We start from the raw sequence: 57,096 nt of genomic DNA, 5'->3' as shown, positions 1-57,096 counted from the left end.
CGTCCTAAAAGGAAGCTTTCCATCAACGGTATAGTCTGCCATTTGATCCACTAGACCGGGATAATGTGATCCTGGATTTCTCAACTTCCCGCGTATTTTGCTTGCAGGAAAATTGAATGGTTTTTGTTTAGTGACCGGCACCTGCAATGCCCAGCCAATTACTGTGAAGGTTCCGAACAGGAGGCAATTCAAAAAGCCGTGGAAAGCCAGCATGTTTGGAATCGTCACGATTGTATTGCCGGAGAAGTTGCCATACGCGTAAAGCAATGATCCTAAGATTGTAATGCATAATGTCACTAAAGGAATTCGAACGGCAATCGCTTGCACTAAAGTTGGAAACTCCAAGCGGAATATGTAATATGTAAGTGCATAAATTGCCCCTACATAAAAGGACACCGCAATGATTTCGATAGTGGTTGAAATCGTGATGCCAATCGCTACAGTCATCGGTCCTGTCGCAATAATAAGTGCACATACTTTATAGAGCCTTGTCATTTGTACCCGGCCAATCAGACCTACTGAAATACAAAGCATAAATGCAGAATAATGAAAGTGGATCGCTGTTAGCCAGGTTGTAATTTCACTAAAACCGATATCAAACTTTCCAATATAAGCAAAAAACCACATCCCGCCGATTGCTATGTAGACAAGTCCCAGATCAATCATTAACTCAGCCGTATTGGTAAACCCTCGCTTTAAAAACCGGTCTATGCCTATCCCAGCAATCCAAAAGGTGGTGAAAAGATATACAACCGCACCAAATACCTCAACTGGATAAGGCATATTAAAACCCAGCAGCGCAATGGCCGTCATCCCGGTAGCTAAAATCAGTTTATCTAATTTCCGAAGTTGAACAATCATTTGCAGCAGAGATGGGACAAAGAACAACTGAGCTATGGTTAAATAGGAAAGATAACCAACTTGATCACTAAATAAAAAACAGATAAGAAATAAAGTAGTTCCATATAAAATCAGCGGGTTAACGACCGCTTTCCGTAAATTCACCAGCATACATCATAATCCTTCCTATCAAGCTATTGTAGATGGATACATGGATGGTGTAGACTTCTTTCACTTCATCGTACCCTTCCAGCACAACAACCCGTCCCTGAAATATGTTTGGAATCTTCAATTCTTTTTTTCCAACCGCCACTTTTTGTGTGCCGGAAGTGATCATCAGAAATCCTTCCTTCGTCACCTTAAACAGTAAGTCTGAGTAGAACAAAGGCACATCGCCCAAGTAGTCTTTCACCAACTGTTTTTCCAAATCGATTGTCATTTTGGCATTAAACTTGCGCACAGACTCTGGAAAGAAAAACGATCGCTCCCAAGAGACTTCTGCCTCATCGTTTTGATTGATGCGGCAGCGGTTGGCAATTGTGAAAGGAATATTCTCGCCGCTTTCAGGAAATAAAAAGTTGAGCTTTGACGCTAACAGATAAAAAGGAGACAGCAGCTTGCTCCCGGTTTGTATTTGCTGCATATGTCCTTCTGCATAAAACGTTTGGTCTATAGGCAGTGTATAGCGATGCTGCAGTTTCGGGTGCAGCTTTCCAAACTTCTTTCCTAATAAAGTCGAGTAGATCGTCAAGCGGCTCTCCCCCTTTTTCTTTTACAGCTTTTCGCAGTCGGAAGCTGTTCAGTGAGCAGCAATCCGATGATTGATAAAATCCACAAAGTGATGTTTAGCGTGATGACATTAAATGGCGCAATGGCTACGGCGGGAGAAGCAATAATTGCACTTAGTGTAAGGAAAGGAAAAATAACGATGTGCAGCTTCAGTAAATACTTTTGCAGTTTTGGTATTAGCCACAAACAGGCAAAAAGCATCTCCGCTCCGCCAATCCATATAATTGCAGTAGAGCCTTGTGCCGCAGTCAACGGAGACAGCTGCGTTAACATGCTAATTTCCAAAGGATGTTGTGTTAAGACTTTCGGAACCAATCCTTGATAAAGCCACACAAACGCAAACAAAAAACAAATGGCATAAAAAGCAAAAAATCGGCGATATTGGGTCTTCGGGCTTTCTCCCATTTCAATCCATCGCTTTAACACATCAAAACTTAAAGCTGTTCCCCATCCCATAAACGGACGAAAGAACCGATCGACCAGTTTTCCAAAAACACCAAATCGAACCTTATAATCATATTGGGTTAAAAACGTGGTGCCTTGTTCATGGGGAATGTATTTCCAGTAACCTTTGCCTTCAGCAATTGGCGACAGCAACTGCTCTGTACCAAAATGCAGTGCAGAAGTTTTTTCTCCGCTAGCTTTTTCGTGTGTTCCTTTGCTTTCGCCCCATCCAACAATTTCTATGCCCGGCATCACTTTGGTGGAGTAGGTAAAAGTCTGCACATCCTCTTCTGGCAACTTTTCATTATATGTAATCGATGAAAAACGCAAATCCCATTGTTCGTGAAGCTTGGGCTGCTGTGTATATACCCAAATTTTTTCTACATCTGATTCTATTTCAATTTCCACATAAATCGGCTTCATACAATCTACCAGATCCCTTATTCAGATTTTCAATTTCAATCATTATTTTCTTACACCTATAGACTTATATTACCATTTTAAAAAGCAACAAATTAGAAAAGGATTGTTTTGTTTGAATTTTTGGTATTTTTTAAAAATTAATATAGTGATACAACAATAATCGAGATTGTACATGCTGTCATAGAAAAGAGATATACGGATAATCCGAATGCTTACATATACTGTTAGTCAGATAATCTTTTTGTTAATACTCTTAGTCTCATTATTTACAACAGATTTTTTGGGATTATATAGTCAAAAGAAATAACCTCTTAATTAGAGGCTTTTTCCATAAGGTGAGTAGCTTCACACGTTACACAGTCGCCTTTTTCCATTAATCCCGTGGTCACTCCTGCTATAGCCCGTTCCTTCGTCTTTGCAGTAGTTTCAGTATGCACTTCCACATCTCTGGCAAGGTCAAAACACTTGGAAATAGGTGCATGGATGTACACCTCATGGTTGATAATGGGCACAGTCGAACCTCCTCTAATACTTTCTTTTGATTTTTATATCTAGATGTAATTTTAAAATTAGTCATCATAACCTTACGCTATTCATTGTACTCTTTCTTAACTTATGTTATTTTTAGAGTGACCGTTATATCTATAATTTGGAGGAGAATCATATGAGTTCTAAAAAAGAAGATTTGCTCGTTACCGCCGAACGGCTTTTTTACAGCCATGGGTTTCACGCAATTGGCTTGAAAGCGATTGTCCAAGAAGCCGGCGTTGCTCTTATGACACTGTATAATCACTTTAATTCTAAAGAAGAGCTTATCTTAGAGATTCTAAACAGAAGAGAACAGGCTTACTTCGATTTATTAGAGCAGGCGAAACAAAATGAAACAGGATCAATCGAGAATCGTCTTGCTGCTGGCCACTTGATTTGGTTAAAAAATAGTTCATCTAACGGTTGTATGTTTTTGCGGGCAAAAGAGGAGTTTGGCAATGCACCAGATCAGTTGATTGTTCAGAAGGTTTATTCGCATAAAGAAAAGATGCTCCAGTTTTTCCAATCGAACGGGCTATCCCCTTCAGTTGCTCTGCAACTATCGTTGTTATTTGAAGGAGCCACTTCCCTATCGGAAACAATGGATATCGAAAAAATCGAGTATTCACTTATACCTCTAGTTCAACAATTATAAGTAGGCAACTGCTTATTTTTTTGAAACAAAAATAGAGTTATCGTTCTATCTATCATAGGAGATGAAAAAAATGTGGAAAATTATCATGTCTGGCATCGCCATGGTCGCCGTAACTTACGCTTTTGCCAGGTATAGTTTCGGTTTGTTCCTGCCCGATATCAGTGCGACTTTAAATTTATCTGCCAGCCAATCAGGGTATGTGAGTTCAGCTGCCTATATCGCTTATACACTGGCCTTGCTGACAGCTTCTATCTTTATCCATAAATTTAGCGCACGTCACGTGATTCTATTATCGGCCAGTACTGCCTGCCTCGGAATGATGGGGATGGCGGCCTCTCAAAGATTTTATATGCTGACCTTTAGCGCTTTTGTAGCAGGTTTGGGAAGCGGATGGGTTTCTCCTGCTTTTAGCCAAGTGGTGTCTCATACAATGAAATCGAATCTTCAAGATAAAGGGAATACGTGGATCAATACGGGTACGAGCTTTGGGATTTTTTTAACAGGTCCTGTAGCTTTACTATTTACAGAACAGTGGAGATGGAGTTATGTACTTTTCGCTGTTATGGCCACTATGGTTTTTTGGTGGAATGCTTCTGTGATCAAAGAAGAAAAACAGCCTTTCTCAATAAATCAATCAAGTGGATTTAACTTCAGACTATTAATAAAGGCACGTTTCTTGATCCTCGCATCTGTCGGAATCGGTTTTAGTTCTTCTATTTATTGGACCTTCTCGAGAAGTTACTTAACCGCCATACACGGTTTTTCAGCAAATGAAAGTGTTGTATTTTGGATCATCATGGGAGGCGCTGGGATTATTGGAGGTATCGCTGGCGCTATCATCCAAACGATCGGACTAAGTCGATCATACCGATTGGGAGTTGTGGTTGTATCCGCCTCAATTTTAGCGTTAACCATTCCTAATCATGCAGCCATCTATTTATCGGCACTGCTCTTCGGAATTTCCTTTATATTCATGACCGGACTGTTTATTGTCTGGGGTACGCGCGACTTTCCTGATGCTCCTTCTACTGGCGTCAGCATCTCATTTTTTTCATTGGGCATTGGCCAATCCCTAGGATCGATGGCTGCGGGCATGTTGATAGAAGAAATCTCCTATTCTCTTGCCTTTATTGTGTTTGCGGGCATCGGTTTTTTGTTTCTTTTTTGCAAAACAACGATCTTCTCGGAGAAATAAAAGTGTAATTGACCGACTGGATTTGTAAATTATTTCAATCCAACATGAAACCTTACTCGAAACCAATCGATATAATAAGAGCTGTAACTACAAAAAACTAGTTTTTGAGGGGGAGCAAGATGAAACTTAATCGACCTTATTTTTACGTAGTTTTATTTCCAGTTTTGCTTATTACTTTAGTGGGTTTCGATTATAAAAATCAAGGTTCGTTTGAGTGGTTTAGCAATATTGCACAATTTACGGTTATTACACTCTTTTATATCATCCTTACAGACAAGTTTTACAAAAAATCTCCCGCTAAAGAAAATTAACATGATTTGTTTTTGAAAGTGTTTTATACTAATCTAAATCACATTAAAAAATGATCGTACGTTTCAACGTATAATAGCAACACATTCTTCTAAAACTTTTCTAACTGCTAAACTCTTGTTTCAACAAGGAATACATATACAAATCATCATACTTTCCAGCCGTAAATTCATAACTTCTTAGAAGACCTTCTTTCTGGAACACCTGTTTTTCGACCAGTTTCTGCGAGGATATGTTGGCTGGTTCCACTAAGGCTTCGATCCGCTGCAAGTTCATGGTTTCAAACCCATATGCTATAACTGCTTGGAATGCTTCACTTGCAATCCCTATACCCCAGTATTCTTCACTCAATTCAAACCCAATTTCCGAACGGTGATGCTGAGCCTTTAAATTCAAAAATCCACAACTGCCAATAACTTTATCTTGGCCTTTTAGTGTAATTCCCCATCTGATTCCTGTATTTTTTTCAAAAATCGATCTGTACCATGAAATTTCATCGATCGCATCTTGCCGTGATTCGAAGGGTTCAATTCCCATATGCCTGGTAACTTTTTCATTGGATAAATAAGCTAATACATTTTCTGCATCTTCTTCAGTTGCTTGCCTTAATATTAATCTCTTGGATTCAATTGTGGGAAATGCATTTGGTTTGTCCATTTGTTCCTCCCTGAGTATTAATAGTTTAATCAACCACCAGTTGAATCCATTCTGTTTCACCAAGAAAATCTTCTCTCGTGAGTTTTTGATTTAAAATCTTTTGGCGGTATGATGTAATGGTCCCATCATGTGTAACGATATATACTTTGCGGCATTCAAAACTTCGGCAAAACCCGATAAACTTTTCAGCCAACTGGGAAAATCCATCTTCCGACAGCGTGTTAATGCCTTCTGGCCAAAAGCAGGAAGACATGTCTGGCGCAAAAGTGAAATTTTGAAACTCACTTTGAAGCCTGTCTAAATCAAGCAGCCTGTCACAGGGCAAAGTTGCAGCATTCGACCGGGCAGGAAATATTCGTGGACCTGCCAGTGGATGGATGATTTTTTGGCATGCAATACCCGCGCTCCATATCGATGCCGTTTGAAGGGTTCTTAAAGTTGGGCTAACGATTAACACATCTTTAGCGTTTAACGGGAGTGAAGTTCTTAATTTCTCAGTTTGGCTGATTCCTTTGAGAGTCAATGAAGGATTGGTCAAATGAAGACTGTCAGGCAAATTCACTGTATGCTCGCCTTGGCCATGGCGAATAAAAATCATTTCCAAATTCCCACCTCCTGTCTATGAGTTTAGTTCATCCAATACTTCTTGCAGGGTAGATTGGCCGGCAATCGTGAACTCTCTCCGCAATGCCGCTTTAAGAGCCTTTTTGATCACTTTTTCATTCTCTTGGTCAGCTATAGTGACGACCGTGTTTGCAACAGCGCATCTTACTAGATAAGACGGATCGCTCAATAAGTTCAAGAGTGATTGCAAATGAATTTGAGAACCCAACAGATACAAACCGGTATAGATCCCCACTTTGGCTAAACTGCTCTTTTCCTGTTGGAGCTGTTTTTGAAGTACAAGAATGGCAGTTGCGGCTCCAATTTTACCAAGTCCTGCTGCAGCATCTCTCCGGATAATTTCTTCCTCATCGCGTAAGGATCTAACAAGATATTTTTCCGCTCTAGCATCCTTCAGCTCACCTAAGCCTTCTACCGCTGACATTCGCACCAGTTCGTCTGAGTCTTTCAGCCGCCTGATATGAGCATTGAAAACACCTTCTCCTGTATATCCCCATAATGATTCAAGTGCCAAATAACGGACTTCTTCGTCCGGATCTTCAGTCAATAGCAGGAGTACGGATTTGATCATCGGATTGGCAGGAAGTTCTCCCAATGCTGCGATAGCTGTTATTCGGACCTCTCGGTTATCTTCTTTTAAATATTCCGCTATTCCATGAAAGGAGTCTGGTCCGCCGCGTTCCAACAATTGTTGGATTGCCAATAATTGTTGCTCGAGTATCATGATTGAAATGATCAACTCCTTTTTAAGTTGCTGTATAGAACACCATAAACAGGCTGAACAAAGCAATAAAACACAACATGATAAAAACTATTTTTCTTCCTGGTTCATTTTCAAAGTAAAGATTCAACATCAGAAAGTAAAGCACACTGCTTATGAGAATGAAAAGCAGAAATCCGCTGACATCTTTAATTTCATGAGCATGGATAGAAATCAGCAATCCCAAAAACAAAAGGACACCATACCAATTCATGACTTTTCTTAAGCTAATCTGTTTGCTTAGATCTGCTTTTGCATGTGAAGGAGATTCCATTTCCCACCTCTTTATCCATTTAAGTTAGCTATTTATACGAAAAGCACAATAGGATAGTTTCATTTTTTGGAAATTGTTCCAGGTGTTTTTCTTCAGAGTTTCACTTCTATCCTTGTCCAAATTAAAAAAGAAGAAACTTCATTAAGAAGTTCTTCCCTTTTGCCACTTAGAACATAGAGCTCTAGTATGCTTTTGCCCAATAAACCAATTCTTTCGCAGCTCTTCCGCAATACACACAAGTTACAGAAATGCCTTTTTCCTCAAATGGAATGCAGCGTGAAGTCGCCTGCGTTTGGTCTTTTATTTGGTCTTCGCATGCTTGATCGCCGCACCACATCGCTTTGATAAACCCCCCAACCTGGATTAAATTGTCTTTAAACTCATCCATATTCACAGCAACTGTTGTTTTAGTCAACCGGTGTTCCAATGCTTTTTCGTATAACGAGCTTTGAATCTTTTGGAGCAGCCGTTCAATTGCTGTTTCGATCTCATGATTCTTTACATCAATCTTCTCTCCGGTATCTCTTCGGACCAAAACCACTTTCTCGTTTTCAATATCTTTCGGACCGATTTCCAAGCGGATTGGAATTCCTTTCATTTCGGATTCATTGAATTTCCACCCTGGTTTTTTATCGCTCGCATCTATGCTAACCCGCAAAGAGGTTTGGAGCGAATGGTGAACTTCGTAGGCTGCATCAAGTACCCCTTCCTTATGCTGCGCGATTGGAACAATCAGCACTTGGATCGGTGCTATAGCAGGCGGCAGCACCAATCCTTTGTCGTCGCCATGGACCATAATCATCGCACCAATTATTCTTGTGGTGAATCCCCATGAAGTTTGTTGAACCGGCTCCAGCTTGCCTTCCCTGTTTAAAAACTCGATTCCAAATGTCTCCGCAAATCCGGTGCCGAAGTTGTGGGAAGTTCCGGATTGAAGCGCTTTTCCGTCGTGCATCAAACTTTCAATCGTGTAGGTAGACTTTGCTCCCGCAAACTTTTCTTTTTCCGTTTTCTTTCCTTTTACCACTGGAATTGCCAGTACCCGCTCACAAATATCGGCATATACGTCGAGCATCTTGAGCGTTTCTTTCTGAGCCTCGTCTTCTGTTTCATGGCAAGTATGTCCTTCCTGCCACAAAAATTCGAGCGTGCGCAAAAACGGCCGTGTCGTTTTTTCCCAGCGGACGACATTTGACCACTGGTTATACAGCTTCGGCAAATCACGATAGGAATGGATGATGTTTTTATAATGTTCGGCAAACAAAACTTCTGATGTTGGCCGAATGCACAAGCGTTCGGCCAGCTTCTCGTCTCCGCCATGTGTAACCCACGCCACTTCAGGCGCAAATCCTTTGATGTGATCCTTTTCCTTTTGAAGCAGGCTTTCTGGTATGAGCAGTGGCATGTAGACATTTTCATGTCCCGTGTCTTTGATTTCCTGGTCGAGCGATGCTTTGATGTTTTCCCAGATCGCATAGCCATAAGGGCGAATGATCATGGAGCCTCGAACGCTTGAGTAGTCAATCAGTTCTGCTTTGGTGACAACATCCGTGTACCACTGCGCAAAGTCTTCATCCATATTGGTGATCTGTTCAACTAATTGTTTGGCCATGTCCATTCTCCTTTTAAAAATATTTTGAAACACAAAAAAGCCCCACTTTAAACTAAGGGACCTCTGGAGGCGGTACCACCCTTATTTAAAGCAAAGCTTTACTCTCGAAATGGCTAACGGCATCAACCGCTGTATTTTTCAATACAGAATATGAAAGGCAGGTTCAACAAATGTACTTTGGATATCTCGCAGCTTTTGATATCCTCTCTGAAAAAATACAGCTTGTTTACTATTCCTTAAACGTGCGAATGGATTGCTATTTGTATTTTATACAGATTAATCTAAATAATAGAATAAGTCAATATTGATAAGTAAAGGTTATGTCTAGATTTATCTGGCCTTACTTCTCCCAAACTTTTGAGTAATGAAGCATCTCTTCTTGAGTCATGCCCATTTGTTCATAAAGCTTTTGGGCCTGGACATTGTCTTTTGCTGTTTCAAGTGCCACAAATCGAGCATCATTCTCTTCGCAGTATTCAAAACTTTTCTCCATTAACTGTTTGCCTGCACCTTGCTTGCGAAAGCGTGGATCAACATATAAATCATTCAGGATATAAGCTCTCTTCAAAGAGACCGACGAAAATATCGGATACAATTGGACAAAGCCAGCTGCCTCGCCTTCCACAAAAGCGATAAAAATAATCGACTCTCCTTTTGAAATGCGATCTTCTAAAAACTGTTGTGCAGCTTGCTTATTCTCTTGTTGGCCATAAAACTGTCTATATCCATCAAATAAAGGAACAACCTTGTCGACTGTGTCCAGTGTAACATTTTCTATGTACATGCTTTTGCCCTCTTTTCTCTTGTTAGTACTTCTACAATATTTAGTGAAATTTAATTTAATGGTTGTGTTTATTATTTCAAATATTATTTTATTGTGCAGTAAAAGACTTATATTACTGTCACTTCCCTACTTTATTTAGCCTCTATGAAAACCACCCTCTGAATTGATAATCTGTCCGGTAATCCATTGTGCTTCTTCGCTGGCCAGAAAGGCGATAATGTTCGCCGCATCCTCAGGTTGTCCAATCCTTCCAGCTGGAAACTGGGGAAGCAAATGCTGTCGAATGTCATCTGTCATCCAAGTGGTATCGGTCGGCCCAGGATTAACTGCATTGACTGTAATGCCCAGTCTGGCAAGATCTGAAGACAGCGAAACTGAAAAGGCTGAGATGGCTCCTTTAGTTGCCACATAGGCTAATTCTCCGGGCATTGGTCCCAAGCCTTGTCCAGATATTAAGTTGACGATTCTGCCGTTCTTGCTTTCGCTTTTTTGGAACTGCCGGGCAAATTCTGTACAAAGAAGGCAAGTCGTTCTGACGTTCACGTAATAATGGTCATCCAATATTTTTTCCGTAAGTTCCATGTAATCTGAATCTGTTGAATGGGCTGCGTTGTTAATCAAGATGTTAGGCTGTCCAATTTTTTCAATCACTGCTGACAACACGACTTTGTAAGCATCTCTTTCAGACAAATCTACTTCTATAAATTCACACTGCACACCCATATTGACTAGTTCTAATTGGAACTTCGAAGGGAAATCAAAACTTGATTCCCAGTGAGTGAAGAATATATCTACACCTTGTGAAGCCAGCTTTCGACAGACTGCAGCACCGATGCCTTGTGGATGGCCTACACCTGTTACAATTGCTATGCGCTTTTGTTGTTCAGACACTAGAGAGTTCCCCCTTTGAGTAGTGAATGCTTTAATCCAAGGTAATTTTCTTGTAGAGTTTTATTTTACCAATCATAACTTTTCAAACGCTCTGCTTCCTTGTCGCATCCCATCTTCTTGAGTTCTTTTACGAGAAAAGCTTTAAGTTCTAAGTCCTCGAAAATTACTCCGGTGAACTGAGCATCGCGTATGAATGCCAGTTTGCGATCGTCAGAAGCCTGTTCAAAATATGTGTATATTTCTTCAAGAGTTATTTTTTCTGTTAGTTCAAAAGAAATCGTATCTTGTGCTCCGCCTGTCTTACCAAAATTCGCTACTCCAACGCCATCTAAAGTGGGCAATACAATCTGCGCATTCCGTTTAGCAGTTACTGCAGTCTTTACATAGTCATAAACATCAACGATTTCTTTAGAGTCCATGAAACTTCTTAGTTTTAAATCCAATTCATTTCGCTTAGAGTTTGCTTCGAACTCCTCTTCTGCCTCCTGCAGAAAGCGCTGATACTGATCCTTCGACTCAATTATCGGTGCATTGTATAACATCAGCAGGTGCTTATCGCTGTTAAGGTAGTCGACAAATTCTTTCGGATTGCGTGCCAGCAGCTGCACAGCATTTTTTGGATCCTCCATTGGTAATATACAAACTACAAACGCTTGCTCCAAATCGGTGATTTTACCAAAGTCCGTTAACAAACCAATATGAATCCCATCTACACCCGGAGACATGAATGGCAGCACATCAAGCGGTGTCTGATGGTAGGCCATTCTGCTGTCAGTCCATTCCAAACCAAAGTGTTCATCAAATGACACTCCTTCTTTATCCAATAACTCGCTGAACTTTTTCAGTTGCTTCAATGTTGGCGGGAGAAAACTCAAATCAAGTTCTGCTTCCTCTTGTTCTTTTGACCAATCCATTGCCTGACCCCCAATTTTCTTTTCCCATATCTTATTAGTAATATACTCAGATCAAACCAATTCCTTAACAAAATGGCTGCATTTGCCATCATTTAAATATATGCTGTACCTTCTGTTCTTATAAAAATCAATCGAGCTTTGCCAGTCATTATTAGTTTCCAAAACTAGTTGTTGATATCCGTTTTCTTTCGCCCACGACTCCAAACTATGGATCATCCCTTTGGCGACACCGGTTCTTCTGTATTCTTTCAAGACTGACATCCGTTCGACTCTTCCAACGCTTAAGGCTTCCATAGATACAGCGCCCGTGCAAATCACCCGATCTTTGTAGATGCCAACCAAAAACACAGCCCTTTGTCCGCTATAGCTCAAGACAATGCTTTTTAAATCTGGATTATACTTGGGATCGATAAAGCCAAAGCGCTCTTCCAACCCTTTTAAAACTACCGCTCTAGCCTGCTCTTCAAAAGGCTCTGTAATCCTGTGTATTTGTATTCTCTCTGAAGCTTCGTTTGGATTCATTTTTCACCTATCCTATGCAAGATTTCATCCACTGACAGTTTGCTCAAGCTCACTAATTTGATCAGCAGCCAGGGATTTAAGTTCTTCAGAAAGCCAGACGAGCAGCTCTTTTATCGCTGCTGTGTTGCCATACCGGATCCTCTTCTCTTCAGATATCTCTTCTACCTACCCTTTATTCACAGATACGTTTACCTAAACTGATTTTAGACGAATCTATGAAATCATCTTCAAGTGTATGCCTACTTCACTAATGTTTTTATGGTCGTAAAAGAGAGAAATTGGACTTTTGCGACGCTTTTCTCTCTGCTTTTCAAATATTATTGGATTTATAGTTATGTAATTGCTACAGCTTTAGTTTTAATCCTTCATGTGATGCTGCAAAACCAAGTTGTTCGTAAAAGCGCAAGGCATCCAGACGTTTTTTATCTGTGGTAAGTTGAACCAAATGGCAGCCGCGATCTTTCGCCCGGCAAATTGCCCATTGAATGAGCTGAGTTCCTACGCCTTTTCCACGATGTAAAGAAGACGTTCTCACGCCTTCAATCGTGGCTCTCCATCCGCCTTGATAAGTTAAATAAGGAGTGAACGTAATCTGTTGAACACCAATGATCTCATCGCCCATACAAGCCACTATCAATTCATTATTAGGATCATTTGTTATAGCATGAAATGCTTGTAGGTAGCTATCTGGAAGTGGTTGCTCATAACGTTCTCTTTGGCTGCCGAGAAGATCGTCGTTCAGCATTTCTACAATGCTATCCAAATCTCCAAGAGTCGCCAGTCTAAAATCAATATTTTGAGTCATATGTATTACTCCTTTTATTTTTCCAGCATTTTTATAATAGAAGACTTTGGAACAGCGAAACTGTAAGTATTATTGTAAACAAAGTGCCTGCCGTCATTAAAGTGGCTATTTTCCGCCCGTTTTTGGTCTCTGAAGATTTAGCCAGCTCATTGGTCATAAGCACCCAAATTACACTGGTAACTATAGCAAGTAGGCCAATAGCTTCTGTAGACATATGGAGTCCCCTTTCTATTTTACATATTCTGTGAATCTTACTTTTCTTTTATACGAAACGGCAAAGTTGAAGTTTCATCTTTTAAGCGGGAAAGGCTATATTCGCTCCTTTTTTTACTTCTCTTGCACTTTAAGGTTCCTTTAAGCTTTGCGGCCAATTTTACTAACGTCATGGAATAATAAAAGAAAAATTTCAATTGTAAAAGAAAGGATTTTCACAAACCTTGAAGAATTTAGTGTAAGAAAAGAATAAAAAATCTGAGGAGGGATTAGCATGGCAATGGAGTACAAGCACATCTTAACGGCAGTTGACGGATCACGTGAAGCAGAATGGGCATTAAAAAAGTCGGTGCAAATAGCAAAACGTGATAATGCCGTATTGAATTTGATTTATGTAGTGGATACCCGTTCCTTTACGGCGATGACCAAACGTGTACCGGATATGAATGATGAAGTATTTGAATATGGCAACCAGCTGCTTAATAAATATAAAGAAGAAGCTGCTGCAGCTGGGGTTTCAGAAGTGAATGTCTTTGTAGTCCCAGGCTCCCCTAATAAGGTCATTTCGCGCGATTACGCAAAACAGGTAGATGCCGACCTTATTGTATGCGGAGCTCAGGGCTTAAATGCTGTTGAGCATTATTTACTGGGCAGTGTATCTCAGCACATTGTCAGCAGCAGTCCTTGTGATGTATTAGTTGTACGAAGAGAAAAAGCTGAAGAATAAATGTAAAATTTTTAACAATGTCTGGTTAGCTTGCCTACCGAGCTAACCGGACTTTTCTGATTTTGCATCAGACTTGGATTTATCAGCTAGTCCAGTTAAAGCGACAGAAGAATCGAGAATCCAAAATATACAACCAATCCAGATATAAAAATTAAAATGTACTTAGCCTTTCTTTTCATTGGCAGTTCCTCCTAACTAACACTGACTGATAACTACCTAGTTTTTGCTTTCTTCTATCGAATTTTATGCTCTGCGTATATGTCTCGATATAGAGTGATAAAATGCCTTAGACTCATCGATAACTTCAGTTTATTGCCAAGTTATTTAGTTTTGGAATCTGATATTCCCTTTTGTTATTATAAAAGCTTGTGAGTGCGACTAAGACAAAGTCCATTTTTTACTTTTTTATAAATACAATTAAAATACTTTTATCTGCAAAGGAGCTTATAAATGAATAGAGAAAAATGTCCGTGCTGCGGCTATCCTACTTTAAATAGAAGATCTTACGACGAAATCTGCTTTTTGTGCGATTGGCAGGATTCGGGTTACAGTGAGCAGACTCCTGAAACAATGGATGGAGGTCCAAATGGTGATTACTCATTAGAAGAAGCCAGGCGGAATTTTGCTGTCCACTTTACGATGTATCGAGAAAAACCCCGGAGCATACCTTCTGCATTCTTAGTGAAAAAAAGAATTTTGATGGATGCCTATCAACTATTGTATGAGGACAACGAAAAGGGCGAGTCGATGAAGTGGAACGAAATTTTCAAGTCTGAAAAAGAGCTGCTTTTATATGGATAGGATTTGCGTATAAAAGAGATGTATTATTCTAAAGTTAGCGGGAAAAAATAATGGCCAGTTCCTTGTTCCCAAGTTGCAGTTACTTCATAGATTGTTCTTCCGCTTTGCCCCTCTAGAGCAACTATGTTGGAAGAAGCTTCTCTAGTATTCTTAGCATCCCAAATATTGACTTGATAAAAAAGCGGTTCTTCTTCAAATCTAAACTGAATGGATGTTTCTGAATTTACCGCAGGTGCCTCCCGATTACCGACTAAATCAAAAGGTGAGATCGATTCTGTTTGAACAGTAGCCATCATATTTTTTTCTTGATCAAAGTAGCTCCACTCATAACCACTTAAACCGGCAGAAAACTCCTCTTCATTTATTCTAATTTTTAGATGCGGTGGTTTTTGTGACACATAATCAGCATTTTCTATAGAATTCCTATTATCATTTTCGATCACTTGATTCCCTTGAAAACAACCAGCCAGCAACAAAATAATAATACTGCTTAAATACAAAGTTTTAGACTTCAATACTTTCCCCTCCCAGCACAAATTTAGACGTGCACTAAATTTATTAGTTACCTTATATCAATTTTGCTTTCAAAATTGTGGGCAACTGTGGGAAAGTCAGGGCAACGAGAATACTTTGGAAAATTTCGAGTCACCTAAAATTGAAAATTAGTAACTATGTACTACTTGATAGGAGAAATTTTAATTCCCAATTTCAATCCCCTGCAGCAAATATTTTTTTATTTTCCTCTAATGCGAGTAAGCAAAGCGTTTTAAGATTTTCAGCGAGTATATTTATTCTCCAGGTGAAGTTATCTGTTTCCCATCGTTTCTTTGTTTTCAAGCTATATTCATTTAAAAGCCTTTCACAAATTAGAATTAACTCACGTATTTCATTAGGTGAAAACAATCGATCATTATATTGATCCAGGTTTAATAGGAGGCTATATCTTTTCGCTGGATAACCTTCCCGGGTCAATAAATAGTGGTGAAGGTCTTCATCAAACTTCACGTGTTTTTCAGAAATAGCTGCTTCTTTACTTGAATTAGCAAGATAAAAGTCGATTCCATTTGTCATTGTGTGCCCCATCTCAATTGGTAATTGTATTAAGCAAAACTAGAATCGCAATCCCGCTATGAATACAGCTGTCAAGAGTGCTTAAATAAAAAGTTCTACTTATATATATGATAAAATATAGGCGAATATTTCAACAGCTTTCCCTTTAGATAGAATTGCCTTTCACGGGATATCCTTTAATCGCAGTATAGGGGGATTGGAAATATGCTTAATTTTGTAGAAACTGAATCTAAAGGAAATCAATCCATCCTCTTTATTCATGGGATTGGTGCGAGTAGTTGGATGTGGTGGCAGCAGGAACCAGCCTTTTCGGATTATCAACTTGTTCTGGTGGATTTGCCTGGACACGGAAAAAGCAGATCAACTCCATGGACTGGTTTAGCGGATGCGACCGATTTGATTGCACATCAGGTGATCGGAAATCGATCGGTTCATGTTGTGGGAATTTCGTTGGGTGGGCACGTTGCTTTAGAATTAGCTAAACGATACCCTAAAAAATTATTAGTGCATTCATAAGCGGCATTACCGTAAAACCTATGCGATTTCAATTTTTGTTAAAAATGCAATCCCGTATAGTTCAGCGAGGAATACAAGATGAACGATATCTCAAAAAGTTAGCACATGATTACTACCATTTGCCTCAGGACAAAATACCGGTTTTTATAACGAACTACCAGTTTCTGACTCGGGATACCTATGAAACGATTTGGCAGGAAATCATGCAATTTCGTCTTGATGAGTCGTATGCAAACATTGATTGTCCCTGTCTATTAGTCGCTGGCGATCAAGAATCTCGCGGCATTCTAGAATCTGTTGAAACAGCTCCGCAGTTCCTGCCAAGTGCAGTTGGAAGATTAATCCCTGATGCTCAACATGCCTGGCCAGTCCAAAAAGCACAGCTTTTTAATCGCACTTTAAGAGACTGGCTAAATCCCCATTGTTAAAAATTCTCCCCATTAGCATATTCATTTTCGTGTATAAATGTGATAAACGGTACTATATCCACTAGCTCCACCGTATCCACCGCCAAAATTCAATCCCGATGTTTTGTAATCAATACCGTTGCTTCTAAGTTTTTCTAACATGGCGAAATGTTGATCTAAACTCGTAGTGGTATGGACCAATTCCCATCTTTCTAAAAAAACTCTTTTTAAGAATTTGAGCATTGTTGTTCCTCCATTGTACTTTTTTGGAAAACAACTTTTGACTCTATACTTAAATTTCTATTAGCTTTTTATTAAAAGAAGTTGATAACACTTATTTGTCCTTTTCTTCCTGCCTGCTATATATCTCATAAGCAATATAACCAAGTAGCAAACCTATTCCGGCACCCAGGCTTATTGCAGTTCCTACAGTAATTTGAAAAAAGTTGCTGAAAACCAAACCGATAGCGGAACCAAAAAGCATGCCGAGTGGTATTAAGCTATCCAATAAACTTTGAGCATTTTTTGATTTTTTCTTCCCCAGTGTACCTCTTAACTGTTTATTTTTAAGCCTCTTAATCACAAATAATGCAATTCCTCCTACTATTGCTATAGGCAGCACAATTAGTGAAATTTCAATTGCCGTCTCCATGTAAAAACACCTTATCTATTAGCTAGACTTCACTATTTGTGAAATAACTTATATCCCTGGTAAAAAAAATGAAAACATCGACATTATACTAAGCTTTATATCCAATATCCTCCTATTAACCATAACAAAATTATCCATTTATCGCTATGGAAAACAAAATTTTCAGACATTATTATTAGTTGATGGCAGCGAATCTTAAGAAAGATGATTCAATTTCAAAAATTGAACGGTCTTTTCTTCGGATTTATTCGCAGTATTTCCAAGCCAAATTAAATGCCCCCATGACTCTAATAGACAAAGTTCGGAAAGAGGAATGTGTTGATGTGCATGATAAGGATGTTCGAGAGACACAGCTGCGTCATGTTTACTATGCATAATTAGAGTAGGGCACGTTACTGTTTGTAAATCTGTAATTGTTAACTCTTTTATATGGGTCAGGTCCACCATAAAGCCAGAACCTGATCGCTGGCGATTGTTCATTTTTTGAAGAGCCTCAATATCGCTGTCGGCTATTTTGTCTTTTGCTTCACTGTAAATCAGATTGCTAAACGATGAAAACATTTGGCGAAAAACAAATTGCGGGAATCTATTGCCTAGGGCAGAAATGAAAGTCCAGGTGACTTTTTCACTAAAAGGTTGAAATATGATTTTGGCTGCGATGTATTCTTTATCTTTTGGCTGAATCCACCTTTTTGTCACTGCGGATTGTAAAGTTAAAGTTTTAACGAGCTTTGGATAATGTGCAGCAAAATAAATCCCACTGGGTCCACCGGCAGAAATGGCGAGCAGGTGGACTTTCTCGATGTTTAAATGCCTCATTAAACCGCAGTAACATTCGCAAGCGGTTGAAAGACTTTTCCCTACTTCTTTTGAAGTCCCTCCATAACCTGCTCTTGAAGGAGTAATTATTGAAAAGCCGTTGTCCACTAGCCCCTTATAGCCCATTTCTTCATGGCAATTTGAATGTCCACCATGCATGACAAATATCGGTTCTCCCTTTCCTACTACCGAATATTCAATTGACATGCCTTCCCACGAAAATGTCTCGATCTTTCGCTCCATATGTTTTCACCTCTTTTTGTAGATGTTGAACTAACAATATTTTTTACTGACAACTTCAAATGCAATAATCACCATTGATTAAATATATAAAAGCATTTAGGGTTTTTTCTCCTAAATGCTTTCCTTTTTTACGCTTCGCTCTTATTTAAATCGTTGCTTTCTGACATGGCAATAACTTCCCACAAATGGCCATCAAGGTCCTGAAAACTCCAAGCATACATATACTCATCATCCATCACATCATTCGATGCTGTACCGCCAGCTTTTAATGCTTTGTTGACAATGTCGTCAACGCTTTGACGGTTATCGGCGGAAAGTGCCACAATTACTTCTGTATTTTTCGTCGAATCTGCAAGCTCTTTTTTGGTAAAAGTTTTAAAGAAGGGTTCAATCAACAGCATAACGAAAATATTTTCACCGACAATCATACACGTGGCATTTTCATCCGTCATTTCTGGGTGAAACTCAAATCCAAGCTTTGTAAAAAATTCCACTGATTTGTCCAAATTTTTTACAGGTAAATTGACGTAAATCTCTTTTGCTTTTAATGTCATTGATATTCCTCCAATCTGAATTAGAATTACCATCTACCTAATTCGTGTAATTCCAAAAAAAACCTGCAAGTATCTAAATAGTTTTTTGAAGAGTTCATTGAAAGCAATTTACGCCTATTCCATGTATTTCAAATTTTTTCATAAAATCGGACTCAACAAACGCGACACACCTTCACGGAATTTAATAGTCCAATTACGCTGGGCATATAGCTCTTTCGTCAACTTGCGGCAGCTTGCAGTGTCCGACTCAAACAATGACTCCAGTTCAAGCGCGACCATGCGGTTAAATACCAGCGCATTAATTTCGAAATTCAAGCGAAAGCTTCTAGCGTCCAGATTGGTCGTGCCCACGGTTGAAATTTCGCTGTCAATGGTCAGCGTTTTGGAGTGCAGAAACCCGCGGTCATATAAATAGACATCTGCACCGTAATCGAGCAGTTCGCCAAGAAACGACCAGGATCCCCACATGACAAATAAATGATCCGGTTTTCCAGGGATCATAATATGCATTTTCACTCCGCTCAGCAACGCCATTTTGCAGGCGTCCATAAAACTTTTATCCGGTATGAAGTACGGGGTCTGGATAAAAACTTCACGCTCCGCTGATAAAATCATCTTGATCATCATGTTTTTTAAATGTTCCGTATGGGAATTCGGGCCGCTCGTGATGATCTGCATTGGGGATAGGCTTTTTACATCATGCTGTGGAAAACAAAATAGATCATCCCGATTCTTCTGTTGATTGGAATAATTCCAATCCAAAATAAATCGCTCCTGGATGTGTTGGACCACGTCCCCTTCTATGCGCAAATGGACATCTCGCCAATAGCCAAATTTCTTCACTTCACCCAAGTACTCGGTGCCAACATTAAATCCACCGATATAACCGACTTTGCCATCGATGATGCAGACTTTTCGATGATTGCGGTTATTGACACGAAAATTTATAAATCCAAAAGACGACGGGAAAAAAATCTGCACTTTGCCCCCGTGTTCGATCAATTCCTTAAAATCAATTCTTTTCAAACTTCTGGAACCAAAGCCATCATAGAGAAGACGAATTTTGATCCCCGCTTTTGCCCTTTCCAGCAAAGCATCGAGCAGCCGCTTACCAAGAGCGTCCCGCTTGATGATGTAATACTGGATATTAACTTCTTCCTGTGCTCTTCCAATGTCCGCAATCATCGTATCGAACTTTTGCACACCTTCGGAAAGGACATCCATTTCATTGTAAAAACTTATTTGCGACCGTGAAGACTGCAAATTCATGATCAACAGCTGTTTATGCTTTTTTAGCAGCTCATCATCGTATTCAGCTGCGCCGCTTTTTATGCGTTCAATTTGAGAACCAATCTGACATCTGACGGGCGTGGTAAGACTGCTCTTCCTCGCTTAAATCATAAAAGTTCTTATCCTTTAAAAGCCTGCCGAAAAACAGATAAACGATAAAGCCAATGACCGGCAAGAAAAATAAAATCAGCAGCCATGCCCAGGAAGCCCCCGGATCTCGCCGTTCATTAAAAATAACCACTACAGCCAGCACCATATTCAAGAGGATTACACCGTTGAGCACCCAGCTCCAAAAGATTGACCAATCCATCTCGCCACCCCTTTCGCCATGTCCCCTTTCTATTCTCTAAATATTCTGATAGTCCTCTTTTCAAAAACGAAAAAGCTATCAGGACAGAAGATTTTTCTGCCTTGATAACTTTTTGGGATCCTTTTCAAAATTTGGCTGCTATGCTATGTAGACTTACTCTAATAGGTATCAAAAAAAGAGAAAAGATTTGGTAGTGACTCCTTAAAGTTAGAGTTTCATTTATGCAATTAATTGGCTGGTATGGCCCGGTGTCGCATTGGACGAATGCCAGCCTTTTTTTATTTAATGCGTTTGTGATTATAGAGATGAATGTATCAACGTAGTCTTTTTCCCATCTTAAGGTATTATAATTTTTTCTTCATTTCTTAAATTTACTGAAATTTAAGCAAATCGAAGTTCTCATCATGTCCCAAAACTTGTATTTTGGAATTGCTAATCCAGCACTTCCACATAACCTTCAGAGCCATTGATGCGAATTTTCTGTCCGTCTTTAATGACAGTTGTCGCGTTAACCACTCCGACCACAGCCGGCAGGCCATATTCCCGTGCAATAACCGCTCCGTGTGTCATCAGCCCTCCGACTTCTGTTACCAAACCCGACAGCGAGACGAATAGCGGGGTCCAACTCGGGTCTGTGAAAGCCGTTATGAGTATATCCCCAGGTTCGATGTGAGCATTCTCCATCTTCAGGACGACCCTCGCCCGTCCTTCAATGACGCCGGCAGAAACCGCAATACCTGGAAACGCGCCGATTGGCAACTTATCGTTTTGATAGTTTCCGAAGATTTCTTCACCTTCTGAGGTCATCAGTCTCGGCACCTTTAGTTTCTCGTAATAGCGGTAGGCCGCTTTCCGCTCTTCAATCATCTGGCGGTCTACACTTTTGCCGTTGACAGCATCTCTAAATTCATTAAATGATAAATAATACACATCCTCGGGCGCTTGGATTTCCCCTTTTTCATGCAGAAAAACAGCTTCTTTCATCAAAGCCTGCTTATATAGAAAATAGCGTTTGATAAAAGCGAATTTCGGATATTCCCGGTACCCAAGAAAATTTTGCAGTATGCTGATCATTTGCTTGGTCTTTTTAACCTTCCTCTTGCCTCCAGGCAACTTGGCCAACCGTTCCAACAACTCCTGTTCTTTCTGCTTTGCTTTTCTTTTGCCTTCTGCAACTTTGGCAGCGCGCGCATGAGGCTCGAAGTTTTTGATATTGCCCAAGATGACAGGAGCCAGGATTGTCGGGTCTTCGCTCCACCGTATTTTTGTAATGTCGATTTCACCAGCACAACGCATGCCATATTTCTCGAGGTATTGTCTCAGTGCTGTGCTGACCGCCTTGCCACCGTGCATTTTTTCCAGATCTTCGAAAAACGTTGCTTTCCGAGGGTTCTCAAAATAGGCTTGCACCTCGGGATAGTCTCGCACCACATCCGTTACATCGAGAAGCTCAAGCCCCATTTCGGACGTCACGTTACGGGCCACCGACTGGCTGAGGATGTCTGCCGCCTTCTTTTCACCCAGCCATTTTTCCATGTAGTTGTTGAGCCAGTATACTGCAAAGATGCCGACCATAATTATGCCAAAGCTTTCCTGATTATAAATTTCTTTTTTTAATTGTTTATGATCCTCTTTAATAAACTCGAACAATCCATCTCTTGAGACAGTTTGTATACGCCATTCCAACGACCGGATGGAAGCTTCGCTTAAATTGATCAGCTGGTTGGTCAGCCTGCGGTCATTTTTCCGATACAATTTTAGCAGTTCCACAGGAAAGCCCCAAGTAAATGGCTCTGATCCAAATTTATAAATGCGCTTTCCATTTGGGAGCCGTGGTTTACGCTTCATGAAATTAGCCAACGCATCTTTCATCAGAGGATCGTTGCTTCCAAGAGATGCCAACATAAATATCCGTCCAGTAACCGAAGCAAGCTCAGGTGACAAATCCATGAATAGCCGTCCACCGGCCCTCTCTATATTATAATCGGCGAGAAATTCGAAAAATGACATACCAAGTGGATTGATCGGGTCAGTCATCATCTGTTGGTGTCCAATGGATAAGTAAATGCGATACTGACCATCACTTTTTTCTGGCAAAGGGAACAATGTAGTGATTGGCCGGCTTTGCACAATATAGATTGCTTCATCCACCAGACACCATTCGATGTCCTGCGGTGTTCCGAAATGCTTTTCTATTTGACGGCCTAAGCCTTCTAGCGCCAATACCTGTTCACCCGATAACACTTGTTGTTCCTGTAATTCAAGAGGGATTTCCCTTTGTTCCGTTCCTCCTCTGCTTAATGGATAAACGGCAACTTTCTTCAGAGAAACTGTTTTCTGAATGATCTGCCCTTCCTTAACTTTGTAATTATCGGCAGACACAATGCCTGAGACGAGTGCTTCACCTAATCCGAAACTCGCATCAATCGACACCATTTTGCGATTGGACGTAACAGGATCTGCGGTGAACAATATCCCGGATGCAACCGGAAAAACCATTTGTTGGATGATGACCGACAAAAGGACCTTCCGGTGATCAAAACCATTTTGGATGCGATACACTACTGCCCGCTCCGTGAACAAGGAAGCCCAACATTTACTGATGTGCTTCAAGAGCTGCTTTTTACCTTGGATATTTAAAAACGAATCTTGCTGTCCTGCAAATGACGCCGTCGGCAAATCCTCTGCCGTCGCACTCGACCGGACCGCATAGGTTAACTCGCTCCCCAATTTTTCAAAAGAATCGACAATTTCCTGTTTTATCTCTTTCGGGATCTTCGTGGTTTCGATGGCATTTCTTAGTTTTTCACTGATCAATCGAATCCTATCTATATCGCTGGATTCAAGTACGGCCAATTCTTCCATCAATTCAGTGAATACCTGATTATCCTCCACTATGCGCTTGAATACGTTAGTAGTAATACAAAATCCTGCCGGTACCTGAATGCCAGGAACTCTTGCCAGCTCCGCTAAATTCAAGCCTTTTCCGCCAACCAGTAACAAATCATTTTTTTCCACCTCTTGAAAATCTAGCACATATTTTTGCAAAATGATCGTCTCCTTTACATTTTACTGTTGTTTTTAACTTAACATCACTTTACAGCGTTCTAAGTTTTTGTAAGGGACTGTTTGTCATTTTAAGTGCAACACTTTATTTTCAAAGGCTTCAGTGGCTGTATTTTCAGAAGGAAAGGTACCGTCTATTGTTCTTTAATTATAATTCCACATACCGCTACCATGCAATTTCTTGAGGTCACCATATTTAGAACTATAATGATTGGCAAGCGATGGAAATCGACACAACACCTCTTTGAAAATACAGTTTTCAATTCTAAAATTTTTTTGATCTGTTTTCGTCCACTATACGCCTGGACACACAAAACGCCTAACTGTAGGAACAGTTAGGCGTTTCTATTTTCATGATTCACTTATCTGGGTTCGCTTCTTCTGTGTCCCGGACGTTCTTCTGTACCGTAACCACGGCGAACAGGCTCAAGACGAACGAGATGCCGTAAAAGCCTTTCTCACTCAAAATTATGCTCTCAGCGTTGAACAGTCCGATCGCCATTAGTGCCAATGCTGAAATCAGCGCAAACCAGCTAATGCCGAAATACAGGTTCGTGACCCGTATTCCCTCGTCACGATCCCGGACTGCCTTTTGAAGCGACACTGCAGCATAAAGCCCAAGTATCAATAATGTAATATAATAGCCTTTTTCGTTCAATTCCATTTGCGCATTGTACAAACCGATTAAATACGTCGATACCCCAATAAGCAAAGCGCCCCAAGCTGCACCTTTAAATGCCCCCGTCGGTTCTCCAAGCCTGCGTTTCTCGTTCGGTTTTTTCATGAATACATCTTCATCTTTTTCACCTAACATACAATCAGCCCCTATCATCTATAATACTATTTGATATATATCTGCAGAACGTCGTTAGCAATACTCTGCCAGCTCTCGCGTCCGTTGAATTTATTGATTCTAGCTAGCTTGCCCTTCACACAAAAAGCTACACCGAAAGGGGCTGTTTTTACTTTCTTCCTCTAGTTGAAGCAGTACAAGAGTCCATTTGCTTTCCCTACCATATTTTACTCTTTTACTAGTTATATTTTATCACAACATGCAGAAGTAAATAACTAATAATTCAGTAATGACAATATAAATCCAGCCTTTATTTGAAGATACACAATTTCTACTCAAGTGGTTTTAAATGCATCATAGTCTTCGCTGCAAACAGAGGGTGCTCGTCTAGCTTTAATACAACGTTTCCCGATAGCTCTTCTCCAGAAGTTTCCCGACCGCCTCTTCATCTACATTTGGCAATTTTGCATGGGCTGCTAAAATCTTCGCACCTTTGGGTAGTGCATCTTTAGTCATCCATGTATCGGGACTCCACAGTCCTGACCTTCGGAACGCCTTTGCGCAATGAATAAAGCACTCTTCCACATCCACGCCGATACCAAGAATCGGGCTTTTTCCGTCGACTGCCATTTTCCCTAACAGTTCTTTATCATGGATGACGCTTGCTTTACCGTTAATACGCAAGGTCTCACCCAGTCCAGGGATTAGAAACAGTAAACCGATATTTGGATTGGATAAAATATTCCGCATGGAATCCATTCTCTTATTGCCGGGCCTTTCCGGAATGATCAACTGCCTGTCATTTACCACATATACAAAACCGGCATCGTCTCCCCGTGGAGAAACGTCGCAAAAACCGGATTCATCCGCTGTAGATATTGTCAGGAATGGAGATTTCTCGATAAAGCCTATGCAATGTTCATCCAAAAAAGAGATGACCTTATTGCTCACAAGTTCACTCGGCTTTCCGGTGATCTCTCGCAGCTCTTCCACTGTCTTCACTGTATTCGGAAATGACGGTTCAGTTTTCAATCCTTTCAATCCCTTTCGCACTAAATTTCTCGCAACTAATTAGAGTTGGATCTCTATTTTACATTACACAGCTCTTAATATTTTATTTTTTTAGTTATCTTTATGTATTGACCTCAGCTAGACGACGGGATTCTATTAAAAATCATTGTCCTTTTTTATTTCTGGTTAATTTAAAATACTTGCTCGACTTGTTTTCCACATTTATCGCTTCCTTCTATGTACATAAGTTTCTTTTTTCTCAGGTGCTTCGGGATGTCGTATTTCGAAATGCGTAGGAGTATTTTCCAACGATTATTCAGTAATAAAGCCTTCTTGGATGGCTTGAGTGTTCAGCGAATTTTGGGCATTTGATGGGCATCTCTCAACTATGCTTGCCTAAAAAAGTCGATCGAACTTATTAAACTTTGTTTCATCAAATCTCTTTGACTAAAGCTAACATAAAAAGCTATTCCTAAGAGAATATTGTATCCCTTGAAAATGGGTTTTATGGAAATAAATGATTTTTACTATGATATAATCGGGCTATAATCGGAGGGGATTAAATGAAGAAGTACACTTTAGGAATAGTGATTTCAGTGGCATTATTGCTAGCTGGATGCGGAAATGCAGACGAATCAACAGAAGTAGAAACTACTGAAAATAAACTTCAAGAAGAATCATCATCTGAAACCTCTGCGAACAAATCGAAAGAGCTAGAAGAGACCAAACTAGAATCACCTTATCAAGAAATCAATGATTATTTTGATGAATGGGAACTTCCAGAAGGTGGAGAGGAAAGTAGTGAAATGGCAAATGGTGTAACGTACGAGAACGGTTACACGTTTGATAAAACTACAAAAGCGCTAGCTGCTCGTTCTTACCAAGTAAATGGCAGCCCAGCTGAACCAACTGAAGAGCAGAAAATAGGCGTAATTATGGGGTGGCTTGCAGATGCAGCCGCCATACCAGCACCAGAGCATAGAACGACTGGAAACGCTGCAGGTCAAGTGGCCAATCCCCTTTCAAGACTTGGTCAAGTGAAAGAACTGAACGATTTTGAACCATTAGAAGAATGGATCAACGAGACAGAAGAAATGCTGAAAGACTTTGATGAGATTGAAACAGAAGAAGAAAGAGCCAAAATTTACGCTGAAGGTTATGAAAGACTTCAAAAAATAAACGCATTAATACAAGAGCAGTAAGGAAAAAATAACACTAAACAGTTCCAAACGATTATAAAAATTCATACTCACATTCTAAACGAGAAAAAAGCTGCGATAGTAACTCCTTAAAGCTAGAGTTTCAGTTATACAGCTAATTGGCGGGCATAAATACGATAGTTAACCGTGCTCATGCCGGCCAATATTGCATTAAATTCTAGTATTTTTTAGAGAATACTATTTATCTTGTCGCTTGTTAGCTTCGATCCTAATGAACTCCGGCAAATAATTGGGCGTACATCCGTTTGCTACTACTTCATCTTTGTAAAGACCCGTTTCCTCACCAATTCTTACACAACGTGCACGACTCTTTTCATCATAAACGCCGATCCAGCCTGCGGTGAAATTCATAGCCCATTGAACTTCCGGTTTTTCCTGCATAATATTAGCTTCTATTGCCGATAGCAGTTCTTCCGTGTTATCAGGCGGTGTTTGTCCAGTCCATCTCAATCGTGCCTGATAATACCAGTAAGCACGCCTTTGAAGAGCAGCGGTGCTATGTTCCCATGACTCCATCAATGCAATGTTCTTCTTGTCTTTGGTGAGCTGATTGGCCATTAACCAATCCATTAAGTTATTTCGCTCATCAAAAGTGTGAATCTGCATATCCTTATCAAGCAGATCTAGCACATCTTGTGAAAGAAGTTTTTTATCCATAATTAAGATCGCTAATAGTCTGGGCAAGAACTCTTCGGTTGACCAAAGTTCCATAGCGAGTTCGTGATCCCTTTTAATGTCCTTTGCGATTTTCCGTAAGTCGCCTAGCTTAGTTTTGCTACTCATTTGAGATAGAATGCTGTCTGCTTTTGAAGAGATTTTTATTCCTGCACCTTTTTTTCCATCCATTTTATACAACTCCTCTATTAAAGAACTGTTCAATAATGTGTTCTTGATAGGATTTATTAAAAAATGCTTTTTTATAAGCTTTATTGCATTGGTAGGCTTTCAAAATCTATCTTTTTTAATATTGTAGCATATGTAGTGTTTAAGCTTTTACCACTTATACATAGAAGGAAATGCATCCTCGAAGTTAGGTTTAAAACTTTAATTCCGGATTTTTTGGTAAGAAATGCTTTACTCAAAACCTGTGACAATCTTTATAACGGCATAAGCATAGCCGCCCCATCATCCATTATGTATGTAAGATGCATGCTAGTTGAGCAAGTAAATCAAGCGTTTAAGGTATTTAAATATGTTAAAATAAGTTAATTAGTTGTAAGGAGGGATATTTTGTTTGAGATATTTGTAAAAAAAGTTAATTCTGATATCGTGATTAGGTGGCTGTTAACAAAAATTACAATTCCAATATCTGATATTTTAGCAGTTACCATAGATGATACTTATGGCGGAAAAGAAAAACAGGCAATAAGAATTGGAAGGCCATATGGCACAACAGATAGAGTCGTTATCGTTACAAGGGAAAGCACATATATTTTATTTACAACCAACTATCTATCAATACAAAAAAAACTAAACTCGTACATCAATTCAATTTAATAAGGAGCTATTGAAAACTGTCTGCGTTTTCGCAAAGTGATGGTTCCATAATATTAATAGTATTGTAAAGAGAAAACGCCATTCCTAACATTTGGAATAGCGTTTTCTCTTACTTCCTTATTTGATAGATTTGAACACTCAGAAGTTATCTTTAGGTCAAAGCTTTCGCAAAATTCCACTTTCATAAGTTGGAAGAAAAAACTGATGCACAGTAGCTTTCTTACCTTTTTCACTCTTCCCATCTTTAAGTAAAAATTTTTATAATTAAAAAGGGACATTTATAAAAATGGGAAGCAAAGAAGCAGTACTTTTAACTTCTTTACTTCCGACAAAGTGTTGATATGTAATCTAAAATTCTAACTTTCCAGATCATCTATCTAATACATAAGTTACTACAACGAAAGCCGGATTCTAAAAAAATAGGTTGCCTGACTCCCATGGAATATGGGACGCAAGCAGCCTAAAAAGGGTGTTTTATTGGTGTCTCAAATTGCTATGACAGTCTATGTCAGTCCTCTTTTTTGTATTGCGTAAATCGTAGAACGTTATACCGTCATTCTATCAACCCCCACATATTGGAAGTTATACCGAAAAAAATCAAAGCCAATATGGCAATTGAAAAAATGACCACACCGACTTGTATCGGCATATATTCCTTGACTATCGGTTCAATTAAGCCATCCCTGTGGTCGATATAGTGAGCATGCGGCAGCGGTTCGACAGGTTCAGTAGATTCCTGGGCGGTTTGGAATTCCTCTTTTTCCAAAGGTTCTTGGTGAATCATGATGAACGCCTCCCTTTCTTCTTTTTTTGATTCAATATTAACATAAAAATCAGAAAATTAACATTTTATAGTTTTCCGGAATCAGAAGGACGCTGAGGCCTATGCTAAAAAAACTGATTGCTTTTAAGCAATCAGCCGAATACACACAATTAAATCTTAACCATTTATGTGAAATGACTTCACATTGGCTCTAAAAAGTATTCACTCATAATTTTCTCCACGCAATCTAATCGCTGATTTTCTTCTTAAAGGCTTGATTCTTGTTCAGTTTCTTTATGAAGTTCAGCATTTAATGGGTTCTGCTAATACAGAATCCCATAATGGCTAAATAATCCATTAAAAATTTCATAGCTGATCATGTTTCACCTATCTTATCCGCGTAGAATCTAGTAGCCTTCTTATAGGATTGAATATCTTCGTAAATAAACGTCTTCAAAAAGCAGTTTAATAGGATTTCCATCGCCTTTTGGCACTCATTTAAACCATATTCGTTTCTTGATTTCGGCAGTAGCCGCAGTAATGGCCACAGCCAGTATAGAGTTAGGAATATATGGAGTCTATGCTTTTTATCTGAATAGAGTTGTACAGATGCCATCTCTGGAATTTGTTAATATTCCTATTCCTCTGACCTCTGATCGTCAGTGAATCGTAGATGGCTCCTAGTTCTGATAAAGAGTGCGGCATTAAGATACACGGCGGTTTCTGGTCACTTTGAATAAGTACTTGTCTGGATTGCTCTAGTATCGTATCAATGTCTCTCTCCTCATGAAATACATCGCTGTATCCATAGCCGGCTCTTTCCATGACTGCAACTTTATTTTCTTTTGAAAACCTGCTGTTCAAACCTTTCTATTCATACACTGGAGCCGCAATTCCTGATTCCGCCAAAAACACAATTAAAAGCCCAGTTCTCTGCATATCAAAATAGAGAAATTGAGCTTTTCAGTTACTTCATTTTTTTATTGAATTCATTAACTGGAAGAAGTATTCAGGTTCATTCGCCTTGTTTAGCTTATACCATGAATGCAACGCATCTGGTGCAAATACATCTAGTTTTTTCAGTACCTCCATTGCAAATTCCAAAGGAGCTGTTCCTAAGGCAGTAACCAAATTTGCATCAGATACCGCAGATTCCAGCTCAAAGAATCTTTCTCCTTTATAGTTAGGACAAACCATTTTAGTATATTCTAAGTTATTACTCGTGTGCTTTCTGGTGTCTAAGTACCCCATATTGGCAAGGCCCTCAGTTGCACCACAAATTGCGGCAACAATAGTGCCAAGCTCCAAAGCTTGGCCAATTCTTTCCAAGATAGGTTGATGAATTTCTCCACTCCAAGTCGTCCCTCCTGGTAGAATTATAAGATCTGTATTCTCAAGCGTACACTCATTAAGGGAAAGGTCTGGTTTTATGCTCAGTCCTCCCATAGTAGTAATCATTTCTTTATTAGCCCCTACTGTAATCACTTTTAAAGATGCTAATTCTTTTTTGAAATATCTTCCTGAGTTTAGTTCAGCAATTAGATATCCATATTCCCAGTCAGACATTGTATTAAATACATAGAGAAAAACTTTTTTTGTTTGCATCCAATAGCACTCCCATTCCATTTGATATAGCTAGTATAAAATAACTTCCCTGACAGATACCGTCAGGGAAGTTATCATACTTCATGAAATTCTATTAGTTCCGTCAAAACTTCAATAAGTCTTTTCTTAAGACTTATTGGCTCAATAACTTTGAGTGATTTATTGTACGGCAAAAGTAAATAAGGGACATATGTAAGGATCACATCTTTTTCCAGAAGAAACACTGCTTGATCTGAAGTCTGTTCTTGTAAATAATATCCTAAAAACCAATGTTGGCAAATATCAGCCAATACAGTTTTATCCCCAGTAAGAACCAAAGAAATAATCCCTTCCTTATCATCTATAGTTGGAAGAAGATTTTTTATAAAAAAGTCACGTGCTGAGAAATTTTCTGGCCGGTTAAACCTATTTTCTTTTAGCGTGAGACTCTCAATTCGATCCACCCTGAAACTACGGATATCTTTTCTAAGATAACAAAATCCAATCATGTACCACTGATTATTCCAATAGAGTATTCTGTACGGATCGACCAATCGATCATTTAGTTGCTTTTCGCCATTTTTTTGGTAACGAATTTTTACTGAGTATTCTGCAGCTACGGCCTTCTCCAATTCCTTCAAAAAAGGTACTACAGAAATCGAACTTACTCGGCTGATTACTTCAAGATTCGTTACATGTTGGTTTACCTTTGTTTCCTGTTCTTGATTTGAGTAATTACTTAGTTTTGAAATGGCCCTGTTTAGTGCTTCCCCTCCATAATATCCGGCTTCTTCCGCAAAAACAGCAGCGTGAAAGAGGGAAATTTGCTCCTCAGAATCAAAAAAAAGAGGAGCCTCAATAAAATGGTTCATTAAAGTGTATCCACCGTTATGTCCTGGTTCTGAAATTATCGGTACGCCACTTGTTGAGATTGTGTCAATGTAACGATACACAGTTCTTATGTTCATCTCTAACTTTTCTGAAATTTGTTTGGCAGTAATTTTTTCACCTGAACGAAGCATCCATAGAATTGCTAACATGTTATCAATTTTAGGCATATTCTTCTCCCTCTATATGAAATTTATTTCCTCTCTTTTCTCTCTTGAAAAATAATATCATTATTTTCCTGTTACTTGTTTCTTGATTTCTTAAGTTTTTTTCCAATAATCGTAATGCACATAAATAAAGCGTTCGTAAAAGTACACTTTTCCAGACGAAAAGGGATAGGAGAAGCTAAAAAAATCGCATCTTCTATCCCTTTGTATTTTAATTGCTTTTGAGGAGGCATCATATGCAAACCAAATTTTAATAAAGAAAAACTTCTCCATTAAGGATAACATCACGGAATAATAACCAACGAAATTGTCCGATCAGTTCCATCTTCCGATTCTTCCATATTGTAGTATTTTTCTATTAGTGTACCGAGCTCCGTTTGAAAATCGTTGAATGAATCATTTGTTAAGTTCAGTTTTACTAGAGAAAATGTTGATTGATCCTGTGACTGATTTGCCATACTACTTTCATAATAGTTTTTATAGTTTTGTAAAATGTACATGAAAAAGTAGGTGACAAATTTTATTTTTTCGCTATAAGTAGCCGACTGCCAATCTTCTTCACTGATCTTGTAAGCTTGCGTATTTAGGGCATATATCTTTTCTTCCACTTTTCCACTACGATTTATTCCAACAATTTTCAGCAAGTCATCCTCTACCATTGAATTTACATGCCTATACAACGTCGCTTGCGATACTTCTTTTAATACTTTATTCAGTTGCATAATCGATAAACCTTCATCGACATCTATTAGTTCTAAAGCTATTTTAAACCTGACTTGGTTTTTAAAGAAATCAAATTCCATACTATTTTATCCCCTTTTCCCTTATGTTTAGTTAGCTATTATTTATTCGTTCTTACAAGTTATCAAATTCCTTAAAGAATACGATCAGTACTCCAATCATATACTAATAATCCTAAACACGATAAAGCTTGCAATTAAATATAGTTATAAATTTTTTAAAGTAGTTGACCTTTCTATTATCATTATTGATAATGATAATAGAAAGGGTGATTAATATGAATACGGATATAACCGCTTTACTGGAAATTGAATGGACGATGATACTTCCTTTTTTGTTGCCTGTTGTCATTTTTAATTTATTACTCATTGGAATTGCACTATATGACTGGTTCAAGAGAAAAGATCTGATCACCGCACCGTATATTTGGCTGGTGGCCATCCTGCTGGTCCAATCATTAGGACCCATCTTGTATTTAGTTATCGGAAGGAAGGTCACTCGAAATGATTACCGTTGAAAAACTTCACAAGACCATAAAAAAAAGAAAGATTTTATGCGATATCTCCTTTTCAATCACAAAAGGGGAGTGTGTGGGCTTGTTGGGGCCAAACGGGGCAGGCAAAACGACACTCATCAAATGCATCACTGGCATTCTGCAGCACGAACAAGGTGAAATTACGTTCAATTCCGCCCCTATCATGCAACACAAGAAAAACATTGGTTATTTGTCACAGCATACGGACTTCAAATCGTGGATGACCTGCGAAGAATCGCTTCTTTTCTTCGGAAAATTGTCGGGGGTGGATGATGAGGCTTTAAGAGAAAACATCTCAGTAGTTTTAGAAGAAGTCGGACTTAAGGATAAAGAAAACTACAAGGTGGAACAATTATCGGGCGGCATGAAACAGCGGCTCGGGATCGCCCAGGCCATTTTGCACCAACCGCTGTTGCTGATTTTGGATGAACCTGTTTCTGCCTTAGATCCTATCGGCAGAAATGAAGTAAAGAAGTTGATTGCCCGATTAAAGAAACGAACGACCATCATCATTTCGACGCATATTTTGGATGACGCCAGCGAATTTTGCGACAGATACATCATTATAAAAAATGGAATGATTGTCGGAAACATAAATGACGAGTTTCAGAAATCAGATCGGAAAAGAATTCTTGTAAAAATAGAGAATTCACCACAAGCAAAAGAGACTTTATCCAATACTGATTTCGAGAAAATTGAAATCGTTTCATACAACACTTATCTTTTAACGGGGGTTGAAGAATTGGAATTGAAGACAGTAGTCAACGATTTCGCCCAAAAAGAAATAAATACTATTTCCATCGAGTTTTATGAAAAAGGGTTAGAAGAAATTTTTCTGGAGATGGTGTCGGATACATGACAAACTTTAATACATTAATGCGGACTGAAATAGTGGAAGCACTCAAAGAATTTAAATTCATCTGGTTAACGCTGTTCTTTGTCATTCTGGGTGTTACTCAACCGTTGATCAATAAATACATGGATATCATTCTCGAAAATGTAGGTGGGGCCGACGGAATCACCATCGATCCGAACAGGCCCACTCCTTCCTCTGCTGAAGTTCTTCTGTCTACGGTTTCCGGTCAATTCAATCAAATCGGTCTAATCATTTTAACCATCAGTTTTATGGGACTGATTGCAGGCGATCGCAACAGCGGCATGCAAGATTTTATTTTGACCCGCCCCGTGTCGCTTGCGTCCTACCTCTTATCCAAGCTGGCAAGCCATTGGTTGATTAGCATGTTCAGCATTTCCATCGGCGCAGCGGTTTCGTATACCTATACAATGATGTTATTCGGCTCCTTCTCTTTTTCAAATTTTCTCCTTTTCCTGATTTTATACAGCTTCTGGATTCTATACGTCGTGAGCTTAACGATTCTGATTAGTACATTCGTTAAAAGTCCCATTCTCATCGCAGTCACTACCATTTTAATATCTATGATCTTGATCATTGCAAAAGGATTCAATCACATTTTGTTTCAGCTGTCACCAGGCAGCATTCTAACCCTGGCAGAAAATCAATTACAGTCGATGCAGGACTTGAATTACTTCGCTATTCTCACGTGCTTGTTTTTTATCTTGTTTAATATTTACTTGGCGAACCTGAAGATGAAGAAGTCGTAAAAAGGAATGCTTAATTAATAGTGTGAGAAGATAAGTAGAAAACTAGTCAATATAGACGTTAAACGTTAGTAACAGGATACTTTTACAGACGAAAAGGGAGAGAAGATACGCTTTGTTTGGCCTCTTCTCTCCCTTTATTCTTGTGCATTAGGCATTTTCCTGTTTCAGACTTTCAATGATATTCGCATTCTTTATTTTGATAATTGAATACAACATTGCTGCTCCGACAATCAGGAAAATTACCACAATCGTAAAAAGAATACTCATCCACGGGAGAGAAAATTCATATTGGAATGTGTAGCCTAACGAACGGTGCATGACCAGCATCACGGCTATACTGATAGGCAATCCATAAGCCAATGCTTTTCCTCCATAAAATAGGCTTTCGTAGCGAATCATTTTGTTAAATCCTTTCGGAGTCATACCGACCGATCTTAGCATCGCAAACTCTCTTTTCCGAAGGGAAATGCTTGTAGATATCGTGTTAAAGATATTCGCGATGGAAATGAGTGAAATCAGTGCAATAAAACCGTAGGTAAATACGGACATCAGTATAATCATCTGCTCTTCTTGTTGGCGCTGTTGATAAATATTATAGATTTGGATATTTGTATCGTTTTGTTCTTCAATTACTGCTTGAGTTGCCATCGGATCAGAGCTGTTTGCATAGATGGAAGTCGATCTTTCTTCTTCAGTAAAATCCAATTGATCAAATGTCTTTTTTGGAACGATAATGGTTAGACCACCAAGTCCAGTTTGCTGGACACCCATAGGCACTTGATCAGTCAAAGCTGCAATTTCAAATGTAGTCAATAACTCTCCTTCAAGCGGTTCACCTGTTTCACTGTAAAGGCTCTTATGCACTTCGATCCCATCTCCAACTTCCGTATTGATGGTTTTAGTTTCGACAAATTTACCGGAAGCTGCGTCTTCGTAAGATATTTGTTCGATGACAATAGCCTTCAGTTTGTCTGCAAACAAATCTGATTCCGTGCCTATTGATTTAGCATAAGCTTTAAAACTTGCCTCGTCTAAGCCCTGAATATCGACATAATAACGGTACTTCCCATCTTCAAGGACCGCTTCACCAATTTCCAATTGTTCTGTTAGTTTTTCGGGAAGCTGGTCAGATTCAATGAATGCTTCAGCTTGTGCATTTGTTATCAGTGAAGTTTTTGTGACTTGCTCTAACTGCGCATAATTCATCAAGTCAACTTCGTCCAGCTCACTTCTACTGATTTGCAGATCGAACTGATTATCGCTTTGGGACATTTCTAATGATTTTTTCAGACCTTCAGTAAAATAAGTCACTGATAAAAATAAAACGATGCTGATGACAAGTGAGAACACGGTCGCCAAATAACGTTTACGGTTTCGTTTGACGTTTTTCAATCCGATCTCCGCTTCAAGGCCGAACACTTTTCGGACCCATTTGGACGTCTTGATACTTTTTCCAGTTAACTTGATATCCTGAGTTTGATGCATGGCATCAATCGCCGATATTTTGGATGCCCTCTTTGCCGGTATATAACTAGAGATAAAAATGGTTAAAATTGAAATACCGCATGCCAGGATTACAGAAGCCGGTGTAACTACCAATTCCAGCTTTTCCGTAATATAGAGTGCATCTTCGATAAGAGGGTTGATAAAGATAAATGTTAGCCCGATTCCTCCGATTCCGGCTAAGAGGCCAATCGGAATACTGATGATTCCAATCACAGCGCCTTCAAAAAATACAGAATTGCGTTTTTGTTTTTTCGTCGCCCCTACGCTCGATAGCATACCCAAATGTCTAGCCCGCTCAGACACACTAATCGCAAATGCATTGTAAATCAATGCTACCGAACCAATCAAAATAACCGCCATAATAATACCGGCTAAAGAAAATAGTGTACTCCGGAGATTGTCATTGTCTGTTAAGCCATAATAGCGAAGCAACTCGGAATTAAATTCAACGCCAACAATCCCATTCTTGTCAGCCAATTCATCGGCATGGTCAAAAATCTCTGATTCCAGCTTGTCAACAGTCACAAAAACGTCTAGCGCCTGCCCCTCTGCTGCGCGTGCTTTATCCACATACCCGATTACCGTATAGCCTGGTGACCAGGCTGGTTCCCAATCAGGCCGGTTGATAACTCCAACAATTGTTACAGTTTTAGTTTCTAAATTTTCCAGCTTTTCTAGGGTTTCGCCTTCATTGATTTGAAGCGAGTCCACTTGCGATAACAGTTTGTTGTCGTTTATCTGAACTCGCTCACCGACGTCCACGGTCAGTTCATCTCCAATTTCAAAAGGCACTTCAACATTATCTTGAATCGTCTCTGAAATAGCGACTTCTTCTTCCGTATTTGGCAAACGCCCTTCAGAAACAGCAATTGGAAACTGTACCATTCCTTCTTTATCGTAGTTTTTGAAATACAAATATGGCTTGTACTCGTTTTCGGAACCTTCCAGGATTGCATAGCCATCGCTTGAGACAATCGTATTTTGAGTTGCGCTATCCTGTTCGATTGCCTCTACCTGTTCTTTCGTTGCATTTTGGTATTGGACATGCCATTCGCCGCTTTTCTCGATTTCCTGGCGAACCATCATATCAAGAAACGATACGCCCAGTGTGGCTACTGCTGTGATCATTGCAACAGAAATGATTACCCCAATAATCGTCACAAGCGAGCGTCGTTTGTTCTGCTTTAAATGACGTATGGTGACTTTATTGATGATATTCATGGCCGGATAACCTCATCTTTTGCCACTTTACCGTCTTCTATAGTTATAATACGGTCTGCCTGCAGAGCGATGCGCTCATCGTGCGTAATAACGATCAATGTCTGGTTAAATGTTTTATTGAACATTTTCAACAGATCCATTATTTCTTCACTATTTTTACTGTCCAGATTACCCGTCGGTTCATCTGCCAACATAATTGCCGGGTTGCTGATCAGTGCCCGCCCGATTGACACACGTTGTTGCTGTCCGCCGGAGAGCTGATTGGGCAGATGGGCCAATCGATTTTCAAGCCCTAATGCGTTCGAAATTTTGTTGAATTGCAGCGGATCCACTTTTTGCTCATCCAAGAGCATAGGCAGGGTAATATTTTCTTCGACGGTTAAAATCGGAATCAAATTGTAAAATTGGTAGATCAACCCGATTTGGCGACGCCTAAAAATGGCGAGTTGAGTTTCGTCCAACGAATAAATGTCCGTTTGGTCGATTGATACATTGCCACTCGTTGGCTGATCGACTCCGCCCAGCAAATGAAGCAACGTCGATTTCCCTGAACCCGATGGCCCGATGATGCAAATAAACTCGCCTTTGTTCACAGAAAACGAGACGTCATCAAGCGCTGCCACAGCGGTTTCGCCTTCACCGTATACTTTTGATAGATTCTTCACTTCTACAATCGTCATTAGAAAACCTCCATTATGTTAATCTCTTGTTTCAGTATAACGAGACTACATGACTGCGAGGTGACTCGAAGGTGACAGTCTAGTCACTTTGCAGAACAACTAAAAAAAGCAGGAGCCATTTAAACTACCTGCTTGTAGAACTTAATATGAAAGACCGTGCCCATCTCCGGTTCGCTCTTCACTTCGATATCTCCTTGTTGGCTGGTGATGATGCTATACGCCATGGCAAGGCCAATGCCGACACTCTCATCGCTTGCATTGCTGCCTTTGTAGAAGCGTTTGAAGATGTGCGGCAAGTCTTGTTTTGATATGCCGCTCCCGCTATCCTTGATAATGATTTCAGTATAAAGTACATTTTCGGTATAACGAATCGATAGCTTTCCACCCGGAGCGGTGTGTTCGACGCAGTTTTTCAAAATATTGATTAACGCTTCAGTGGTCCAGTTCAGATCTCCTGAAAATGCAGTCAGGTCGGCCCCTTGGATATCGATTTGCTGCATTTTAATATCCATTGGCACCAAAAGCGGTTCGACCGCTTTTTCGACGAGCTCCCTGACCATTATGGGCTCTTTCTTAAAAGCAATCGTACCGGCATCAATTTTTGATAACTTGAGGAGCGACGAAACAAGCCATTCCATCCGTTTCAACTGAATGTTCAAATTCCGAGTGAATTCAGTGCGTTTTTCATCACCGAAACGGCTGTCACTTAACAAATCTGCCATGACCATCATAGAGGTCAGTGGCGTTTTCAATTGATGGGAGATATCAGAGATAGCGTTCGTCAGTTTTTCTTTGTCATCATGAAGAGTCGTACTTTGCTCCGATAACATTGTCGTTACTTTGTAGATTTGGCTTTTAAGCAAGCTCAATTCTCCTTCAGTATTGTCCCGAACATCTAACTGGTAATCGCCATTACTGATTTTTTGCAGATAGCTTGACAGCCGATCGATCTCCCTGTAGCGCCACCACGTGAAAATTCCAGTAGTTGCAATCAATACGATGGACATGGCAAACACACTCCAACTAGCTGCAGTAGAACCGAAAACAGCTGTAAGCCCCACACCAGCTAGGCTAAAAAAAGCAAGTACAGTAAACAATAACTGAATTTCACGATTTCGCAGCAAGCTCAATCACCTGCCTTGTAGCCCATCCCTCGGATGGTCTTGATGAGAGTGGGCTGTCCGGGATCAGCCTCGAGTTTTTCACGCAGCCGCTTGATATAAACGGTCAACGTATTGTCGTTGACAAAATCTCCGCCGACATCCCAGATCCGATCGAGCAGCTGAGTTCTTGTGATAACCTGTCCGATGTGGTTAACAAAAATCAACAACAGCCGATACTCTAAAGCCGTTAAAAAAATTTCGTTGCCGCCTTTATGTACTTTCCCATTCACTGTGTCCACTTGGACATCTCCCAGGTGCATGACAGATTTAGATGGACTCTTGTGCTGGTAGCGGCGCAGCACCGAATTGATGCGCGATTGCAGTTCACGTATGCGGAATGGCTTCGTGATGTAATCATCGGCTCCCATGTCTAATCCCATGACGACGTTCACTTCATCATCAAACGCCGTGAGAAAAATGACAGGAATGTCCCGCTTCGTCTTAGCCAGCGTGCATAAATCATAGCCGCTTCCATCGGGCAACGATAAATCGAGCAAGCATAAATCAATGTCTCCAAGCTGTTGTTCGATTGCAGTTTTTGCTGAAGCCGCTGTATGGCACAAAATTGTTTGAAATCCTTCTTGTTGCAGCGAGTATGTCAAACCGGAAGCGATGGTGCGATCGTCCTCAACGACTAGGATATTCATGCGGTTCCCCCTATCCTTCTGTTTCAAATTTTGAATTTTAAACTATGAATGATCTATCTTATCCTTTTTATGATCACAGGTTTTAAAAAAATGCAGCTACTGCTGCTTTAGCGGCTTAATTTTACGGTTGCATCTTTTTTTCTCCTGCCTATAATATACATTTTATAATAGGTTAACATTTATTGTTGATATTTAAACAATTTGGACAAGGGTATATTTATTTTGAGATTAAATTTCCAAGTATGACTCGGGAACGCAGAATACTTGAAGTTGAAGCAACTACTCAACAATTGCATAGTTCGATTGCAATATATGAGTATTTATACCAATCGAACAAAAGAAGACAGGGGGCAGATATTCATGCCCACTGTCTTCTTTAAGAAAAGCTATATGAAATCATAAGCAGCGATTTCAAAATCGGTACAATTTTTCATACAAACAACTGCTTACCAGATCAATTCAGCCCATTCTGGATGGTCGATGAACGGATTGCGGTTGCCTTGAATGTCTTCGATCTTTTCGTTTCGCTGTTGTTCCCAGCTGCTGACAGGATCTTGTTCATGCCACTCGAGCAACACGGAGATCTTTCCGTGGAAAGGCGTCGATCCGTTATTCACCTGGTCGTTGAGCTCCAAGTCCACTGCGTCATCTGACTCGTAGCGGACTGCCATATATAGCAGCATACGGGCAACATCGCCTTTCACTTCATCTGGCGGCTCCCAGGAAGTCGTTGTTCGCAAACAGCCATCGCAGCCGCGCACTGCAGTGCCGCCGTAATCAAAGTCCAAGTTCCCGCGCAGTCCGTTCACTTGGACATCCGTCGGGCGCAAATGGTGGATATCCGTGCCCGCACCCATTGCCGTTCCAAAGCTGCCATGAGACTTCGCCCATGTGTGCTCACGGTTCCAGTCGCCGACATTGCCGCCATTCAAGGATTTTGAACGTGACTCCCCGCTATACAGTAAGAGGACGTTATTTAAATTATTCGGGTCTTCATCCGTTGTTTTCAATGCGTCCCATACTTGGGAATAGCTGAGTTGATGGTGGTCATCAATAATTTCATGGAGTTCTGCTTTTAAAGCCTCACCTTGCAAGCCATCTGCTGTATCATAATATTCCTCTGGCGCCGGAGCTTCTGCAGACACCGTTACTGAAAATGACTGGGTGACGCTTTGATTGCCGTCGCTTGCTGTCACACCGACAATGTGAGAGCCTTCCGGCAAATCGAGCGTCAAGTTTGAGCCAGTGACTATCCCTTTAGTTGATGAAAAGGAAAGGCTTTCCCCTTCAGGATCAGAGAAATATTCCATTAGGTCATACTGTAAGCGATCCCCTGCCCACACTTGTTCCCCGGCAAACACTTTCGTTGCTACATGTGCTTTATTTTCCATTGGCAAATGTGGAGAAGGGATCTGCTCACCGTCCGAATTATAGAAGCGAATCTCTTCATAATCCGCGCCATCGATAAAATCGATCTCCCGGATATTTTCAGCTCCTCTGATTTCAGAAACGTTCTTGCCATCCACCACTACTTTCTTTACATCAATTCCCTTAAAATCAAAAATTGAATTTGAACGAGCGGGGCTTAATACCACCTTGACATCCGCAAACCCCGAACCCTGAAATTCACCGTATTTCCCCTTCAAATAGACGCCATCCGTGATGGACGCTTTTCCACTCAAGGTCACTGACACACTTGGCTGGCCAATCGTCAACTTTTTCTTTTTCAGATTCTCGTAATGCAAACTTTTTTGAGGTTCCATTGGCTGCGGTTCTGGAGCAGGTACTGGTGTTTCACCGAAACCATTCATTGTATGGCTGCCCAAGTGTTCAAATGTATCAGCGGGATACGCAGTCCATTCAGCCGAAGGATCGAATGCGTCATCCACTACGCTGTTGCCAGCTTGGACATCCGGGTTGCGCACCAGCGTAACATCTTTCGTGTTTTCAATGCGTGTGCCCACTTGGCCAATCGAATCGATCGCAACTCCGTCTTTTTCCAAGACCAGTGCATCGTCTCCGTTAAAATTGATCACACCGTTATATTGCTGATCTCCTCGTTCCTGAATTACCGGATCTGCGCCACTGTTATAAATAACTACCGTATCTCCGCTTGCAACAGTACCCGAAAGCGCCATTTCACTTTGTACGGTTGTGCTGCCATTTGCATACAACGCTACGGAATAAGGGTTCAATTCGATTGAAGAGCCTGTTCCGTTGTAAATTTCTACCGCTTTGTTTAAGCTGCTGCCTTCAATGTATTCCGAAATAAAAAGATCGCTTGCTGGTGCAGCTGCTTGAACTGCCACTTGTGAACCAGGTACCCACAAGCTCGCAACCAACCCTACCGACAATAAAGCTTTTGCTGATTTGTTCCATATTCTTTTGTCCAATGTAATGTTGCCCTCCTCTTTTCTGTAAAAATGTTTCTGTTGGAATCGCTAGTTTATCTGGTTTTTTTTCAATCGATTTTTGTAAATTATTTAATGTTCCACTAATTTAATTTACAGTTTTTTCTATTATCTTCTAAACCATACCGAAAGCTTTCCACTTCGTCAACGTTATTTAGCAAAACTTACATAAAGTTAACAAAATACTAAAGGCTAGATAAAATTTGTTCAGCCATACCATTAGCTGCCTATATTTATTGCTTTCCAATAGAAGGCAATCTAGTTTAACTCTTCTTACGTTTTATTAAAAAGGAGAAAATAAGAGGTTTTTCAATGAAGTACAATGATTTTAAAACTGCGATTGAAAGTAAGTATAAGAAATCTTTACAGATGATCATGTACGAAATTTGCATAGTAAAAAAGGTGAACGCGGTAGAAGGTTCGAAAAAACTGGGTATAGCTAAAGAAGTTTTCGTTTACTGGCGGCATCACTATCGTTTCGAAGAGAGGCAGCGATTATTTGACCGAGCGATAGAAGATCTAAAGGATAAGCGGTCTTTATTTACTGACGAGATAATAAATTGATGCCATTCGGTAGAAGTAACGTTAACGACCCTACTACTTACTTAATACACAGTTAGTAGATACTTGCTAACTTTTTTTGCCATTCTAAGATACGGGAACCATTTTAAAGAACTAGTTCAGCAGGCGGAAAAGGAAACCCGATTTCAAAAAGAAGGTGGTAAAAAATAGAGCTTTTGCTGTGAAAGGATTTCCCCCGCCTTAGGCCATCATGATGAGAACGAGAACGGTCGGGAAAAAAGGTGTATACAAGATAAGGGAAATAACCTCAATTGCTCAACTCTTTTGTCTGTAAAGCTAATAATCAAAAAGTACAGTGGCATGGCCAAATATTCTTAAAAATAAACTTCTGTGAACGCTAACAGTAAAGAAAATCAAGTAAATCTTTTCTCTTTCAGATTCAAAACTAGATTTATAAAAAGAAATCCTTGCAGGTTACCTTACGTCACCCGATATTCTGGTGATAGGAAGTTAGAAACTTGGAGGGATAATAATGTTAGAAGGATCTTTTAAACGAAATGAAATGTGGAGATGGCAGGAGTTAATTTATATGCTGTTTCTTGTATTAGTACTGATTCCGATTTTCATTGAAACTGTATTATTTAATTATCTATTAGACATTTTTCAAAATAAGTTATATGCCGGTACATTGAATGGCTTCATCATGGCCATCATTTTTACAACGGCGCTTTACATCATCGTGTTGAAACCCGAGAAACAATCTTGGAAAGCTGTCGGACTACAACCGGTTCCTCTAAAAGAATGGAAGTTGGTAGCCGTTTGGACAATTATCCTGATCATCGTGAGCATCGGTTTGGTTGTTGGGATGTCTTTTATAGGAGTTGGAACCGAAAACAGCAAAACGGAAAGTCTCCAGTCACAGATGACTTTGTTGAACTTTGCAATAGGATTTGTCTCGGCCGTTATCATTTCTCCTATCTATGAAGAAATCTTTTATCGCGGTTTCCTTTACCGGTTTTTCAGCAGCCGCTATGGCGTTTTGAGCGGCATGCTGATCAGTTCTCTTATTTTTACGGTTGTCCATATCCCTACATTCAACACCTTGCCAGTGAATTTTGTTTCGGGCCTTATTTTTTCATGGGTCTATCAAAAAACTGGATCCATTATTCCAAGTATCCTAATTCATGGAATATTTAACGGGATTGCAGTGATCCTGACTGCCATAGCTTAACGATTCTCTCTCCAGACTGCCATGGTCCAATTGTCAGTTGGGAGGGATTTCTTTTTTAGCAGCCATCTCCAGAAAGCTGATAATAGCAGGTGAAATTGGATAGAGACCCAGTTCAGCGGAAGCTTCGGGAGATCTGCGCACTTCCCAAAAAGCCTCAACCAGTTCCGGATCGTCGCCAAACGTTTCTTCCGATAGAATATCGACATCTTCAAGAATAAGCTGACCTTCCAAAGAGATAGGGGAAACCCCATTCTTAAGACAAAGCTCAATCCTTTTGATGACATTGATCCACTTTTTAGTGGTCCTATCCCCGCTTTCAAGTTTAGGCAACTGACTTTTAAGATGCGCTTGCTGTTCCAGAGAGAAATATTGATTCCAATCTTTTTCTTTCTCTTCTTTCGCCACCAAGGAAATTAAATCCTCCCAGTGAAGGATTGCTTTTAAGTCCAGTAAATTCAATAGCGATTGGGTATGCTTCAAAGAATTTGTCAGGTGCTCCATCTCTTCACTCAACAAAGACTGATGAGCAAGCAAGATAGCAGACATCGACTGTTCTTCCAGGATACTCCGACTGTCTTCGAGCGATAGGTTCAACGATTTGAGCAGAAGTATCTTTTGCAACTTCAGGATATCCTCTTTGGAATAGTACCGCTTCCCACCTGCAGCCTTCTTTGAAGGGCGCACCAACGCGATTTGATCGTAATAACGAATCGTCCGCACCGAGATATTCAAAATCTTTGATAATTCGCCCGTTGATAAGTAACTTGTACTTTCTTTGTTTTCCACTTCTTAAATTCACTCCTAAAATTTTAACTTCTGATAAAGTCATGATATGTAAACTAGTTCATTTACTTTAAAAGGCTAATGCTTTTTTTCTCATTTGGTCTCTCTCGCTTTTGTATTTTAAAACAGTATAAATCCTTGAATGGCTACAATTAGTGCGAAGACAGATAAAAGAACCAAAGAGTAGGCAGTTGCTTTTTTTTCTTTTCGGAACTCTTTGATTCCCATTATCAAAAACATCAAACTCATAGAGAGCAACATAAAGTGTCGGTACTCGAAGTTCTTTGTGATTAATGAAAAAATAGCCAACCCAAATGTCAGTACTCCAAATATAGTGTGTAGAATTGTTAACAAGAAATTCTCCCTTCCTTTTTGCTCATTTTCATATAAATTTTTTGGCTTCTATCTTTTGCATTCAAACGAATAACTAGCGAAAAGAGCGCTATGTATTTCTAACTCGGTATTCCCACCATTCTCTGAACACTGTGTGCTTAAAGAGTCAATTTGTTTGGTATTAAAATAGCTGAAAGTAATAACTAGAGCAAAAGCCAGCAATAAAACACTCACAACGATCAACAAACCGTTTGTACCGTTTATTTTTGACACGATTGTTTCCTCCCTTTTCTTTCTTTTTGGCATTTACTAAAGTTTAACTTAAATTTCCAGTTTTAGAAGAAAAAAAGAAGATACTAGAGAATAATATCTTCTTTTTTTATTTCTTCTGGAAATCGCTTTGAACCGGTATCTTTCAGTTTAAAAGAAGCATAAAATAAGGCTACATTTAAACTTAATTAAGACTAAATTTAAGGGGTGAAAACGTGCGAATTCCAATCAGTCGACTGGTAAAAGAATTGAATCTGGAGGCCCATCAACTCCGAGAAAGGGAAAAACGAGATTGGCTTGGCGAAGTAGTAAAAGACCCGAAACATAATTACCAACGGGTTTATACGGAGGAACAAGTGGAACGGATCCAGTTAATCGCCGAAACCATTCAAGCTCAGCGAGCGCAAGGGATTAAACGGACAGACTTTGAGTAAGTTGAGGCTACATTATTGGAACGGTTCGGAGGAGAATTGAAGCGGATAAACACGGATTTAGTGGTTGCTCCACAGTCCCTCAACCAAATTGTTGAACTGCTTATAGGCCAGAACTAGAAAATCAACGAGCTGCAGCAACTCATGCAACAGCAGCCGAAAAATTAACTACCGGATCCAGTGGATCATACAGAAGTTCTTGTTGATATGAAAAATGAACTGAAAAAGAGCCAAGAACCAGAAGAACAACTATTATTCATCGTCCAGCAAGTGCAAAGCGACCTGTACGAATTGAAAAAAGCCCCGGCAAAATCCAAATGGAAGTTTTGGGGCAAAGACTAGGATTTGAATGTAACTTATGTGCAGTTAAGTTACATTCAATCTCAAGCGATTAAGTACTTGTCCAAATTAATTTGAGAAACGATCAAAATGGAGGAATCTTTATGAGGAAATTGCTGCTTTTTTTGTACATTGTTTCTTTGGTGATCGTATTAATTGGATTCTACGGGATGAACTTTTTCACAGAAACTGTTGCAGAAGACGGCACGGGTGGTGGCAATGGCAATCCAGCCCTGTTTATTCCGGTTTTTCTCATGCCATTTTTCTTTTATTTTTTATACGGTACTACAGAGCTCTCTATGCGACTCGCAGCAAGATATAAAAAAACAGCACGCTAGTTACTAGCTTAGTACTTAGTGTGATATCAGCAGTAAGTATAGTGATTTATACGGTCAACAAAGCTCAGGGTTTACGGAAAATAATCATTCAGAAACAAGATAACTTCGAAAGTATCTCCCAGATTCTATTATGGAACACCTTTTCTAACTCTATTTTTTTCAATCCGCTAACTTTCATTCTGCTCATATTACTTTGCTATATTGCAGGTGCAATTTGGTGTATCAGTAATAAACGCAGAACGAAAAGAACGCGTCCAATGAAAATAAGTAATCGAGTAACAGAAAAATAGTTTTCTCTTTAAAACAAATGTAACTTAATGTGAATTAAGTTACATTCAAAAACTTCATTCTACTGAACTTTGAAGAGTACTAAGAGAAAGTGGATTTGCTAATTTTCTAGATAGATTGTTTTTCCATTTACATCCACTGAAATTACTTTCTCATTAATTTTCAGATTCGAAAGGTCTTTAAAATCATCCGATTCAATAGCTATGGTTGTCTGACCGATTTTTTTGTACACATGAGGTGTTAATTTCTTATACAAATAAACTTCTCTCGGATCTCCCACATCGGGATGCAGTCCCTTCACATGATTAACAATAAGCAAATGCTTTTCATTTTGATCATAGAGACTTATAGGGTGCCGACTTTGTTCGTCTTTTAAGACTACAGATAAAAACGAAACAACAATTGAAAAGGGAATAAAAAATATCATAAGAGCAATCGAAATATACTTCATAGCAAGGACTTCTTTGAAATAGGCATAGAGGCTGAGAAAGAATGGGGCAGTTAATGTTACATCGGTATAGGGCAGCAACAGCTCTAAATTATGTGCATGGTAGACAAATGTATAACTTTTCTCGATTAAAGCGATTTTCATTAGAAGCCTAATCATGAAATAGAGAAAGGTAAAAATTAATATAACGAGGTAAACCTTTCTTTTCTTCATGCAACTGCTCCTTTTTTCATACGTAAGATTAGACGAAGTTTGAAAGCAGCTGGTTTCTTATTTATCCAAAAAGAAGACTACTTTAAATAATTCTTTGAATGTAACTTAATAGCAATTAAGTTACATTCAATCTTCATTGTTTACAATCGACGTTTCGGGCGGAAAATAGCTAGCCAGCTTTTGAATTGTTGAGAAATGGGATTCCGTTGTATAGAGGTTAAATCCATCCCCGTCATACCAAATCTCTATAACCGTTGAGGCCCTGTTCATGTCAAAGTGTGGCCACATCCAGGTCTTCTCGCGTCCAAACCAGCTTTTCCCTATCACGGATTTATACATGATATTATCCGAAAAAGAAAATGCGTAGAAGTTATTACTAGAGGCTATCCAAAAAGTTTCTTGTAGAACAAAAGACAGTGAAGAAGGTGTTTCGATTGTGAGTTTAAAAACAGGAAGGCGTTTGTTTTTCAGACCTTCAAATCTTAATGAGTACTCAATGTTTTTGCCTTGAAAAAGGCGTTCCAAATCATCTTCCATCCCAGTAAACGGTTCAAATGTAAGATAGAGTGGAAACAGGGCTTTCGTACAAATGAAATCAGTTAGTATTTCACATGTCGAATCAGAATCGTTAACGGATTCAGAAGGGCCCATATAAAACTTTACAACGTTTTGAACGTCTTCATACATGAGCATTTCTCCATCCGAACCAATAGTTTCATGAGTGATGTAGACCTTGCTCATAAGTTTCATCTCCTTTGCATTGAAGGATATCTTTGGTTCTTAGTATCACACTTTTAGTTAGAATTTGCAGTTTACATAACGTTGATTGAATGTAACTTATTATCAATTATGTTACATTCAGAAATTCGTCCTTATTACTCTTAATGGCTATAGAAGAGGGTAGAGGAAACAGTGTAAGGAGGTCGATTTCTGATGAAGAAGATTGTTCTAATGTTTATTGGTATATGGATTGTGGTCATTCCTGCTTTTCTTCTTTTTGGAGCTGATCCACGAGATATCTTGAATATTTTCATTGCTAATGTACTGGTAGTTGTTATTTTATTGATTTATACAACTATCCGAAGAAAAAGAGCCAGTCCATAAAAAATTTCTATTGGTTTTGAATGTAACATAAGTGTAATTAAGTTACATTCAAAATCCTTGTTCTAAAGAAATTAAAAGCACCACAAGAGAAAGTGAATTTGCTCGAAAAAAGATACATTCAAAAGGCTATTCTGTCAGGCTTTTAAAGCTATGGGACATAGTTTACATATCACTGAGTTATCGGAAGAAATTAATGATCCATCTTCATTGAAGGCATGTATTATTAATTTATTGGTTTTTAAATTTAATTGCTTTGAGACCTACCATTGGAGGAAACGACATCTATGTTTGATAATTTAATCGGTATTTTATACTTCCTTACTATTCTTTACGGTCCTTATGTGCTGCTGATTTTATCCATTTTCTTTTTGATAAGAGGTTATGTGAAATCTTCCTCTCGATCGGTTCTTGTGAGTATTCTATTATTTCTTCCAAATCTTCTTGCTCTGTTGTTAATAGAACTTGAACCCATCTTATATGTATTCTTACTGTTTCCTGTGATTCAAATCTTTATTTATTTAAAGATGCGCAAAATAAATAAAATGAATAACCAGACCCCCAACCTAACACAGTAGTTAAACGGAATACTGCAATCTTTTTTCATAAGTGACTTGTATATGACCGATTACTAGAAACTAAAGCAAAATTAAAAGAGAAAGGCGATGCTATTAAGTCAGCATCGCCTTTCTCTTTTAATATTCTTATACGACTTCCTATAATTCAGGATATGTAAACTAAAAATAATTTTCTTTCTATTACTATTATTATTACTATTACTATTACTATTAAATTGTCTTATTAATTCCTTTCTTTCAGGCCGTAGAGTTTATTTACCAAAAGTCATAATCCAAAGGTTCAATAACCCTAATGGAGCAACAAGAACAAAAAAGATGGCATTAGCCGCGATAGCAATCAGCCGAGGATTCCCTTTTTTTCCGAATATGGCTAAGATAAACCCGATTCCAGGACCCCCAACAATCGCCAATAACACCCACTGAAGAAAGTGATCGTAGTAATAATTAAAGTCAATCGACACATTCCCGTATTCCAACACAGTGTCAATGATTTGCATGGTTAAAGCGATAAAGAATAAAAAAAATGATAAAGCGTTCAGTTTGCCCATCTGTTAACCTCCTAGTCAATGGTTCCATATTTTTCAAGCACATAGCTGTTACAATAATGAACGGGATTTTAAAAAATAAAGAGAAGAAATATTGCTAACCAATATAGCAAGATGAAAAAGCAGCGATTCGTTGCTAGCCGTCAATCGCTTTTGGCTTTCCTTAGTTATTTTGAATGCGAAAGTTAAACTATATATGCCTATAAACAAAAGAAATGCAGACCTCGCTATTTAAAAGCATCTAATTCTTCTAGCCTACTCACTCTATTGTGCAATCAATTTTTCCCTTTGCTCTGATGATTTTCATGTTTTTCCTCTAGTATGTATATATACGTTTATTTTACCTAGTAAGTTCCAAGGGTTGGCAATATATCATTTTCCATAAACTGTTAACGAAAAGCTGTTTATTCTTCATGATAAGGATTTGCGAAATAATACTATTAAATATAAATTACATAAGAAGGACATGAGTAAGATCCTAGTTATTTTTAAGTTCTACTGAGTTAATGATTGACGCTTCTCTTTTGTTAGAGACATCAATCAAAACTACTTATTTGAGAGTTATTAGCATAGCCTTTAATAAAGCAGTGAACTCAATACCTGTTCCTAAAAATGTAGGTAACAACAAAAAGATAGCTAGATAATTCCGGAAATAAAAGCGTTGCTAAAAGTACCCATTTCCGAACAAGTAGCAAAAGTCTTACGGACTTAATGCATTTTAGTTTTTATAGAAGAAGTAAAAAGACTTTTAAAAAGTACCTAATGGACATAACCTAAAGGAGTGGATAGAAATGGCGATGAGAATACTGGATATCCCCACAACTTCGATTTCGAATGTCAAACGGTCACCTATGGAAGCTTTTCAGAAGGCTGATCAAGAAGCTGCTGGTGTGTATGTCTTTAACCGTGAAAAGATTGCCGGTGTGATGCTCACTCAAAAACAATACGAGTCCTTGAACAGAGAAATCGAAGAACTTTACGATCAACTGGCTGATTTAATGGCAGAAAAACGGCTGCTGTCTGAAAATGTCTCTACTTTTTCAGACGTGGAAGTTCGCGGTGCAATCGCAACTGAATCCCCTGTTATTGATGAAGAAGACGGGTGGGAATAACGGTTGTATCAGCTTGAATGGACACAGTATTCAAAGGAAGATTATGAACAGCTTGATGGCAGCCAAAAGATTTTCGTCAATAAAGCGCTGGACCGGATCAAATTGAGAGGCATGGAAGCCGGCCAATCCCTTCATGGCAATTTGGCGCAATGCAACAAGCTGAGAAACAAGAAGATGGGCATCCGGATTATTTTCAGAGAAGCCGAGGGAACTATCCAAGTGATTCAGATTGTAGCCATTGGGAAACGTGATAAAGAAAAGAATTATAAAATGGCTGAAGAGCGATTAAGCTAATTGAAATGAAGAACAGGTTTCTCCGACTAAAAAGAGTCCGGCATGTCGGCACTTCTAAAGTGCTCGCTTTGCCGGACTCTTATTTTATTGAAACAGATATTCTCTAATTCGAAGACTCCAACTTCTAATAATCCCACATATGTAAACCAATTACCTTATTAGAATATTGTTTTGGCCAGTAAAAAATGACCTCCGCTTCTAATCCAGCTAATTTAAACCAATTCACTATGTTAATCCTAAATGCTCTCGGAAAGTATGCCCTTCATATTGCTTTCTGAAGACGTCTCTTTTTTGCATCTCAGGAACAATGAACTCAACAAAGTCCTCTAAACTACCGGGTAATGTAGGAGGCATAAGATTAAATCCGTCAGCTACACCCGCCTCAAGCCAAACCTCCATCTGATCAACAATTTCTTCGGGAGTTCCAATCAGCGTAAAGTGTCCGCCGCCAGCATTAAGATATCCTAATAGTTCTTTTACCGTAGGCCGAGTGTCATTAATGATTTCCAGTATTGTTTCGTATCGTCCAACTGGACCTGTAAATTCTGCTGCTGGAAGTAATGGAGGTACTTTTTTATCGATTTCCCAATTAGAGCAATCTTGTTGAAGAAAGAAACTCAACCGCTTTAAAGCAGTTTCTACAGGCAATTTTTCATCTAATGCTGATTTTTTGGCAAGAGCTTCTTCATGTGTACGACCTACATAGGTGACTAAGCCTGGGAATACTTTAATATGCCGATCGCAGTCTTCGTTTCGCTTAATCTGTTCCTCCAACTTTTTACGAAACTTTTTTGCTTGGTTTAAGTTCCATGACACAGAATAGACTGCATCTGCATATTTTGAGGCTAATGCGATGCCTTGCTTAGAAGCCCCTGCTTGCATTGCTACTGGCNTTGCTGTCCCATGATAGAAATAACTTATTCATCAAAGCAGCAAATTCATCAGCTTTTTCATACCGTTCGTCATGAGAAGGCAGTTCTGTCATACTGTGATTTAATGCTTCCCAATCTGTCATTGAGGTAACAAGATTCCACCCAACACGTCCATTAGTAATATGGTCTAGGCTTAATAGTTGTCTTGATGCAATGAAAGGATTCGAAAAGGTGCTGGAGATTGTAGAAACTAGTCCCACATAATTTGTCACTTGAGAAATAGCGGTTAAACTGACTACTGGATCTAGCCAAAATGCCGGCATTTCACTAGAATCGTTAGCTGGGAATGATTGATTGTCGGCAAAAAAAACTGCATCAAAGCACCCCGTTTCGGCTAACTGTGCTAAGGATTGATAGTAGGAAATGTCTCCAATGCGTTCCACGCTCGAATCGGGCATTAACCATGCAGCTTGATGATGCCCACATCCATACAGCAAAACACCTAAGTGTAGTTGTTTCTCCTGAGTTTTATTCATTTGTTACACCTCCATGTATGTCATGATTGCCTGCTTTAAATATTCTTCTTTTGAAAGTCTATCTATTTTAAGTTGAGTTATTAATTCATTGTCAAACCGCCATCTACTGTAATATTTTGACCTGTAATACCATCCGCATTTTCTGAAGATAAATAAGCGACCATTTTGGCTACATCTTCAGGAGTCGTTACTTTCTTCAATGGCGTTGATTGAGCAATTAAATCGAATACTTCCGGAGTTGTGACAGAACTGGCATCAGTCGTTTTTAATAAGCCACCTGAAACTACATTTGCTTTTATGCCGTATTGCCCCAGTTCTGAGGCGATATTGCGTGTAAAACCAATTAGTCCAGCCTTAGCTGTTGTATATTCATGGTAAGGTACAACTGGATTTTGATATAAATTGGTACCGATACTTATAATGTTTCCATTCTGCCGTTCAATAAATTGCGGCATAACACTTTGAACTACATTAAATGCGGCCTTTAAAGTACCATCTAGCTGTTTTTGATAATCCTCCCAAGTAAGTTGAGTAAAGGATTTTTGTTCGTTAGGATCAAATTTGAAGTCTACCAACGCATTGTTGACCACAACATCTATTTGACCAAAATATTCCGTTGCTTTCTCTACCAATGCATCAACTTCTTTACGATTTGTGACATCGGCACAAATTGCAATAGCATTCTCTTTACCTAACTCAGAAACAAGCTCTTCAGCGGCACCTTCGCTCTTATAATAATTGATAACCACTTTAAACCCTTGTTGTGCCAATGTTTTTACAATAGACGCTCCTAACCCTCTACTACTACCCGTTACCAATACTGTTCTGTTCATTGTAACCACTCCTAATTTTTAATGTTCCTAAAACTTAAATAATAAAGTGATAGATAAATAAAAAATATACAACCTCCATTAAATATTACGAGAAAGGTATTTTAACCTAAATATCGGTGGTATAAAGTTTTAGCTTCAGGAATGCTTTTCGTTCCATGAATCAAAACACGGCAATCCTTGAAAATAACAAGACGATATTCTTCAGTTGAGAAAGACAGCAGATATGGATTGCGTGAAACCTTTCCAGGCTGTTTGGACAAGGCTTTATCCAAGCTTTCCAAATCTCTGTCTATAGGTCTGGAAGGACGGATCTGCACCGTATCCCTACCGCATAAAACGGCGGTTTTTATTTGGTTTGAAAAAGAAAGATAAGGATATGAAGGCTCCGCTCCGCAAGAAGGGCAATCCTCTTTTTTAAACTTATCGACGTTAATAGATGATTGGTGATTTTTCCATAGATCGAAGGAGACCAGCTTGTTTCTTAAATGAAGCCTATCTTCGACCAAAATTTTTAATGCCTCTGAAATTTGGAAAGACAGGACCATTTGGACAGCAGGACTGATGATGCCAACCGTATCACATGTTGCGCTCCCCATCGGCACATTCTCCAGCAGACAATTCAGGCAAGGTGTTTTACCTGGAATAATCGTGTAATTAATTCCATAACTTCCAACACACGCACTGTAAATCCAAGGAATCCGGTGTTTTTGGGAAATATCATTAATAATCATCCGGATATCAAAATTATCGCTGGCATCCAGAATCAAATCAACGCCTCCTACAAGCTGCTCCATTTCTTCAACCGAGACATCCATAACATGACAGCGGATTTTCACTTCAGAATTAATAGCCGTTAGTCGTTTTTTAGCCGCCACCGCTTTTGGGGTTCGCTGTTCCGCTTCCTCTTCGGTATAAAGCTGCTGGCGCTGCAGGTTGCTCCACTCTACATAATCTCGATCCGCGATGGTTATATTGCCTATTCCTGCCCGCACTAACATTTCGGCACTTCCAGTTCCCAATGCGCCAGCACCGATTATCAAGACATGCTTGTTCCTCAATTTCTCTTGTCCATCTATCCCTATCGGTGCAAAAAGCTCCTGTCGAGAGTATCGTCCATTCAACTGATGCTCATCCCTTCAAGTGGGCTGCTAGCAGTGGCATATCGTTTTTTTGGAATTCGTCCTGCTTCAAACCCCAGTCTTCCTGCTTCGATTGCAAGTCTCATGGCTCTGGCCATTTTTACGGGATCTTTCGCCCCGGATACAGCCGTATTCAGCAAGACGCCAGCTGCTCCCATTTCCATTGCAACAGCAGCGTCAGAAGGTGTTCCGATTCCGGCATCAACAATAACCGGAACACTTGTCTGTTCAATAATGAAAGAAAGATTCAATCGGTTAATGATTCCCTGGCCAGATCCTATGGGAGATGCACCGGGCATTATAGCGTGACAACCTAATTCTTCGAGGCGTCTGGCCAACAGAACATCGTCGGATGTATACGGTAAGACGATAAATCCTTCTTTTAATAGTTCTTCCGATGCTTTTAATGTTTCAAGTGGATCCGGCAGCAACGTTTTTTGGCAACCGATTACTTCCACTTTAATCATGTCACAAAGACCTGATGCCTTAGCTAGTTTTGCAATTCGTACCGCTTCATTGGCAGTCTTGGCACCGGCTGTATTTGGAAGTAAGGTGTACTTTGAAACATCCAGATTTTCCAGGAAATTAGGCTGGCTCGCTTCAAATATATTCATTCGTCGGACTGAGAACGTTAGAATCTCTGTACCTGACACATCTACAGCCTCTTTTTGTATATCAAAATCTTGATACTTGCCAGTACCCAATAACAATCTTGATGAGAATTCGTGATTTCCAATTTTCAACATGTTCATCCGCCTCCTACAAAATGTACTAATTCAATTTTATCTTTATCGGAAATTAGAGTTGCTGTATGTTCCGCTTTTTCCAATATTTCAGCATTTTTTTCGACAATGACTACTTTATGGTGCATTTCAAAATGTTGCAGCAGTTCGGCTATCGTTTTCACTGTATTGGGTACTTCTACTTGATCTCCATTTACCGTCAATAACATTTTCTTCACCTCATTATTGGATTGGTTTTTCGGATTGACCGATCTACACGAAAAGGGGATATATCAATTGAAGGAGATTTTCCTTCAATCAAATCAGCCATTACCTCTCCGGTGATCGGCGACAGCAATATGCCGTTTCTAAAATGGCCTGTCGCTATAAACAGCCCTTTGTAATCGGGATGTTCGCCTAAATAAGGCAAGCCATCAGCAGTTTGCGGACGAATTCCAGTCCACGCTCTTTCCCATTCGCTCTGTGATATGGAAGGCACTATTTTTTTTGCATTCTTCATTAACGAAAAAATTCCCTCTAAAGTGACTTGTTGATTAAATGTATTCGGTATGACAGTTGCTCCTATAATGATTCTTCCGTCTTTTTTCGGAACAAGATAGCAACCTGGCGTGAAAATTGTCCTCGATAATAAGGGGACCTCTGTCCGTACAGAAAAACATTCGCCCTTTACAGGATACATTTTGAGCTGTAAGCCTATCTTCATTAACAACTTCTCGCTCCAAGCTCCTCCTGTTACTACAACGTTGCTGCTCATAAAATCGCCTTCACTTGTGATAACACCTGTGATTTTTCCGTTTGAGAAATGGAAGGAATGAACTTCTACATTTTCTTTTATCACGCAGCCGAGTGCTGAAGCAGATTTTAAAAATCCTAAAGCCAGCTGAGGAGCTGCTACTTGGCCATCTTTTTCAAGATACATAGCGCCAATTACCTCATTGGACAATGCCGGCTCTCTTTTTCTCGCTTCTTTACCTGTAAGCAACTCGGCTAGTTCCCCGTTCTGTTTATGGATCTCACTGATTCGATAGTGTTCCTGTTGCTCCCAATCAGTTAAGGCAAGCCTTAGCATTCCCTTTTTCACAAGTTCAATATCAATGCCGCTCGTCATTTTCAGTTCATCTGCTAAGTCGCTAAATAATGCCCTGCTGGTTCTGGCTAATTGAAAAAGCGGACCCTGCCCATCCAACTCAGCTTAGGCGCCCAGCATCCCAGCTGCCGCTCCAGATGCTTTACTTACAAGCTGGTCTTTTTCCAGCAACAAAACCTTTATTCCTCTTTTCGCCAAATTAAAAGCTATTGCTCCGCCGTTGACTCCGCCGCCGATTACAATGGCATCGTACGTTTTATTCATTAAAATCTCTCCTTAACCATTGCATGCAAAATATTATCTAGATAAATAGGAACGGTACTGCTGCACCGCTTCCAAAGGGTCTTCTGCTTCCAATATACCTGACATTACAGCGATTCCTTGTGCTCCCGCTACAATAACATCCCTACTATTTGTCGGTTTTATTCCACCAATCGCTATAACTGGGATAGAAATTAATTCGGAAATGAAACTCAACTGTTCTAACCCTTTTGGAATGAGCCCTGGTTTTGATTGAGTAGAATATACGTGGCCGAAAATTACATAATCAGCACCTTGTTGCTCAGCAATTTGAGCTTCTTCAAGGGAATGGACGGAACAGCCAACTGTCAAATCCGCAAATTTCAGTTTTACAGTTTCAACAGGCAACGAATGATAGGCTAAGTGAACTCCTTTCACATTTGAAATATAGGCAACATCTACCCGGTCATTAATTATTATTTTTGAAGGAGGAACTTTTTTGTCTATTAAAAGCTCCACCATTTCATATACTTCTTTTGCTGTTTTCGTTTTTTCACGAAGGTGAATGAAATCGATGTCAAGATGAATCCTGCTGATGATATCTGCTAATTGTTCCGGATTTTGCCTTCCTGTTGATGTTTATGGCATTCTAAAAATGTAGTCTTTGGCAGTTAA

At 39.5% G+C, this 57,096-nt stretch carries 62 protein-coding genes, 5 pseudogenes and 1 other annotated feature (1 of these 68 only partly in view); of the genes and pseudogenes, 19 read left to right on the top strand and 48 right to left on the bottom strand.

Annotation, left to right across the window (positions count from 1 at the left end):
• The 4 genes from GJB59_RS00335 to GJB59_RS00320 form a co-directional block, all read right to left on the bottom strand.
• On the bottom strand, window positions 1-1,011 hold the 5' portion of the coding sequence (locus GJB59_RS00335) for a YndJ family protein (protein ID WP_142829631.1). The gene continues 570 nt to the left of window position 1, outside the view; only the first 1,011 of its 1,581 coding nucleotides appear in the window; the start codon lies at window positions 1,009-1,011; the stop codon falls past the left edge of the window.
• The gene (locus GJB59_RS00330) at window positions 980-1,591 is read right to left on the bottom strand and encodes a DUF4166 domain-containing protein (RefSeq protein WP_142829633.1); all 612 of its coding nucleotides are present in this window, start codon (window positions 1,589-1,591) and stop codon (window positions 980-982) included. Before GJB59_RS00330 ends, GJB59_RS00335 begins: the two co-directional genes overlap by 32 nt.
• Entirely contained in the window at window positions 1,588-2,496 is a 909-nt protein-coding gene (locus tag GJB59_RS00325) for a DoxX-like family protein (RefSeq protein WP_142829635.1), read from the bottom strand. Before GJB59_RS00325 ends, GJB59_RS00330 begins: the two co-directional genes overlap by 4 nt.
• A 311-nt stretch (window positions 2,497-2,807) precedes the next feature.
• The gene (locus GJB59_RS00320; protein WP_185960106.1) at window positions 2,808-3,008 is read right to left on the bottom strand and encodes a hypothetical protein; all 201 of its coding nucleotides are present in this window, start codon (window positions 3,006-3,008) and stop codon (window positions 2,808-2,810) included.
• A 152-nt stretch (window positions 3,009-3,160) separates the two neighbouring features.
• Between GJB59_RS00320 and GJB59_RS00315 the strand changes: the two genes are divergently transcribed.
• From GJB59_RS00315 to GJB59_RS00305, 3 genes are all read left to right on the top strand, one after another.
• A complete protein-coding gene (locus tag GJB59_RS00315) occupies window positions 3,161-3,679 on the top strand; it encodes a TetR/AcrR family transcriptional regulator (protein WP_142829637.1) in 519 nt (172 codons plus the stop codon).
• A 70-nt stretch (window positions 3,680-3,749) separates the two neighbouring features.
• Entirely contained in the window at window positions 3,750-4,874 is a 1,125-nt protein-coding gene (locus GJB59_RS00310; RefSeq protein WP_142829639.1) for an MFS transporter, read from the top strand.
• Window positions 4,875-4,993: 119 nt separating this feature from the next.
• The gene (locus tag GJB59_RS00305; protein WP_142829641.1) at window positions 4,994-5,185 is read left to right on the top strand and encodes a hypothetical protein; all 192 of its coding nucleotides are present in this window, start codon (window positions 4,994-4,996) and stop codon (window positions 5,183-5,185) included.
• Between the two features lie 100 nt (window positions 5,186-5,285).
• Here GJB59_RS00305 and GJB59_RS00300 read toward each other — a convergent pair whose 3' ends face one another.
• The 9 genes from GJB59_RS00300 to GJB59_RS00260 form a co-directional block, all read right to left on the bottom strand.
• The gene (locus tag GJB59_RS00300) at window positions 5,286-5,840 is read right to left on the bottom strand and encodes a GNAT family N-acetyltransferase (protein ID WP_142829647.1); all 555 of its coding nucleotides are present in this window, start codon (window positions 5,838-5,840) and stop codon (window positions 5,286-5,288) included.
• 25 nt (window positions 5,841-5,865) lie between these two features.
• On the bottom strand, window positions 5,866-6,438 hold the full coding sequence (locus GJB59_RS00295) for a histidine phosphatase family protein (protein ID WP_328822948.1): 573 nt from the start codon (window positions 6,436-6,438) through the stop codon (window positions 5,866-5,868).
• Between the two features lie 21 nt (window positions 6,439-6,459).
• Entirely contained in the window at window positions 6,460-7,188 is a 729-nt protein-coding gene (locus GJB59_RS00290; RefSeq protein WP_142829652.1) for a HEAT repeat domain-containing protein, read from the bottom strand.
• Between the two features lie 491 nt (window positions 7,189-7,679).
• Window positions 7,680-9,110 (bottom strand): proline--tRNA ligase, encoded by a 1,431-nt coding sequence (proS, locus tag GJB59_RS00285; RefSeq protein ID WP_142829656.1) that lies wholly within the window; start codon window positions 9,108-9,110, stop codon window positions 7,680-7,682.
• 52 nt (window positions 9,111-9,162) lie between these two features.
• Window positions 9,163-9,356 (bottom strand) — a binding site (T-box leader).
• Between the two features lie 94 nt (window positions 9,357-9,450).
• A complete protein-coding gene (locus GJB59_RS00280; RefSeq protein WP_142829658.1) occupies window positions 9,451-9,894 on the bottom strand; it encodes a GNAT family N-acetyltransferase in 444 nt (147 codons plus the stop codon).
• A gap of 135 nt (window positions 9,895-10,029) precedes the next feature.
• Window positions 10,030-10,785: an SDR family oxidoreductase gene (locus GJB59_RS00275; RefSeq protein WP_142829660.1), complete on the bottom strand. Its 756-nt coding sequence runs from the start codon at window positions 10,783-10,785 to the stop codon at window positions 10,030-10,032.
• Window positions 10,786-10,850: 65 nt separating this feature from the next.
• Window positions 10,851-11,699 (bottom strand): hypothetical protein, encoded by an 849-nt coding sequence (locus GJB59_RS00270; protein WP_142829662.1) that lies wholly within the window; start codon window positions 11,697-11,699, stop codon window positions 10,851-10,853.
• Window positions 11,700-11,750: 51 nt separating this feature from the next.
• The gene (locus GJB59_RS00265) at window positions 11,751-12,221 is read right to left on the bottom strand and encodes a GNAT family N-acetyltransferase (RefSeq protein WP_142829664.1); all 471 of its coding nucleotides are present in this window, start codon (window positions 12,219-12,221) and stop codon (window positions 11,751-11,753) included.
• Between the two features lie 343 nt (window positions 12,222-12,564).
• The gene (locus tag GJB59_RS00260) at window positions 12,565-13,026 is read right to left on the bottom strand and encodes a GNAT family N-acetyltransferase (protein WP_142829666.1); all 462 of its coding nucleotides are present in this window, start codon (window positions 13,024-13,026) and stop codon (window positions 12,565-12,567) included.
• A gap of 487 nt (window positions 13,027-13,513) precedes the next feature.
• Here GJB59_RS00260 and GJB59_RS00255 point away from each other — a divergent pair, with 487 nt between their 5' ends.
• The gene (locus GJB59_RS00255) at window positions 13,514-13,966 is read left to right on the top strand and encodes a universal stress protein (RefSeq protein ID WP_142829671.1); all 453 of its coding nucleotides are present in this window, start codon (window positions 13,514-13,516) and stop codon (window positions 13,964-13,966) included.
• Window positions 13,967-14,416: 450 nt separating this feature from the next.
• Window positions 14,417-14,767 (top strand): CPCC family cysteine-rich protein, encoded by a 351-nt coding sequence (locus GJB59_RS00250; protein WP_142829673.1) that lies wholly within the window; start codon window positions 14,417-14,419, stop codon window positions 14,765-14,767.
• A 23-nt stretch (window positions 14,768-14,790) separates the two neighbouring features.
• Here GJB59_RS00250 and GJB59_RS00245 read toward each other — a convergent pair whose 3' ends face one another.
• Together GJB59_RS00245 and GJB59_RS00240 are read right to left on the bottom strand one after the other, a co-directional pair.
• Window positions 14,791-15,282, bottom strand: a complete 492-nt coding sequence (locus tag GJB59_RS00245) for a hypothetical protein (protein WP_142829675.1) — start codon at window positions 15,280-15,282, stop codon at window positions 14,791-14,793.
• Between the two features lie 193 nt (window positions 15,283-15,475).
• Window positions 15,476-15,838 (bottom strand): hypothetical protein, encoded by a 363-nt coding sequence (locus GJB59_RS00240; protein WP_142829677.1) that lies wholly within the window; start codon window positions 15,836-15,838, stop codon window positions 15,476-15,478.
• 204 nt (window positions 15,839-16,042) lie between these two features.
• Here GJB59_RS00240 and GJB59_RS00235 point away from each other — a divergent pair, with 204 nt between their 5' ends.
• Window positions 16,043-16,354 (top strand): alpha/beta fold hydrolase, encoded by a 312-nt coding sequence (locus GJB59_RS00235; protein ID WP_142829679.1) that lies wholly within the window; start codon window positions 16,043-16,045, stop codon window positions 16,352-16,354.
• A 449-nt stretch (window positions 16,355-16,803) separates the two neighbouring features.
• Here the strand turns inward: GJB59_RS00235 and GJB59_RS00230 are convergent, their stop codons facing one another.
• The 9 genes from GJB59_RS00230 to GJB59_RS00195 all read right to left on the bottom strand — a co-directional run bounded on the left by GJB59_RS00230 (window position 16,804) and on the right by GJB59_RS00195 (window position 25,520).
• On the bottom strand, window positions 16,804-17,004 hold the full coding sequence (locus GJB59_RS00230; protein ID WP_142829681.1) for a hypothetical protein: 201 nt from the start codon (window positions 17,002-17,004) through the stop codon (window positions 16,804-16,806).
• Window positions 17,005-17,095: 91 nt separating this feature from the next.
• The gene (locus GJB59_RS00225) at window positions 17,096-17,413 is read right to left on the bottom strand and encodes a hypothetical protein (protein WP_142829683.1); all 318 of its coding nucleotides are present in this window, start codon (window positions 17,411-17,413) and stop codon (window positions 17,096-17,098) included.
• A gap of 195 nt (window positions 17,414-17,608) precedes the next feature.
• Entirely contained in the window at window positions 17,609-18,475 is an 867-nt protein-coding gene (locus GJB59_RS00220) for an alpha/beta fold hydrolase (protein WP_142829685.1), read from the bottom strand.
• A gap of 128 nt (window positions 18,476-18,603) precedes the next feature.
• Window positions 18,604-19,029 (bottom strand): VOC family protein, encoded by a 426-nt coding sequence (locus tag GJB59_RS00215; protein ID WP_142829687.1) that lies wholly within the window; start codon window positions 19,027-19,029, stop codon window positions 18,604-18,606.
• A gap of 138 nt (window positions 19,030-19,167) precedes the next feature.
• Complete coding sequence (gene cls, locus GJB59_RS00210; protein ID WP_328822946.1) at window positions 19,168-20,328, bottom strand: cardiolipin synthase; 1,161 nt, start codon at window positions 20,326-20,328, stop codon at window positions 19,168-19,170.
• Between the two features lie 37 nt (window positions 20,329-20,365).
• Entirely contained in the window at window positions 20,366-20,629 is a 264-nt protein-coding gene (locus tag GJB59_RS19250) for a PLDc N-terminal domain-containing protein (protein WP_328822943.1), read from the bottom strand.
• A 432-nt stretch (window positions 20,630-21,061) separates the two neighbouring features.
• The gene (gene ppsA, locus GJB59_RS00205; protein ID WP_142829689.1) at window positions 21,062-23,677 is read right to left on the bottom strand and encodes a phosphoenolpyruvate synthase; all 2,616 of its coding nucleotides are present in this window, start codon (window positions 23,675-23,677) and stop codon (window positions 21,062-21,064) included.
• 376 nt (window positions 23,678-24,053) lie between these two features.
• Window positions 24,054-24,509, bottom strand: coding sequence for an inner membrane protein YiaA (yiaA, locus tag GJB59_RS00200; protein WP_142829691.1), 456 nt, complete (start codon window positions 24,507-24,509; stop codon window positions 24,054-24,056).
• Window positions 24,510-24,881: 372 nt separating this feature from the next.
• Window positions 24,882-25,520 (bottom strand): pyridoxamine 5'-phosphate oxidase family protein, encoded by a 639-nt coding sequence (locus GJB59_RS00195; protein WP_142829693.1) that lies wholly within the window; start codon window positions 25,518-25,520, stop codon window positions 24,882-24,884.
• A gap of 542 nt (window positions 25,521-26,062) precedes the next feature.
• Here GJB59_RS00195 and GJB59_RS00190 point away from each other — a divergent pair.
• Window positions 26,063-26,701 (top strand): hypothetical protein, encoded by a 639-nt coding sequence (locus GJB59_RS00190; protein WP_142829695.1) that lies wholly within the window; start codon window positions 26,063-26,065, stop codon window positions 26,699-26,701.
• Between the two features lie 195 nt (window positions 26,702-26,896).
• On the opposite strand, the gene GJB59_RS00185 is transcribed toward GJB59_RS00190, so the two are convergent.
• Window positions 26,897-27,565: a DNA alkylation repair protein gene (locus tag GJB59_RS00185; protein ID WP_142829697.1), complete on the bottom strand. Its 669-nt coding sequence runs from the start codon at window positions 27,563-27,565 to the stop codon at window positions 26,897-26,899.
• A gap of 384 nt (window positions 27,566-27,949) precedes the next feature.
• Here GJB59_RS00185 and GJB59_RS00180 point away from each other — a divergent pair, with 384 nt between their 5' ends.
• Window positions 27,950-28,216: a SunI/YnzG family protein gene (locus GJB59_RS00180; RefSeq protein WP_142829699.1), complete on the top strand. Its 267-nt coding sequence runs from the start codon at window positions 27,950-27,952 to the stop codon at window positions 28,214-28,216.
• A 553-nt stretch (window positions 28,217-28,769) separates the two neighbouring features.
• On the opposite strand, the gene GJB59_RS00175 is transcribed toward GJB59_RS00180, so the two are convergent.
• The 5 genes and pseudogenes from GJB59_RS00175 to GJB59_RS00155 form a co-directional block, all read right to left on the bottom strand.
• A complete protein-coding gene (locus tag GJB59_RS00175) occupies window positions 28,770-29,000 on the bottom strand; it encodes a hypothetical protein (RefSeq protein WP_142829701.1) in 231 nt (76 codons plus the stop codon).
• A 648-nt stretch (window positions 29,001-29,648) separates the two neighbouring features.
• A pseudogene (locus GJB59_RS00170) lies at window positions 29,649-29,894 on the bottom strand (alpha/beta hydrolase); the annotation flags it as partial.
• Window positions 29,895-29,951: 57 nt separating this feature from the next.
• A complete protein-coding gene (locus GJB59_RS00165; RefSeq protein WP_142829703.1) occupies window positions 29,952-30,584 on the bottom strand; it encodes a type 1 glutamine amidotransferase family protein in 633 nt (210 codons plus the stop codon).
• Window positions 30,585-30,658: 74 nt separating this feature from the next.
• The gene (locus tag GJB59_RS00160) at window positions 30,659-31,621 is read right to left on the bottom strand and encodes a helix-turn-helix transcriptional regulator (RefSeq protein ID WP_142829706.1); all 963 of its coding nucleotides are present in this window, start codon (window positions 31,619-31,621) and stop codon (window positions 30,659-30,661) included.
• Window positions 31,622-31,902: 281 nt separating this feature from the next.
• Entirely contained in the window at window positions 31,903-32,421 is a 519-nt protein-coding gene (locus GJB59_RS00155; protein WP_142829708.1) for a helix-turn-helix domain-containing protein, read from the bottom strand.
• Window positions 32,422-32,636: 215 nt separating this feature from the next.
• Between GJB59_RS00155 and GJB59_RS00150 the strand changes: the two genes are divergently transcribed.
• From GJB59_RS00150 to GJB59_RS00140, 3 genes are read left to right on the top strand one after another with little or no spacing between them, the layout of a single operon-like run.
• Window positions 32,637-32,876, top strand: a complete 240-nt coding sequence (locus GJB59_RS00150; protein WP_142829710.1) for a PLDc N-terminal domain-containing protein — start codon at window positions 32,637-32,639, stop codon at window positions 32,874-32,876.
• The gene (locus GJB59_RS00145; protein ID WP_142829712.1) at window positions 32,863-33,753 is read left to right on the top strand and encodes an ABC transporter ATP-binding protein; all 891 of its coding nucleotides are present in this window, start codon (window positions 32,863-32,865) and stop codon (window positions 33,751-33,753) included. The genes GJB59_RS00150 and GJB59_RS00145 overlap by 14 nt, the downstream gene beginning before the upstream one ends.
• Window positions 33,750-34,517 (top strand): ABC transporter permease, encoded by a 768-nt coding sequence (locus tag GJB59_RS00140; protein ID WP_142829714.1) that lies wholly within the window; start codon window positions 33,750-33,752, stop codon window positions 34,515-34,517. Before GJB59_RS00145 ends, GJB59_RS00140 begins: the two co-directional genes overlap by 4 nt.
• A gap of 147 nt (window positions 34,518-34,664) precedes the next feature.
• On the opposite strand, the gene GJB59_RS00135 is transcribed toward GJB59_RS00140, so the two are convergent.
• From GJB59_RS00135 to GJB59_RS19060, 6 genes and pseudogenes are all read right to left on the bottom strand, one after another.
• Window positions 34,665-37,244, bottom strand: a complete 2,580-nt coding sequence (locus tag GJB59_RS00135) for an ABC transporter permease (protein WP_142829717.1) — start codon at window positions 37,242-37,244, stop codon at window positions 34,665-34,667.
• Window positions 37,241-37,924, bottom strand: a complete 684-nt coding sequence (locus GJB59_RS00130) for an ABC transporter ATP-binding protein (protein ID WP_142829719.1) — start codon at window positions 37,922-37,924, stop codon at window positions 37,241-37,243. The genes GJB59_RS00135 and GJB59_RS00130 overlap by 4 nt, the downstream gene beginning before the upstream one ends.
• 119 nt (window positions 37,925-38,043) lie before the next feature.
• Window positions 38,044-39,048 (bottom strand): sensor histidine kinase, encoded by a 1,005-nt coding sequence (locus GJB59_RS00125; RefSeq protein ID WP_142829721.1) that lies wholly within the window; start codon window positions 39,046-39,048, stop codon window positions 38,044-38,046.
• Window positions 39,049-39,050: 2 nt separating this feature from the next.
• Window positions 39,051-39,734, bottom strand: coding sequence for a response regulator transcription factor (locus GJB59_RS00120; protein ID WP_142829723.1), 684 nt, complete (start codon window positions 39,732-39,734; stop codon window positions 39,051-39,053).
• 446 nt (window positions 39,735-40,180) lie between these two features.
• Entirely contained in the window at window positions 40,181-41,044 is an 864-nt protein-coding gene (locus GJB59_RS00115) for an endonuclease (RefSeq protein ID WP_425325255.1), read from the bottom strand.
• Between the two features lie 663 nt (window positions 41,045-41,707).
• A pseudogene (locus GJB59_RS19060) lies at window positions 41,708-42,043 on the bottom strand (lamin tail domain-containing protein); the annotation flags it as partial.
• A 414-nt stretch (window positions 42,044-42,457) separates the two neighbouring features.
• Between GJB59_RS19060 and GJB59_RS00105 the strand changes: the two are divergent.
• Window positions 42,458-42,709 (top strand): hypothetical protein, encoded by a 252-nt coding sequence (locus tag GJB59_RS00105; protein WP_142829725.1) that lies wholly within the window; start codon window positions 42,458-42,460, stop codon window positions 42,707-42,709.
• Between the two features lie 490 nt (window positions 42,710-43,199).
• On the top strand, window positions 43,200-43,898 hold the full coding sequence (locus GJB59_RS00100) for a CPBP family intramembrane glutamic endopeptidase (RefSeq protein ID WP_142829728.1): 699 nt from the start codon (window positions 43,200-43,202) through the stop codon (window positions 43,896-43,898).
• A gap of 33 nt (window positions 43,899-43,931) precedes the next feature.
• Here GJB59_RS00100 and GJB59_RS00095 read toward each other — a convergent pair whose 3' ends face one another.
• Together GJB59_RS00095 and GJB59_RS00090 are read right to left on the bottom strand one after the other, a co-directional pair.
• A complete protein-coding gene (locus GJB59_RS00095) occupies window positions 43,932-44,684 on the bottom strand; it encodes a MerR family transcriptional regulator (protein ID WP_142829730.1) in 753 nt (250 codons plus the stop codon).
• 117 nt (window positions 44,685-44,801) lie between these two features.
• A complete protein-coding gene (locus GJB59_RS00090) occupies window positions 44,802-44,930 on the bottom strand; it encodes a DUF3953 domain-containing protein (RefSeq protein ID WP_142829765.1) in 129 nt (42 codons plus the stop codon).
• Between the two features lie 569 nt (window positions 44,931-45,499).
• Here GJB59_RS00090 and GJB59_RS00085 point away from each other — a divergent pair.
• From GJB59_RS00085 to GJB59_RS00080, 3 genes are all read left to right on the top strand, one after another.
• A complete protein-coding gene (locus GJB59_RS00085; RefSeq protein WP_142829732.1) occupies window positions 45,500-45,718 on the top strand; it encodes a MerR family transcriptional regulator in 219 nt (72 codons plus the stop codon).
• A gap of 204 nt (window positions 45,719-45,922) precedes the next feature.
• Complete coding sequence (locus GJB59_RS19165) at window positions 45,923-46,057, top strand: hypothetical protein (RefSeq protein WP_268951294.1); 135 nt, start codon at window positions 45,923-45,925, stop codon at window positions 46,055-46,057.
• 101 nt (window positions 46,058-46,158) lie between these two features.
• Window positions 46,159-46,392, top strand: a complete 234-nt coding sequence (locus tag GJB59_RS00080) for a hypothetical protein (RefSeq protein ID WP_142829734.1) — start codon at window positions 46,159-46,161, stop codon at window positions 46,390-46,392.
• A 388-nt stretch (window positions 46,393-46,780) separates the two neighbouring features.
• Here the strand turns inward: GJB59_RS00080 and GJB59_RS00075 are convergent, their stop codons facing one another.
• Window positions 46,781-47,341 (bottom strand): hypothetical protein, encoded by a 561-nt coding sequence (locus GJB59_RS00075; RefSeq protein ID WP_142829736.1) that lies wholly within the window; start codon window positions 47,339-47,341, stop codon window positions 46,781-46,783.
• A gap of 126 nt (window positions 47,342-47,467) precedes the next feature.
• On the bottom strand, window positions 47,468-48,082 hold the full coding sequence (locus GJB59_RS00070; RefSeq protein ID WP_142829738.1) for a hypothetical protein: 615 nt from the start codon (window positions 48,080-48,082) through the stop codon (window positions 47,468-47,470).
• Window positions 48,083-48,274: 192 nt separating this feature from the next.
• Between GJB59_RS00070 and GJB59_RS00065 the strand changes: the two genes are divergently transcribed.
• Window positions 48,275-48,445, top strand: a complete 171-nt coding sequence (locus GJB59_RS00065) for a hypothetical protein (protein ID WP_185960107.1) — start codon at window positions 48,275-48,277, stop codon at window positions 48,443-48,445.
• Window positions 48,446-49,271: 826 nt separating this feature from the next.
• Here GJB59_RS00065 and GJB59_RS00060 read toward each other — a convergent pair.
• Entirely contained in the window at window positions 49,272-49,568 is a 297-nt protein-coding gene (locus GJB59_RS00060; protein ID WP_142829740.1) for a hypothetical protein, read from the bottom strand.
• Window positions 49,569-50,356: 788 nt separating this feature from the next.
• On the opposite strand from GJB59_RS00060, the gene GJB59_RS00055 reads away from it, so the two are divergent.
• Both GJB59_RS00055 and GJB59_RS00050 read left to right on the top strand, forming a co-directional pair.
• Entirely contained in the window at window positions 50,357-50,677 is a 321-nt protein-coding gene (locus tag GJB59_RS00055; protein ID WP_142829742.1) for a hypothetical protein, read from the top strand.
• A gap of 3 nt (window positions 50,678-50,680) precedes the next feature.
• Window positions 50,681-50,971: a type II toxin-antitoxin system RelE family toxin gene (locus GJB59_RS00050; RefSeq protein ID WP_142829744.1), complete on the top strand. Its 291-nt coding sequence runs from the start codon at window positions 50,681-50,683 to the stop codon at window positions 50,969-50,971.
• A gap of 225 nt (window positions 50,972-51,196) precedes the next feature.
• Here GJB59_RS00050 and GJB59_RS00045 read toward each other — a convergent pair.
• The 7 genes and pseudogenes from GJB59_RS00045 to tenI form a co-directional block, all read right to left on the bottom strand.
• Window positions 51,197-52,379, bottom strand: a pseudogene (locus GJB59_RS00045) (LLM class flavin-dependent oxidoreductase).
• Window positions 52,380-52,459: 80 nt separating this feature from the next.
• Window positions 52,460-53,212: a 3-oxoacyl-ACP reductase gene (locus GJB59_RS00040; protein ID WP_142829748.1), complete on the bottom strand. Its 753-nt coding sequence runs from the start codon at window positions 53,210-53,212 to the stop codon at window positions 52,460-52,462.
• Window positions 53,213-53,313: 101 nt separating this feature from the next.
• Window positions 53,314-54,333, bottom strand: coding sequence for a thiazole biosynthesis adenylyltransferase ThiF (locus GJB59_RS00035; RefSeq protein WP_142829750.1), 1,020 nt, complete (start codon window positions 54,331-54,333; stop codon window positions 53,314-53,316).
• Entirely contained in the window at window positions 54,330-55,097 is a 768-nt protein-coding gene (locus tag GJB59_RS00030) for a thiazole synthase (RefSeq protein ID WP_142829753.1), read from the bottom strand. Before GJB59_RS00030 ends, GJB59_RS00035 begins: the two co-directional genes overlap by 4 nt.
• Before the next feature lie 2 nt (window positions 55,098-55,099).
• On the bottom strand, window positions 55,100-55,303 hold the full coding sequence (gene thiS, locus GJB59_RS00025; RefSeq protein ID WP_142829755.1) for a sulfur carrier protein ThiS: 204 nt from the start codon (window positions 55,301-55,303) through the stop codon (window positions 55,100-55,102).
• 5 nt (window positions 55,304-55,308) lie between these two features.
• Window positions 55,309-56,445: pseudogene (gene thiO / locus GJB59_RS00020) on the bottom strand (glycine oxidase ThiO).
• 33 nt (window positions 56,446-56,478) lie between these two features.
• Window positions 56,479-57,045: pseudogene (gene tenI, locus GJB59_RS00015) on the bottom strand (thiazole tautomerase TenI); the annotation flags it as partial.
• Window positions 57,046-57,096 lie beyond the last annotated feature (51 nt).

Origin of the sequence: Planococcus soli (assembly GCF_016881065.1) — a bacterium.
GTDB classification, from domain to species: domain Bacteria; phylum Bacillota; class Bacilli; order Bacillales_A; family Planococcaceae; genus Planococcus; species Planococcus soli.
Note: the sequence above shows the minus strand (reverse complement) of the source record. Positions and strands in the feature narration are given on the sequence as shown.

Bases quoted from the DNA above. Each gene is read 5' to 3' on its own strand.
- GJB59_RS00325 (WP_142829635.1), bottom strand. From the start codon at position 2,496: ATGAAGCCGATTTATGTGGAAATTGAAATAGAATCAGATGTAGAAAAA.
- GJB59_RS00315 (WP_142829637.1), top strand. From the start codon at position 3,161: ATGAGTTCTAAAAAAGAAGATTTGCTCGTTACCGCCGAACGGCTTTTT.
- GJB59_RS00310 (WP_142829639.1), top strand. From the start codon at position 3,750: ATGTGGAAAATTATCATGTCTGGCATCGCCATGGTCGCCGTAACTTAC.
- GJB59_RS00305 (WP_142829641.1), top strand. From the start codon at position 4,994: ATGAAACTTAATCGACCTTATTTTTACGTAGTTTTATTTCCAGTTTTG.
- GJB59_RS00300 (WP_142829647.1), bottom strand. From the start codon at position 5,840: ATGGACAAACCAAATGCATTTCCCACAATTGAATCCAAGAGATTAATA.
- GJB59_RS00295 (WP_328822948.1), bottom strand. From the start codon at position 6,438: ATGATTTTTATTCGCCATGGCCAAGGCGAGCATACAGTGAATTTGCCT.
- GJB59_RS00290 (WP_142829652.1), bottom strand. From the start codon at position 7,188: ATGATACTCGAGCAACAATTATTGGCAATCCAACAATTGTTGGAACGC.
- proS (WP_142829656.1), bottom strand. From the start codon at position 9,110: ATGGCCAAACAATTAGTTGAACAGATCACCAATATGGATGAAGACTTT.
- GJB59_RS00280 (WP_142829658.1), bottom strand. From the start codon at position 9,894: ATGTACATAGAAAATGTTACACTGGACACAGTCGACAAGGTTGTTCCT.
- GJB59_RS00270 (WP_142829662.1), bottom strand. From the start codon at position 11,699: ATGGATTGGTCAAAAGAACAAGAGGAAGCAGAACTTGATTTGAGTTTT.
- GJB59_RS00265 (WP_142829664.1), bottom strand. From the start codon at position 12,221: ATGAATCCAAACGAAGCTTCAGAGAGAATACAAATACACAGGATTACA.
- GJB59_RS00260 (WP_142829666.1), bottom strand. From the start codon at position 13,026: ATGACTCAAAATATTGATTTTAGACTGGCGACTCTTGGAGATTTGGAT.
- GJB59_RS00255 (WP_142829671.1), top strand. From the start codon at position 13,514: ATGGCAATGGAGTACAAGCACATCTTAACGGCAGTTGACGGATCACGT.
- GJB59_RS00250 (WP_142829673.1), top strand. From the start codon at position 14,417: ATGAATAGAGAAAAATGTCCGTGCTGCGGCTATCCTACTTTAAATAGA.
- GJB59_RS00240 (WP_142829677.1), bottom strand. From the start codon at position 15,838: ATGACAAATGGAATCGACTTTTATCTTGCTAATTCAAGTAAAGAAGCA.
- GJB59_RS00235 (WP_142829679.1), top strand. From the start codon at position 16,043: ATGCTTAATTTTGTAGAAACTGAATCTAAAGGAAATCAATCCATCCTC.
- GJB59_RS00230 (WP_142829681.1), bottom strand. From the start codon at position 17,004: ATGCTCAAATTCTTAAAAAGAGTTTTTTTAGAAAGATGGGAATTGGTC.
- GJB59_RS00225 (WP_142829683.1), bottom strand. From the start codon at position 17,413: ATGGAGACGGCAATTGAAATTTCACTAATTGTGCTGCCTATAGCAATA.
- GJB59_RS00220 (WP_142829685.1), bottom strand. From the start codon at position 18,475: ATGGAGCGAAAGATCGAGACATTTTCGTGGGAAGGCATGTCAATTGAA.
- GJB59_RS00215 (WP_142829687.1), bottom strand. From the start codon at position 19,029: ATGACATTAAAAGCAAAAGAGATTTACGTCAATTTACCTGTAAAAAAT.
- GJB59_RS19250 (WP_328822943.1), bottom strand. From the start codon at position 20,629: ATGGATTGGTCAATCTTTTGGAGCTGGGTGCTCAACGGTGTAATCCTC.
- yiaA (WP_142829691.1), bottom strand. From the start codon at position 24,509: ATGTTAGGTGAAAAAGATGAAGATGTATTCATGAAAAAACCGAACGAG.
- GJB59_RS00190 (WP_142829695.1), top strand. From the start codon at position 26,063: ATGAAGAAGTACACTTTAGGAATAGTGATTTCAGTGGCATTATTGCTA.
- GJB59_RS00185 (WP_142829697.1), bottom strand. From the start codon at position 27,565: ATGGATGGAAAAAAAGGTGCAGGAATAAAAATCTCTTCAAAAGCAGAC.
- GJB59_RS00175 (WP_142829701.1), bottom strand. From the start codon at position 29,000: ATGATTCACCAAGAACCTTTGGAAAAAGAGGAATTCCAAACCGCCCAG.
- GJB59_RS00165 (WP_142829703.1), bottom strand. From the start codon at position 30,584: ATGCAAACAAAAAAAGTTTTTCTCTATGTATTTAATACAATGTCTGAC.
- GJB59_RS00160 (WP_142829706.1), bottom strand. From the start codon at position 31,621: ATGCCTAAAATTGATAACATGTTAGCAATTCTATGGATGCTTCGTTCA.
- GJB59_RS00155 (WP_142829708.1), bottom strand. From the start codon at position 32,421: ATGGAATTTGATTTCTTTAAAAACCAAGTCAGGTTTAAAATAGCTTTA.
- GJB59_RS00150 (WP_142829710.1), top strand. From the start codon at position 32,637: ATGAATACGGATATAACCGCTTTACTGGAAATTGAATGGACGATGATA.
- GJB59_RS00145 (WP_142829712.1), top strand. From the start codon at position 32,863: ATGATTACCGTTGAAAAACTTCACAAGACCATAAAAAAAAGAAAGATT.
- GJB59_RS00140 (WP_142829714.1), top strand. From the start codon at position 33,750: ATGACAAACTTTAATACATTAATGCGGACTGAAATAGTGGAAGCACTC.
- GJB59_RS00135 (WP_142829717.1), bottom strand. From the start codon at position 37,244: ATGAATATCATCAATAAAGTCACCATACGTCATTTAAAGCAGAACAAA.
- GJB59_RS00130 (WP_142829719.1), bottom strand. From the start codon at position 37,924: ATGACGATTGTAGAAGTGAAGAATCTATCAAAAGTATACGGTGAAGGC.
- GJB59_RS00120 (WP_142829723.1), bottom strand. From the start codon at position 39,734: ATGAATATCCTAGTCGTTGAGGACGATCGCACCATCGCTTCCGGTTTG.
- GJB59_RS00115 (WP_425325255.1), bottom strand. From the start codon at position 41,044: ATGGAATATTTCTCTGATCCTGAAGGGGAAAGCCTTTCCTTTTCATCA.
- GJB59_RS00105 (WP_142829725.1), top strand. From the start codon at position 42,458: ATGAAGTACAATGATTTTAAAACTGCGATTGAAAGTAAGTATAAGAAA.
- GJB59_RS00100 (WP_142829728.1), top strand. From the start codon at position 43,200: ATGTTAGAAGGATCTTTTAAACGAAATGAAATGTGGAGATGGCAGGAG.
- GJB59_RS00090 (WP_142829765.1), bottom strand. From the start codon at position 44,930: ATGAGTTTGATGTTTTTGATAATGGGAATCAAAGAGTTCCGAAAAGAA.
- GJB59_RS19165 (WP_268951294.1), top strand. From the start codon at position 45,923: ATGAAAAATGAACTGAAAAAGAGCCAAGAACCAGAAGAACAACTATTA.
- GJB59_RS00080 (WP_142829734.1), top strand. From the start codon at position 46,159: ATGAGGAAATTGCTGCTTTTTTTGTACATTGTTTCTTTGGTGATCGTA.
- GJB59_RS00075 (WP_142829736.1), bottom strand. From the start codon at position 47,341: ATGAAGAAAAGAAAGGTTTACCTCGTTATATTAATTTTTACCTTTCTC.
- GJB59_RS00070 (WP_142829738.1), bottom strand. From the start codon at position 48,082: ATGAGCAAGGTCTACATCACTCATGAAACTATTGGTTCGGATGGAGAA.
- GJB59_RS00065 (WP_185960107.1), top strand. From the start codon at position 48,275: ATGAAGAAGATTGTTCTAATGTTTATTGGTATATGGATTGTGGTCATT.
- GJB59_RS00060 (WP_142829740.1), bottom strand. From the start codon at position 49,568: ATGGGCAAACTGAACGCTTTATCATTTTTTTTATTCTTTATCGCTTTA.
- GJB59_RS00055 (WP_142829742.1), top strand. From the start codon at position 50,357: ATGGCGATGAGAATACTGGATATCCCCACAACTTCGATTTCGAATGTC.
- GJB59_RS00040 (WP_142829748.1), bottom strand. From the start codon at position 53,212: ATGAACAGAACAGTATTGGTAACGGGTAGTAGTAGAGGGTTAGGAGCG.
- GJB59_RS00030 (WP_142829753.1), bottom strand. From the start codon at position 55,097: ATGTTGAAAATTGGAAATCACGAATTCTCATCAAGATTGTTATTGGGT.
- thiS (WP_142829755.1), bottom strand. From the start codon at position 55,303: ATGTTATTGACGGTAAATGGAGATCAAGTAGAAGTACCCAATACAGTG.